Below are 54,945 nucleotides of genomic sequence, written 5' to 3' on the forward strand. Positions count from 1 at the left end.
TGATGCTGGCTCATCCGAAGAATTGGAGCCAGCACTATCACGGGACCGAAGGTGAGCAGCGGTGGCTGCGGCATTATTCGCTGTCCGACCGCATCCGCTACTACTGGGCTTCGGCGGACGCCCAGTCCGCCGTCGAGAAACTATGTGATGCTCTGCGTGGACAGACCATACCGCTGCCGCTGTTCTGGCAGCACATGCCTGCCGCGCGACATTTCGCCGATGCGCCGCTGGACCCAGAGGAGGTCCTGATCTGGCGGGTTACCTGCAGCCTTGCGGACTACCACGCCGCCTGCGGTACAGGGAAACGATAGAAGTTTAATCCAAGGAGGAGAGAATGGACGAATTGAAGGGAAAAGTGGCTGCGGTGACCGGTGCGGCATCCGGGATCGGATTGGCATCCACGGAGGCCATGATCGCGGCCGGAGCGACGGTCGTTCTCGTCGATCGTGACGAGAAGGCATTGAGGTCGGTTTGCGAGCGCCTGGGAGAGAGGGCTATCCCGCTCGCCATGGACCTGCTGGATACTGAACAATGCGCCTCGCTATTGGATGGCATCCTCGCCAAGGTCGATCATCTCGATATCCTGCATGCCAATGCCGGCACCTATATCGGCGGTGACCTGGTGGAAGCCAATCTCGATGCCATCGACCGGATGCTCAACCTGAACGTCAATGTCGTCATCAAGAATGTCCGGACCGTGGCGCCGCATATGATCGAGCGGGAAACCGGCGACATCATCATCACCAGCTCGGTCGCGGGCCATTCGCCGGTGCCTTGGGAGCCTGTCTATTCGCCATCGAAATGGGCGATGACATGCTTCGTACAAACGATGCGGCGTCAGCTTCTGAAGAGCGGAATCCGCGTCGGTTCGGTGTCTCCAGGCCCCGTGATCAGCGCCTTGCTCGCCGATTGGCCGGAAGAAAACCTGCGCAAGGCCAAGGAGGCCGGCGCTCTGATCGAACCCAAGGAAGTGGCCGATGCGATCATGTTCATGCTGACGCGTCCGCGCAACGTCACGATCCGCGACGTCGTGGTCCTGCCAAGCGCTTTCGACATCTGAGGAGCTGCATCATGAGCTACCAGAAGAAATTTCGCCTTGACGGCGAGCGGGCGGTGGTCACCGGTGGTGGCCGTGCGATCGGTCTTTGCTGCGTGGAGGCGCTGGCCGAGGCCGGGGCGGCCATCGTCGTCATCGAGCGCGCCGAGGCCGACGCCCGAGAGGCGCTCGCCTTGCGGGAGAAGGGTTACGACATCGACCTGCGGATCGGCGATGTCACCGACTCCGCGCGCATGGAAGCGATCGCCACGGAGCTTGCCGATGGCGGCCGCGCCGCGACGATCCTGGTGAACAATGCGGGGATCGGCCAGAGCGGCATCCCGTCGCAGGACGTCACGGATGCCGATTGGCTGCGCATGATGGATGTGAACATCAACGGCGTGTTCTGGTGCTCGCGTTCCTTCGGCCGTCACATGGTTGCGATGAAGCGTGGCGCCATCGTCAATCTCGGCTCGATGTCCGGAATCATCTGCAACCGGCCGCAGCCGCAGACGCCGTATAATGTGTCCAAGGCTGCGGTCCATCATCTCACGCGTTCGATGGCGGCCGAATGGGCTGAGCACGGCGTCAGGGTTAATGCCGTCGCCCCGACCTATATCGAGACGCCGATGGTCATGGCGGTCGAGGCCAATCGCGATCGCATTCCGATCTGGCTTGCCGACACGCCGATGGGACGGATGGGCGCGCCTGAGGAAGTCGCCAGCGCTGTCCTCTTTCTCGCATCGAGCGCCGCAAGCCTGATGACGGGCACCATTGTCAATGTCGATGCCGGCTTTACCTGCTGGTAGGCGTTCCGTTCGATGGAAGAGCGGCAGGCTCGTCTGCTTCCATTCGGATAGAAACGGCCATTAGAGCGGCTGGTTTCATCATGCTCCAGTCTCGTTCGCTGACGAGGCTGGCGTGTTTCATGGCCTCTCAGGGCCGATCCATTCCATTGTTTTTACGAAAATTTCGGCAGGAAAGCCGCTGAACGCCTTTCCGGGAATACGTTAGTCCCACGCAGAGGCGATGCTTTTGCAGATGCGAACCGAAGGTCCTGAATTCGTCATCGCGTCGATCTTGGCGACGATGGCGATACAACCGCGTGGGCATTATCACAATCAAGTCTACGCAACCTTGATGTCGCAAATGATCTGGCTATTCTACCAGATTAGGTAGTACGCTTTCCGCATTGAAATACCGTCTCGGGTTTCTCGGCCGCCCTCGGGCCGCGGAGCCGCCCGCAAGGAAACGATAAACAGGTAGTTTTCATGTTCCTAGAAGCAGCTCTTTCCAGCTTGATCAAAATCGGAACACTCACGGTCATTTTTCCCGATGGTTCCACGCGCGATTTCGGTACGGGATCGGAACCGCGTGCAACGATGAAAATAAAAACCGCCCGCGCAAAGCGTCGCCTCTTCTTCAATCCTGCCCTGGCGCTCGGCGAGGCCTATATGGACGACGAAGTCGAGCCGGGCGATGGAGATCTCTTTCAAATGATGGACTTGCTCGTCCTGAATATGGAGGGGGGCGGCACCCATCCCTTCAGCAAGGTCATGGACAAGGTTCGCTGGCTGCGCCGGCATCTCGACCAGTTGAATTTCGCCGGACGCTCGAAGCGCAATGTTGCCCATCACTACGATCTCGATGCGCGGCTCTATTCGCTGATGCTGGACGACGACCGGCAATATTCCTGCGCCTATTTCCCTGTCGGCGATGAGACGCTCGAGGAGGCGCAGCTCAAGAAGAAGCGGCATATCGCATCGAAGCTCATGCTCGATCGTCCAGGCCTCGAGGTTCTGGATATCGGCTGTGGTTGGGGTGGCATGGCGCTTTATCTGGCCCGAGAATTCGGAGCGCGGGTAACAGGCCTCACTCTTTCGGAAGAGCAACTGCTGGCGGCAAAAGCGCGTGCGAAGGACGCCGGTCTCGAGCATATGGTGACGTTCGAGCTGCTGGACTACCGGTCTTGGACGCGGCCCGTCGACCGCATCGTCTCCGTCGGCATGTTCGAGCATGTCGGCATCAATCACTACCGGACCTTCTTCGACAAGATCCGCGCCGTGCTCAAGGAGGATGGCGTTGCGCTGATCCATGCGATCGGCCGGGCTGACGGGCCGGGCAGCACGAATCCCTGGATCGCAAAATATATCTTTCCAGGCGGTTACTCGCCGGCGGTCTCCGAAGTCCTGTCCGTGGTCGAGAAAACCGGGCTCTGGACGACCGACATCGAAATCCTTCGTCTCCATTATGCCAAGACTCTCGAGCAATGGCGGGATCGCTTCATGAAAAACAGGAGCACCCTGGCCAAGCTCTATGACGAGCGGTTCTGTCGGATGTTCGAATTCTATCTGATCGGATCCGAGCTTGCCTTCCTCCGCATGGGTCATATGAACTGGCAATTACAGCTGACCAAAAATATCTCTGCTCTGCCGTTGGCACGTGACTACATGGTCGATATCGAGCGGGCGCGGACAGCTATCGCAGAGCAGGGGAAGGCGCAGCCGATCGAAGCCGCGAGCGCGCGGGCGCGACGGGATCTGACCGTGCATGACGAGCGCAAGCCCCGTCAGCAAAATCAATCCGGTACGGAGTCTTCCCGGAACCTCTGAGAACAGCTTTCGATGTGGCAGCTGGCGTTACCGTATCGCGCGGATTGACGCCAGCCGGCATCGGCAAACACGAGATCGTCCCCCGCGACGGTTCGATGTGAGGTCAGGTCCAGTCCCGAAAATGCGAGCCGTATGGTCATCGTGTCGGCGGACTTGCCATCACAGATCGCAATTGGCTATGGGGTTATCGCCATAGGATGATTAGACATGCTTCCCTTTTAGTTTTCATTGCCTGAAAGGGTGGCACCAATTCGCGAGGAATATCAGGACCGAAATGCGCTCAGCCAAGAACGAAAAGACTCTTTCACGACGAGCTTTCATACTCGGATCCATCTCCGCCACCGCATCGCTTGCGGGGTGTGCCACGACGGCCCCGGTTCCGACGCCGATCGCCGCGCCGGCTCGCATGCCGCCCGTCGTTCCCGTCGCTTCGCAGGCTGAGAGCACGATCGCGCCGGATCCGGAACTCGAGGCTCGCTATGCCTCGCTGGCTGATGGCGGCCATGTCATTCCGGCGATACCTTATCAAAAGCTGGATCCGAAATTTTACCGGCAGCGCGTTCCTGATCCGACCGGAGAGCCGGCCGGCACGGTCGTCGTGGATACGGCGTCGAGATTTCTCTATGTCGTGGAACGCGGCGGCACTGCCATGCGATATGGCGTCGGCATCGGCCGCGACGGCTTCGCCTGGGAAGGCGAGGGGATCATTCATTGGCGGCAGCATTGGCCGCGCTGGAAACCGCCGGGCGACATGATCGCCCGCAAACCGGAACTTGCGAAATATTCGGTTGCCAATGGCGGCATGGACCCGGGTATCAAAAATCCTCTGGGTGCCCGCGCGCTCTATATCTTCCAGAACGGCAAGGATACGCTCTATCGTCTGCATGGCTCGCCGGAATGGCGCTCGATCGGCAAGGCAGCGTCATCAGGCTGCGTTCGCCTGGTCAACCAGGATGTCATAGACCTCTACGAGCGCATCCCCTATCACGCGCGGATCGTGGTTCATCAATCACCCCTGCAAAGCAAAGGGGTTTCGGCCTGAATAAGCGGCTCCCCGAAAGGCGACGGGGCAATCGTATGTGAGATAAAATCTTTGCCGCGCAATCCCTTCCCCCCCTTGAAGAGAAGGGATTGTGGGCGTTCTTAGCCATCACGGAAGGCGGCTGCGCTGCTGGCTTTGACGCTGGGCCTCCTGAGCGGCCTTGAGCTGCGCCTTCGTATACATCAGGGCATGTTCGGCAAGGTCACGGCCATCATCCCAGAGGTTGCGCCAGATGCCGAGAATGCCTTCGAGCGGCTGACCGACGACGCGGGAGGAGAAAGATTCGAAGGTGATGGGTCCCTTATAGCCGGAGCGGACAAGAGCCCTGAACACGCCGGTGAGATCGATCGTGCCCGAGCCTATATAGCCGCGATGGGAATCGCCGGTGTGGAAGTAGCCGAGATGATCGCCGGTTTCGAGAATGGCGGCCGGAATATCCGATTCCTCGATGTTCATGTGGTAGACGTCCAGGTGCACCTTCACATTCGGCATGGCGATGCGCTTGCACATTTCCACGCCTTGGGCGGCCGTATTGAGGACATTGGATTCGTAGCGGTTGACCACTTCCAGAACGAGCGTGATGTTGCTTTTTGCCGCCGTCTCGGCCACCTCGCGCAGAATGTCGACCGATTGCGCGACGCCCGCGGCGGTCGTCGGCTCGGTATATTTACCGAAGGCCGAATGCAGGATGCCGCCGATATATTCGCCGCCGCAATCGCGGCAGACGGCGATTGCCTGTTCCAGCTTTTCCTTGCCGCGCCGCCCCTTCTCCTTGTCGCCGCTTGAAATGTCGCTGTCGAAATCGAGGCCGAGCGAGAAATTGATGCCGATACCACTCTTTTCCAGCTGGCGGCGTGTGAATTCGGGATCGATCAGACTGGGATCGAGCGCCGGCGCCTCGATGAAATCATAGCCTACCTCGGCGCTCTTTGCGATTGCGCGGGCGCATTCGTCGCGGCTCCAGCCGGCCTCCCAGACCAGCGCGTGAACTCCTAGCTTGTTCATGATCGTCCTCCCGGTTTCGTGGGTGCAAAGGAAATTGCTGCAATGCGAAAGACATGAATCGTTTTATACTTGAATTGGTCGCGTTGACACCGCGTCTATACAGGTTTAGCTTACAATAAAACGTTTCACCAGAGTTTTCGTAATATCAATCGGAGATTGTTAGTGGAGGAGGGCAAAGTGTCGAAATCGCGAACTCCCTCCATCAAGATGGTAGCCGAGAGGGCGGGCGTCTCGGTGGCGACCGTTTCGAATGTTCTGAACGGCAAGCCGACGGTCTCCGCCGATTTTGCCAGGCGCGTGAATGATGCCGTGCGCGAGCTCGGCTACGTCGTCGATCTCGGCGCCTCGCGGTTGCGTTCGCGCAAGACGCAGCTTGTCGGCGTCGTCGTGCCGGATCTCACCAATCCGATGTTTGCCTCCTTCGTCTCCACATTGGAGCATCTGGCGCGCCTCGACGATTACGATCTGGTTGTCGTGTCAGCACGCAACGATGCCGAGGAAGAGGCCGATCGCCTGCGCAAGATCCGCGCCTGGCGTCCGGCGGGTCTGATCGTCATTCCCTGCGACGGCGCCTTTGCCGAACGCCTGCCGACCGGCTTTTTCGCGCCGGTCGTCCTTGCTGACCGCATACCGGATGCAGCCGGGTTCGATTTGATTGCGGTCGATAACGGTCCGGCCGCCGGCGCGATCGCCGCACATCTCGATGGACAGGGCTATCGTGATTGCATGGTTGTCGGCAGCAGCCTTTCGATCAGCAATGTGCGCGAACGCTGGGAGGGCGTGCGGGCGGCAGTCAAGCGCATGCATGTCGAAATGCTGGAGATCGGCATTGATGATGCCAATGGCGCGCAGCGTCTCGAAGAGCGGCTTCGCCGTCGTCCGCTGCCGGGCGCGCTGTTTTCGCTCGACCACGGCACGACGCTTCTGACCTATCGCACCATGGCGGAGATCGGGCTTTCCGTGCCCGAGGACCTCGCCTTTGCGAGCTTCGACGATATGGAATGGATGCAGCTGGTCGCGCCCGGCATCACGGCCGTGCGCCAGCCCATTGAGGAAATGGCCGAACAGGCCTGGGCGCTGCTCTTGCGGCGCATGACCGGCTCTGCCGGAAAACCGGTTACACGGCGCCTGCGCTGCGCCGTCGAGATCCGCGGTTCGACGCCGCGGAGCCCGCTTGAGGAGGCGGGTAACGTGAAACTGGGAGGAAAAAAATGGAAATTACAAGACGAACCATACTCACCGGAATAGGCGGCGCTGTCGTTGCCGGTACGCTTGGCGCTACGATCGGCGTCGCACAGGCGGCCGAGCCGCAGGTCGGCGTCGTCGTCAAGATCGGCGGCATTCCCTGGTTCAACGCCATGGACGTCGGCATCAAGAAGGCCGCACCGGAATTCAAGGCGAATGCCTGGATGGTTGGGCCGACACAGGCGGATGCCGCGCAGCAGGTGCGTGCCATCGAGGATCTGATTGCCCGCAAGGTCGCCGTCATCGGCATCGTACCGAATGATTCCGCAGCGCTCGATCCCGTTCTCGGCCGTGCGCGGGCTGCCGGCATCAAGGTGCTGGCCCATGAAGGCCCAAGCCAGAAGGAAGCGGATTGGGACTTCGAACTGACGACCATCGAAGGCTATGGCCAGGCTCATATGGACCTGCTCGCCAAGCAGATGGGCGAGGAAGGCAAATACATCGTCTATGTCGGTTCTCTAACGGTTCCGCTGCACAATGCCTGGGCGGATGCGGCGATCGCCTACCAGAAGCAGAAATATCCGAAGATGGAGATGCTCGGCGATCGCTTCGGCGTGGCCGAGAGCCTGGATGAAAGTATCAAAACCACGCAGGATCAACTGCGCGCTCACCCGGATCTCAAGGGTATCCTGACGTTCGGCTCGCAGGGGCCGATCGGTGCGGCGCGTGTTCTCGACGATCGCGAAAAGGCGAAGTCGATCGTGCTGGTCGGCGGCTTCTCGCCGGGGCAGGGCGTCAAATACGTGAAGTCCGGCACGATCCGCGGCGGCTTCATCTGGAATCCGATGACGGCAGGCGAGATCTTCGTCCAGCTCGCCTCTCTGCTGGCCGCCGGCAAGGAGCCGACCGACAATATGGAGCTGACCGGCGTTGGCAAGGTTCGCGTCTATCCGGACAAGAAGCTCATCCAGGCCCAGAAGCTGGAGTCGCTCGATAAGGAAAATATCGACCGGCTCGTAGCGCTTGGTCTCTAAAGCATTTCCAGGAAAAGTGCGCAGCGGTTTTCCGTCCGGAATGCGTAAGGAACCAAGAGGATAGAGCTTTTCCGCGATTCGAAGAAAAGCGGAAAAGCTCTGGCTGTTCCTCCCGAGGGCCGGCGGTTGGCGTAGATGCCGCCGCCGGCCGACCCACCTCAATCGGAGTGGATCGATGAGCGATGATATCCCCTTTCTGCGATTGACCGGGCTGTCCAAGCGGTTCGGCGGCGTGCGCGCATTAGAAGAGGTCGACTGGGATGTTCGGCCCGGCGAAATCCATTGCCTTGTCGGTGAAAACGGCTGCGGCAAGTCGACACTTATCAAGACCGTGGCCGGCGTGCATCCGCCCACGGCAGGCATGGTCGAGATTGAAGGCAAGCCGGTTCTGCCGCTGGATCCGGCCGGCGCCAAGGCTTTGGGAATCCAGGTGATCTTTCAGGACCTGTCCCTCTTTCCCAACCTGTCCGTTGTCGAAAACATCGCCGTCGAGAGCCATCTCGACCGGCTTGTAAAGCCGGTCAACTGGAAACGGATGCGTGAGAAGGCCAGCGTCGTGCTGGCAAGGCTCGGCTTTGCGCTCGATCTCGATCTCGTGGTGTCCGATCTCTCGGTGGCTGAGCGCCAAATCGTTGCCATCGCGCGCGGCCTTGCTGCCGAGGCGCGGCTGATCTTCATGGATGAGCCGACGGCATCGCTGACGCGCGCGGAAGTCGACCGTCTGCTCGATATTGTCGGACGGCTCAAGGCGGATGGCATTGCTGTCGTCTTTGTCTCCCACCGGCTCGACGAGGTGGTCGAGATCGCCGAACGCGTCACCGTGATGCGCGATGGCCGCAAGGTCGGAACCTGGCCTGCCGATCAGATGAGCGAGAAGAAGATCGCGCATCTGATGACCGGGCTCGATATCGATCACTCAATCGTCGCTCGCGACATGGGCGAAGCTCAGCCCGTTCTGGAAGTCAGTGGTCTGTCGCGCCGCGGCGAGTTCGCCGATATTGATTTCACTCTGCGCCGCGGCGAGGTGCTTGGCATTTCCGGATTGCTGGGATCGGGCCGCACCGAGCTCGCCCTGACGCTGTTCGGCATGCATCGTGCCGAAAGCGGCAGCATCTACCTCGAGGGCCGGCAGCTTACGCTTCGCTCCAATCGTGACGCGGTGTGCGCCGGCATCGCCTATGTCTCCGAGGATCGGCTGAGCCTCGGCGTCATCCTGCAGCAGTCGATCGGCGACAACATCATGCTTGCGGTCATGAGGGGCATGGCAAACCAGCTGGGGCTTATTCCCGACAGGACGCGCAGGCAGCTTGCCGAAGATTGGGTAAAGCGGCTCGCCATCAAGGTCCCATCGGCCGATCGTGCCGTACAGACGCTTTCGGGCGGCAATCAGCAGCGTGTCGTTTTGGCAAAATGGCTCGCAACGCGGCCGAAGGTTCTGATCCTCGATTCCCCGACCGTTGGCGTCGATATCAAGAACAAGCAAGGGATCTACGACGTGGTGGCCGATCTCGCACGACAGGGCGTCGCCATCATCCTCATCTCCGATGAGGTGTCCGAGCTGTTTGCGACCTGCGACCGCATCCTGCACATGCGCGCCGGACGCATCGTCGGCGAAGCGGTGCCCGGGAACGTCAGTGAGGCCGATATGAAGGAGCGTATCTATGCATGAGCACGGCAAGACGGTCGGATCATCCTTCGTCGCGCAATTGAAACGTCGCCCGGAAACATGGCTGCTGGCCGTCATCGCTGTGGTGGTGCTCGTTTTCTCTCTGACGGCGCGAGACTTTCTGACCCTCGCCAATATCATCGATCTGCTCGAAACCTATTCGGTGCAGGCGATCATGGCGATGGGCCTTTTCGTCGTGCTGGTTTCGGGCGGTATCGACATCTCCTTCGCGGCAACTGCTTCAGTAGCGCAGTATTGCGCGGCATTACTGGCAACGCAGTTCGGATTTTCCGCGCCCGCCGTCATCGTCTGCGGCTTGGCGATCGGCATCGGCCTCGGCTGCCTGAATGCGCTGCTGGTCCACTACGTGCGCATCACGTCAATCATCGCCACGATCGCCATGATGAGCGCCAGCTTCTCATTGCTGATGTATTTCTCCGGCGGCAAATCGATCTACACATTGCCGGATTGGTGGACGAACCGCATCGTGTTCTGGCGCATGGAGACGGCATCGGGCGATATCGTCCGCGTGACGCTGCCGATCGTCGCCATGGTGGTGGTGACGCTGTTCACCTGGGCGTGGATGACACGGTCTTCGGTCGGGCGTCAGCTTTATGCCATGGGCGGCAATGGCGAGGCCGCGCGGCGCATCGGCATGAATATCGGCCGCCTGCAATTCGTCGCCTATGGCTATCTCGGACTGATGGCGGCGATCGCCGGCCTGCTGCAGGCGCACCGGGTAGGCGAAAGCGTGCCCAATGCCATGTACAATACCGAACTTGCGGTATTGTCCGCCGCGGTGCTCGGCGGCGCCAGCCTGACGGGCGGCATCGGCACCGTGCCCGGCGTGCTGCTCGGCATCGTGCTGCTGGCCGTCCTGCAGAACGGGCTCAACCTGCTCGGCGTTTCCTCCTATTTCTTCCAGATCGTCATCGGTATTACCATTCTGGTCTCGACCTCGATCACCGTGATCAGCTCGCGTCCGGGCCGCCGCCACCGCATCATCGCCGGAGCGTCGTCCAATGGCTGAGCATCCGCTTCTCTATAATCTCAACAGCAGCCTCGCGGACCTGATGGCGCGCGTGCGGGCGGGCGTTCCAGGCGCGCATACCGGGCTCGTCGTCCTGCTGATCCTTCTGGTCACCGGCTTCTCCCTGTTCATTCCGAACTTCGCTTCGCTCGGCACGCTGCAGTCCTTTATGTACCAGCTACCGCTGCTCGGACTTCTGTCTTTGGCAATGATGGCCCCACTGATAACGGGCGGCCTCAATCTGGCGATCATCGCGACGACGAACCAGTGCGCACTGCTGATGGCTTTCACCATGCAGAGCCTGATCACGCCTGATAGCGGCACCGGGACGGCAATTGCCGTGATTGCTCTGGCGCTTGTCGCCGGTCTTGCATTGTGCCTGCTCATCGGCTTCGTTACCGGTCTGCTCATCGCCTATACCGGCGTTCATCCGATCCTGATCACACTCGGCACGAAATCGCTGATCGACGGCATCAGCATCTATCTCACGCGCGGCATGGCACTGTCGGGCATACCTGACGGCTTCAGCCGTATCGGCACGACCACAATTGTCGGCGTGCCGATGATCTTCCTGCTGCTGATCGTCGTCGCCGTCATCGTCAGCCTCATATTGCGGCGTACCGCCTTCGGCGTCGCCTGCGCCATGATCGGTTCGAATATCGAAGCGGCGCGCTATTCGGCGATCGACACGCGGCGGGTACTGGTCGGTGTCTATGTCATGTCGAGCCTTATCTGCTTCTTCGCCGCCTTGGTCATGCTGGCGACGTTCAATTCGGCAAGCGCGGATTATGCGCAATCCTATCTGCTGGTGACGATCCTTGCGGCCGTGCTCGGCGGCGTCGATCCATTCGGCGGCTTCGGCACGGCCGGCGGCCTGATGCTGGCGCTCGCGATCCTGCAGGTCATATCCTCGGGCTTCAACCAATTCGGCCTCAGCAACTATCTGACGGTCGCGATATGGGGCGGCATTCTCATCTTCGTCGCCATGGTTCAGACGGCGCGGCCCTATCTCATGGGGCTGCTGCCAACACGTTTTCTCGGTCCGAAATGAGCATCGTTGCGGTTTTCGACATCGGCAAGACGAATGTGAAGCTGTCGGCGGCAAGCGACGACGGTCGTGTGCTGGAGACGCTATCGACGCCGAACAAGGTCAAGGACGGACTGCCTTATCGCCATCACGACCTCGATGAACTCGAAGCCTGGCTCATCGACAGCCTGGCAGCATTGGGCAAACGGTATGACATAGGCGCGATCGTCACCTGCGCGCATGGTTCCGGGGGCGTGCTGGTCGATGGGCAGGGTGCGGCAATGCCGATGATCGACTACGAGCAGCCCATACCCGCCGATGTCGACGCCTACTACAGGACGATCGTCGGTCCCTATCGCGAAAGGGCGAGCGCCATCATGTTGGGTGCGGCGCATCTCGCGCGACAAATGCTCTGGCAGGAAATGCACTGGCCGGAGACATTCGCGGCTGCCAGCGCCTATCTCGCCACCCCGCAATATTGGGCTTTCCGCCTGTCCGGGGTCTTGGCAAGCGAGGTTACGAGCCTGGCGGCGCAGTCGCATCTTTGGGCGTCGGCCGATGGCTGGCCGGCCGCGCTCGTCGCAAGCCGTGGCTGGCAGCGACTGATGCCGCCGATGCGGCGGGCCTGGGAAACGCTTGGGTCCTTGAAGCCGGAGCTTGCCAGACGCTGTGGCCTGAAGGCAACGACGCGCATCCTGTGCGGCGTGCACGACTCCTCGGCGAACTTCTACCGTTACCAGGCCGCCGATCTCTCCGATTTCATGGTCATTTCCACGGGCACATGGATCGTCGCGCTCACGGATCGCCTCGGCGTTGATTTCGATATCGAGTTGCCCGGTCATTCCTGCAATGCCGATGTGTTCGGCAATCCGATGCCCGGCATGCTGACCATGGGCGGGCGCGAATTTTCCGCCGTTGCCGCGAAGGCCTCAGGCCCAGCCTCGATGCAGGCAGTGCGGAGGATCGTTGCCTCAGGCACTTTTGCGCTGCCGACCTTCGGCTCGGACGACGGGCTCTTTCCCGGCACGGCGCACCGCGGCCGCCTGGAGGGGCCGCTTGCAGAGGATGAGGGCGTCCGCTTCACGCTCGCCGTACTTTATTCGGCGCTGCTGACCGCAGACTGCATCCGTGATCTGCCTGAGGCGGGAACAGTGGTGCTCGACGGGAATTTTGTCGTCGAGCCTCTCTATGGCGCCGCTGTTGCGGCCCTTTTGCCCGACCGGCGGGTGCTTGTGAGCCGCAGCACGACCGGTACGGCGACGGGCGCTGCCATGCTCGCCGCCCATGAAAAGCGCATTTCGCCCGCGCCGCTCGCCGCCGAAGCGCCGGATACTTCCGACTTTCCCGAACTTTCATCCTATCAGCGCCGCTGGCAGGCGCTGATCAAGACCATGGAGCAAATATCGTGACGACTTACGACGACAACGCCCAGCGCGAGGAAATGGTGGCGATCTGCCGCCGGATGAACACGTCCGGCATCAACCAGGGAACGGCCGGCAACATGTCCGTGCGCAATCCCAAGGGCTTCCTGATCACGCCGACATCTCTCCCCTATGATGTGATGCAGCCGAAGGACCTAGTGCAGATGTATTTTGACGGCAGTTACGGGGGTGAACGCCGGCCGTCGTCGGAATGGCGCTTTCATCGCGATATCCTTGCCTCCCGCCAGGATATCGAATGCGTCCTCCACTGCCACTCGGTCTATGCGACCACGCTTGCCGTGCACCACAAGACCATCCCCAGCTTCCACTACATGACCGGTGTCGCCGGGGGTACGACGATCCGCTGCGCGCGCTACGCCACCTTCGGCACCCAGGCGCTTTCGGATGCGGCCATCGAAGCGCTGCAGGACAGGCTCGCCTGCCTGCTTGGTCAGCATGGGCAGATCTCGCTCGGCAAGACGCCGGCGGCCGCGCTTGCTCTTGCCATCGAGGTCGAAACCCTGTCGCGTCTTTATGTTCAGGCATTGACGCTCGGCGAGCCTCCCATTCTCGATGACGAGGAGATGGCGCGCGTCATCCAGCAGATGAAGAATATGAGCTATGGGATGGCGCCGGATCTGGGCGGCGTCAACGATACGGCGAAACGCCGGCAATAGGCCCAACGCTTGAGGGCTTCTTGATTCGACGCCTTGACATATATGCGACTGGGTCGCACTTTAACGCTTGAAGGAGATAGCCAGTGAGCGTCAAGTCGTCGATATCGTTGACCGATCAGCAGGATGCATTTGCCCGCTCGCTCGTCGAGACGGGACGCTATTCCAGCTTGAGCTCCGTTCTCCAGCAGGGTTTGGAGCTGCTTCGGCAAAAAACCGAGGCGGAGGCGGCGGAGACGGAGGCGCTCCGCATGCTCATTCGGCGACGGGTGGATGGGCCGAAGATCTCTGTAACGGACATGGAAGAGCGGATCGAAAGCATGATCGAAAAGAAGCGGCGCGCTCTTCGTGTGGAATCTTGAATATTCGAGAGACGCGGATCGAGAATTCGAGCTGATCTTCGATCATCTGTTCCTGGCCTATCTTGACCTCGGAGATGGGCCCGAGGAAGCTCTGGAGCGTGCCGCGGATCGCATTCGCAAGCTTCGTCTGGCAATCGATCGGCTGGTCGAGACGCCTCACATCGGAACATTGCGATCGAATATCCTTCCCGGCATTCGCTTCCTGCGGCCTGACGGGGCTGCGGTCTGGTTTCTGCCGATCGAGGAACGTCGGACGATTGTCGTCGCCGCGATTTTCTTTGGCGGCCAGGATCACATCAGGCGGATGCTGGCGCGCTTGCTGGAAAGTTAGCGACCGGCGCCTTGATCACGTCCCCGCAGCGCTGCCGGCAACAATCGGCGCAACGCGGTACCACTTCGTAAATCTGCGTGTAATGTAGCTGCAATCTTCGGCTGTCACTGGGGCGAAGGATGGCAAGCGCCGTTCTTTGGGGGAAACGTCATTGCGAATCTTGCTTCTTGAGGATGAGCCCGAGATGGCTCGAGCGCTGCTCGAAGCATTGAGGCGCCGCGATGTGCTCGCCGATCACGTCCGCACGATTGCCGATGCCGAGGCCATGGCCCGCATCGGGACCTATGATGTCCTGGTCCTGGATCGTCGCCTGCCGGATGGCGAGGGTTTGGATCTCGTTGCTGCGCTTCGTCAACGCAGGCATCCCGTGCCGATCCTCGTTCTGACCGCTCTCGGCACTGTCGACCATCGTGTGGACGGACTTGATAGTGGTGCCGACGATTATCTTGCCAAGCCTTTCGCCATCGAGGAGTTGCTTGCCCGCCTGCGAGCTCTCCAGAGACGCGGCCCGGCACTTTCCGACAGATATCTGAGTTTCGGCAATCTCAGTGTCGATCCGCGAAGCAGTGAAATCTCCATTGCCGGGTCTCTTGTCGAGTTTCCCAGACGCGAATATCTGGTGCTGGAGGCGCTGATGCGCCGTCCGAACCGTATCGTCACGAGGCCGAACCTGATCGAGGCGGTTTATGCATTGGAGGACGAAATCGGATCGAATGCCCTGGACGCGCACATCTCGCGAATCCGAAAGAAGCTCCTGATGGCCGAAGCCACGGTCGAGATCAGAGCCGTTCGAAACATTGGCTATCTCATCCGGACCAAAGCATGAAATCAGAACGCAGCCGGTCGTTGCGGTGGGGACTGATAAAGCGCCTCATCATCTTGCAGGCCTTCATTCTCGTTCTCTTTTTTGTTCTTCTCGTCGGATGGATGTGGATCATCAATCCAGAGCTGGAGGATGCCAACGAAGAGGCCGTCCGCGTCGTCGCGCAACAGGTTACAAAGGACGATGACGGGCAGCTGCAGGTGGCCGAGACGCAGGAGGTCATCGAGCTGAAGCAGCGCTATCCGGAGCTCTGGTTCACCGTCCGCGACGACAAGGGAATCCTCTTTCAATATGGAAAGATACCGACAGCCGCCTTCAAGGAAAGCTTTCCCTGGACGATCGACCGGGCGAGGGTGGAAGCGGGCAACGGCGCGCATGCCACGGTCGAGAACCGGGAGACTTCCGTCGGCAAGCTGCAGATCGTGGCGGCCACCGAACAAGGCTTTGACAATGATGGCCTCAATGTATGGATCAACATGCGTGTCGAGGTCGCCAAGGGTCCGCATGGCGAAATCCAATGGGTCAGGGTCTTGCCGGCTTTGGCATTCGTCATCGTCATCGGTGTGTTTCCCATACTGGCGCTCACGGGTATCGCAACGCTGCTCGTCACGCCACGCGCCGTAGGCCGGTCGCTGAGCGGCCTCGTGGAAACGGCAACACAGGCGCAGGCGATCGATTTCGATACTCGCTCAGCCCGGCTTGAGCGTTCGAAGGTGCCGACCGAGATCATTCCGCTGGTGGACGCGTTCAACCATGCGCTTTCAAAGCTGGATGAAGGGTATAAAAGGCATAATCGCTTCCTCGCCGACGCCGCGCATGAATTGAGAACGCCGATTGCGATTGCGCGGACGCGGGCCGATCTTCTCCCCGAGGCCGAGGTGAGCCATCAGCTTCGGGACGATATCGACCGCCTCTCCCGCGTGGCGCATCAACTGCTGGAAATGCAGGCCATCGGCGCTGTCGAGCTGCGTGCGGAAAAGAAAGATCTGAATATCGTGGTCGAGAACATCGCAGCCGACCTTGCGCCGATCGCGATGGACGCGGGCTACGATTTCGACTTCGAGCCAAGCGCCGAGGAAGCGGTGTTCGTGATCCAGACCTCGACGATCGAGATGGCGGTCGTCAACCTGATCCGAAATGCGATCGATCATGCGGGGGGAAAAGGCGCGATCGTCGTCCGGGTCGGTGCCGCCGGCACGATCGATGTCTGCGACGAAGGTCCAGGCATACCGCTGGCGGAGCGCGATCGTGTCTTTGAGCCGTTTCGCCGCATCAATGCCAGTTCCTCCGGGGCTGGCCTTGGGCTGAATCTGGTTAAGAAGGCGGCCGAGATTCACGGTGGAAGAGTTTTATTCCTCGACACCGGCCAGGGCTTCTGCGTGCGGCTTGAAATTGGCTCCATCCCTCCCTCGGTCGTGGTGGCGGACAAGGGCTGGCGAGGAAGACGGTGAGGCTATGGCTCGGTCATGGCAATGGAAAATCCTGAAAGTGTTTTCATTTTCTCAGCGGTCCCGGCTTGGATATTCGATTTTCCGAAGCTGAGTTCCCTGCTAGGTTCAGACAGAAACACCAACGGGATGAGGCATGTTGAAATTTCTGCTGTCGGCCTGGCTTTTCCTGACGGCTGTCTGCACCCCTTTCCTTGCCTTCGGCGATACAATGGATCTTCGATTACACGAGGCGGCCGCAGCGGGCGACGTCGCCGCCATCCGGGAACTGCTCGTCAACGGCGCTGCCATCGAGGCGCGGGACGCAAGCGGTGCGACGGCACTGCTTGTCGCGACGCATGGCAACGAGGTGGAGGCCGCGCGGGCGCTGATCGAGGCCGGCGCCGATGTCAATGCCAAGGACGAGATTGAGGACAGCCCCTATCTCTATGCCGGCGCCCGCGGCCATCTCGACATTCTCAAGCTCACGCTTGCCCATGGCGCGAATCTCAAAAGCATCAATCGCTATGGCGGCACGGCGCTCATTCCCGCGTCCGAGCGCGGCCATGTCGAAACGGTTGATACCTTGATCAAGGCAGGGGTCGATGTCGATCACGTCAACCGGCTCGGCTGGACGGCCCTGCTGGAGGCGATCATCCTCAGTGACGGGGGTCCGTCTCATATTCGGATCGTCGAACTGCTGATCGGTGCCGGCGCAAACGTCAATCTGGCCGACAATGATGGCGTAACGCCGCTTCAACATGCGCGCAGCCGCGGCTACGACAAGATCGTGAAATTGCTTGAGAAAGCGGGGGCGCGTGACGCGCATTTCCGCTTGTGGCGTAATCCGCTATATGGCGGAGGCGTATGCCGCAGCCTCCGCGAAACCATGAGAATGAAGGGTCCAGACGATGCAAAGAAACTACTATTCTTCCCTTGGCGGTCATCCGCCGCAGAGCGATCTCCTGACGGGGAGGGCGGTATTCACGGAGGCCTATGCCGTCATCCCCAAGGGGGTGATGCAGGACATCGTCACCAGCTATCTGCCCTTCTGGAACGACACCCGCTGCTGGGTGATCGCCCGGCCGCTTTCGGGCTTCGCCGAGACCTTTTCGCAATATGTCATGGAGGTGGCGCCGGGTGGCGGCAGCGACAGGCCGGAACAGGATGCCGAGGCCGAAGGCGTTCTCTTCGTCGTCGATGGCGAGATCGAACTGACCCTGCTTTCCGGCAAGCATGTCCTCCAGCCGGGCGGCTATGCCTTCCTGCCTCCAGGGCTGAAGTGGTCGCTGCACAACCGCGCGGGCGCGCATGCCCGCTTCCATTGGATTCGCAAGGCTTATGAGGCTGTCGAGGGACTGGATCATCCGCAGCCGCTTATCCTCAACGAGAAGGACATCACCCCGTCGGCCATGCCGGGCACCGAAGGAGGCTGGGCGACCACCCGCTTCGTCGATCCCTCCGACCTGCGTCACGACATGCATGTGACGATCGTCACCCTGCAGCCCGGCGCCGTCATTCCCTTTGCGGAAACCCATGTCATGGAGCATGGCCTCTATGTGCTGGAAGGCAAGGCCGTCTATCGTCTGAACCAGGATTGGGTCGAGGTGGAGGCCGGCGACTTCATGTGGCTGCGTGCCTTCTGCCCGCAAGCCTGCTATGCCGGCGGTCCCGGTCCCTTCCGCTACCTGCTCTACAAGGATGTCAACCGCCACATGGCGCTTCGTCCTTTCGGATCGCGCCGTTAAGCTCGAGGATACTCGGGAACCCGGCGCTTTCGGGCGCCGGATTTTGCCTGCTCGGCAGCGATGGCATAGCCGCTGTCAATCGGGCGATCTGGATATAGTCGCTGCCGATCAGCGCGCGCTAGGCAATATTTCAGCCACCGGCAGGACATTGCTGATGGTAATCTTGTCCGAAGCTCACTCGCGCGGCCGTTCTCATGAGCGCCCGCGCGGCTTCTTTCGCCATATTGTGAGGACCCCATGCCGAGACATCAGGCATAGTCTTTAACCGGTTCACGAAATCGCATCACTGCTGCTGCAGGGCAAGCCTCACGCCGAGGGCCATATAGATTGTGCCGATGACCTTTCCCTGCCAGCGTCCGATGGTGCGGCTGCGGCGCAGCCAGCCGCCGAACGATCCGGCGCCGATCGCCAGAAGCGACGTGACGCCGATGCTGAGGGCGACGAAGATGGCGCCGAGCAGCGCGAATTGCGCGATGACGGAGCCGCTTTCGGGATGGATGAACTGCGGCAGGAATGCCAGGAAGAAAAGGGCCGTCTTCGGGTTGAGGATTTCGGTGAAGAAACCTTGCCGGAACGCGCGCATGGGGGTGATGGCCTGCGCTGTCGATACGTCGATGATGCCGCTCTTTTCGATGAAGGCCTTGAAGCCGAGATAGATCAGATAGATGACACCGGCATATTTGACGATCTCGAAGGCCAGCGCGGATGTGGCAAGCAGCGCCGACAATCCGAAGGTTGCCATCATCGTATGAAGGAGATCGCCGACGGCAATGCCAAGGCCGGTTGCCAGCCCGGCACGCTTGCCGCCGCTGACGGCCCTGGCAAGCGTGAGTAGCGTCGCAGGCCCGGGAATGACCATCAGACCGAGCACCACCAATATATATGTTGTCAAAACACCGAAGCTGATCATCGATCTCTCCCAAGTTGATGATTTATAGGCAAAGCTCGCGAAAGTGGTACTTTGCACCCGTCACTAATGAATGGTTGAAGATTAATCGATCTGACCGCTGTTGCAACGGTCATCTCGCATTTTGCGCCTGTCGTTCGGAGGGGTACCGTCGCGCCCGCAGTCCGCGGAGACTTACATATGCTCACCGGGCAGCCGGCTCGCTTGCTTCACCCAATCGGCAAGCTGCTCCTCGTCCAGCGTGTCGTCTTCATGTATGTTGAGATAGCGGGTCTCCTCGCTTTTGGACTCTCCAGGCGGGATCGGATGCAGCGATGCGCCGCGAAAGAAGGCGACCTTGACGTATTTCGTAAAGCAATGGATGCCCAGGAACCAGCCATCGCCTTCCATGCCATAGAGTGGCGAATTCCATTTGATCGCCTTTCGGACATTGGGGGCTGCCTTGACGACGAGCGCATCGATCCGGTGTCCGATCTCGCTCTTCCAGCCCGGCATGGCGGCGATGTAGGCTTGCACCGGCGCGTCGCCATCGCCCTTGGCGATCTGCGGATTGCCGCCGGAAAGCAGGCGCGGTTCCGATGCCGGCTGCGTGGACAGCGCCTTTGTCGGCGACCTCAGCTTTCTGTCGGCCATTGCATTTCTCCGAGGTTGCTGTCTGGTCTATAGTATAAGGCTGATTTGCCAGTCGTCTTCGTTGTTCAGGCCGACCCGTTCAGGGGCCGGCGGGATACCGTCGGAGATATCGTAAGAGCACAAAGCGTCGAAATGGAGCTTGAAATTGAGTACAGCGTTCATGAAGGAAGAAAGTGCCGAAGCGGCGGCGGAAACCGTGCTGCCCGATCGGCCTATTTCTTCGCATCCGAATCTTGTTACCGAAGCGGGATTGAAGGCGCTGGAGCTGCAGCTTCAGGAAGCGCGAAAAGCCTATGACACGGCAAATGCCATTGAAGATATCAATGAACGCCGGCGGCAGACCGCCATCCCGTTGCGCGATGCACGCTATTTCGCGGAAAGGGTTCGCACGGCCGAGGTCGTCACGGCTCCCGGTTCGTCTGACGTTGTCGTCTTCGGGAGCACAGTGACCTATAGCCGGGAAGACGGCCGTGTGCAGAAATATCGCATCGTCGGAGAGGATGAAGCCGATCCCAGGGCAGGATCGATTTCATATGTTTCCCCTGTTGCAAGGCTGCTGATGGGAAAGAAAGTTGGCGATGTCGTCAGCCTTGGCAAGGAGGAGCTGGAGATCGCGGCGATCGAATAGCCTTCATTTCCTTTCGTATACGGCCGCCGACGAGCGTGCAAAATTGCGACGTGCTTCAATTTGCGGGCTCGAAGGGCGTGGCGATCGCGACCCGCGACGGCGCCACCTGGAAATCGGCCGGCAACATGCGGTGATAGGCGAGCACGAGCTGGCAGGCGCTGCGGGCGTCGTGACGGAGATCATGGTGGATGACGAAGGTGATCTCGCAGGCGGCAAGCAGCCTGACATTGTCCTGATCGAGATCGTGCGCCGCAAAGACCGTGCATTCGCGCCGGGCTTCGGCAAATGCCTTCAAGATGGCGCGATTGCCGCCGCCGGCCGAATAGACCGCGCGGATTTCCGGCTCGCGTTCCAGCGCATCGCGGACAAGAAGCTCAGTCCTGCGGTCGACGCCGAATCCTTCTGAAATCCGGACGGCCGAAAGATGAGGAAAGCGCTCGGCGAGAACATCGCGAAATCCGCGCTCACGCTCGTCCTCGCCGGTAAAGAGCCTGCTTGACAGCGTCACCAGCACTTTGCCTGCCCGTTCTCCCGCCATGCGGCCGAGCAGATAGGCGGCGGTCGCACCCGCCACACGATTGTCCATGCCGACATAACCGATACGGGAATTTTCCGGCAGATCGGTCACTAGCGTGATCACCGGGATCTTTGCCGCCATGAGCTCGCCAGCAAGATCGGCAATGGCGGGTGTCGAGGCCGCTTTCAGGACGACACCGTGGCTGCCGCGCCGGCGGATGGCGCGCAGGATCGATAGAAGCTCCTGCTCGCTCATCGTCTCGGCCACGTGAAATCGCGCGGAAAACGAGGCGGGCCGCATGCCCGGCAATTCCGCTTCGAAGGCTTCGCGGACAGCTGCGGAGAAGCGCTGCGGCGTGTCCATGACGACATCGATGACGAGGCGCCGGCCGGCCAAACCCGATTGCACATATTGCCGCTCCAGCTCGGCAATTGCCGCCGCGACCCGTGCGCGGGTAACGGCGCGGACGCCTTCGCGTTCATGCATGACCCGGTCGACTGTTGCAAGGCTGAGCCCGGCCTGCAGCGCGATGTCTTTCAATGGGAAAGGCGGCTTCAAGGCGGTTCTTTCCGAGGTGTTTTTGAGGTGTTTTATGCCTTTCTCATAGGCCGGCCCAAGACTACGATCAATCCCATAAGTCCAACGTCACTTTGGGAGGAGATCACCATGGACGCTCAGACGCTTAGCTGCCGGCGCAGCCAGAAAGTTTGGCTTTCGGCTGATTGCGGCAATTTCGATACTTTCAAGACCCTGATCGAAAAGACCGCCAATCCGGCAGACTGGCCGTTGGCGGCGGAGGTCGAGAAAAACATCCTGATCTATGATGGCGACAAGGTTCGAAATGCCGCGGAGAATGAAGACGAACGCCGTGCCCTGATGGCCGAGTGGGTCGAGGCATTCACCTCAGGCCCAGGCATCATCGTGGTCAAGAACGCCATGCCGGATACAGCAGTTGTTGACCGCGCGACTGCCGTATTCGAAGCCATCGTTCGTGAGGAAAAAGAGAAGGGCAGGGGCGCCGGCGATCACTTCGCAAAGCCCGGCGCTAATGATCGCATCTGGAATGCGCTGGAGAAACACTGCTTGGCGGATCCGGAGAATTTTGCCCGCTATTATGCTTCGACCGCCATCGCAATGGTGTCGGAGGCCTGGCTCGGCGTCGGCTACCAGATGACCGCGCAAATGAACCGGGTCAATCCGGGCGGGACTGCACAGAAGCCGCATCGTGACTATCACCTCGGCTTCATGTCGCCGCAGCAAATGCAGGCCTATCCCGGCCATATCCATGCGGTTTCGCCGCTGCTGACGCTGCAGGGGGCGGTCGCGCATTGCGACATGCCGCTCGAAAGCGGGCCGACGCTGTTCCTGCCCTATTCGCAGACCTTCTTCGAAGGCTACATCGCTTTCGGTCGGCCAGAGTTCCAGGCTTACTTCGCAGAACATCACGTGCAATTGCCGCTCAAGAAGGGCGATGCCGTTTTCTTCAATCCGGCCGTCATGCATGGGGCCGGCAACAATGTCTCGAAAGACATCTACCGCATGGCAAACCTCCTACAGGTATCGTCAGCCTTCGGTCGCGCAATGGAGAGCGTCGACCGCAGCCGCATGTCGGTGACGGTCTATCCTGCCCTTGTCGCCGCTCTCGATGCCGGCACACTGAGCCGCATAGACGTCGCCAACGTGATCGCATCGACGGCCGAGGGCTATGCCTTCCCGACCAATCTCGACAGCGATCCGCCGGTCGGTGGTCTTGCGCCGAAGACCCAGGCCCGGCTCATGGCCGAGGCGATCGATGCCGGTACGGATGCGAGGCGGTTCGCCGAGCTGATCGCCGACCATGCCGCACGCAAGGAGGCTTGAGATCCGATGAGCCGACTGGATGGAAAATTCGCCGTCGTGACCGGCGGCACGCAGGGGCTGGGCGCGGAAGTCGCGCGTCTCTTTGCCGAACGCGGCGCTGCCGGCCTGACGATCTGCGGCCGCAGCACCGCCAAGGGCGAGGCCAAGGCACGCGAGATCGGGGACCGCTACAAAATACCGGTTGCTTTCGTGACGGCTGATCTCGGCGAAGTCGAGGATTGCCGCAAGGTCATCGCCACGGCGGTTGAGAAATTCGGCCGTATCGATGCGCTCGTCAATGTCGCCGCCATCACCGATCGCGGCACCATTCTCGACACCGATCCGGAACTGTTCGACCGGATGTTCGCTGTCAATGTGCGCGCGCCCTTCTTCCTGATGCAGGACGCGATCAAGGACATGATCGCCAATGGCATCGAAGGCACCATCGTCAACATCTCCTCGATGTCGTCGATGGCCGGCCAGCCCTTCATCAGCGCCTATTGCTCCTCCAAGGGAGCGCTCGACACGCTGACCCGAAATACGGCCTTCGCGCTGCTTAGAAACCGCATCAGGGTCAACGCGCTTAATATCGGCTGGATGTCGAGCGATGGCGAGGATCGCATTCAACGCGAATATCATGGTGCCGCGGAGGATTGGCTGGCAAAAGCCGCCGCCGCGCAACCCTTCGGCCGGCTGGTCGATCCGGCGGAGGTCGCCCGCGCTGTCGCTTTCCTGTCGTCCGAGGAATCCGGCCTGATGACCGGCGCCACGATCAATCTCGATCAATCGATCTGGGGCGCCTATGAAGGATCGCCGCATCCGGAGAAGGCAATGTGAGCTATGGAGATTGGCGGGAGGGAAATACCCTCCCGCTGATGGCCGGCGCCGCTTGCTGGCGTGGAGTGCGAGCCGGCCTTGCCATGTGGATCAGAAGCTCTTGATGGAACCGTCGGACCAGACCATCTTGCCACCACGGATCGTGCCGCGCAGGCGCGGCACGCGGCCACGTTCGGCGATCACCAGATCGGCACGCAGCCCCTCGGCGATGCGGCCACGATCATTGAGGCCGAGTGCCTTTGCCGGATTAGCGCTTGCCAATGCGGCTGAGGCCGGAAGGCCGCCCTTGCCGATTTCCGCAAGCGCGATCACGGCCGGCAGAATGGCCGATGGGTGATAGTCGCTCGCAAGAATATCGAGCAAGCCGGCTTCATAGGCTTCCCGAGCGGAAAGATTGCCCGAATAGGAAAGCCCGCGCAGCGCATTCGGCGCGCCCATAGCCGTCGCCAATCCCAGCCGCCTTGCTTCGGTGGCCGTCGCGATATTGATCGGAAACTCGCTGATTGCCGCGCCAAGGCTGTGCAGAAGCGCCGCCTTCTCGACGGTGTCGTCATCATGGGAGGCCAGCACGACGCCATGCTCGCGCGCCAGTTCCGACAGGCCGTTGATGATGTCCGTGCTATCGCCATGTTCGGAGCGGGCAGCAATGCGTTGCTTCACGAGCTCGGCCGCTTCGGCCTCGCTGATCTTCCTCACCTTCGCCGTGTTGGCGATATGCAGTTCGATATCGCGGTATTGCCCTTGTCCCGGCGTGTGGTCCATGAGCGAGATCAAGTGGAGCGCACCGGCGTCGATCAGCGTCTTTGCTTCGTTCAGGGCGGGCAGGAAGGTCACCTCGAAGCGGCCATGGACGCGATGGTCGATCAGCAGCTCGTCTCTCATCGATGCGAGGGTCTGGATCATCGCATGGGTGTGCTCGATGGAGCGGACATGGCCATAAGTTGCGGGTGTGAAGGCGACGGCCGCATAGGCTGTCGTCACGCCATTGGCGGCGAGCATCTTGTCGAGATCGTAGACGCCAAGTTCGAGCGGCATGCGGACATTGACGCGCGGCTCCACGCATTTTTCGATCATATCACCATGCATGTCGACGAAACCGGGGAGGAGAAATCGGCCGTGGCCGTCTATTTCTGCCCCTTCGACCGGACTTTCGCTGATCTCGGCGATCAGCCCATTCTCGATCCTGATAGCGCCGCGCTCGATCACGCGGTCCTGCAATACAATTTCAAAATTATTCAGCCACATCGTCCTGCTCGTCCTCGATTTTGATGGCTTCCAGATGCAATTCCCGGTCGATCAATGCCTTTACATCGTCCGGATGGTGAAAGACACCGATCATCGCAACGCCGGACGTCTTGAGTTGCGCCAGTCGCTCGACCAGCGCGCGGCGGGCTGAATGGTCGAGCGACGCCGTCGGCTCGTCAAGCAGCAGCAGGCGCTGCGGCAGGATCAGCGCGCGGGCCAGATTGACCTTCTGCTGCTCGCCGCCGGAGAAGGTCGATGGATAGGCCGACCAGAGCTGCTTCTTGACGCCGAAGGCATCGAGCCAGCGCCGCGCCTCCGTCAGGGCTTCGGTATGCGCCGCGCCCGCAAGCCTCAGCGGCTCGGCGACGATCTCTTCGGCCGCAACGCGCGGGCGCGCGTTGAGGAACTGGGTGACGAAGCCGATTTCCCGGCGACGCAGCACGGCGATGTCGACGTCGGCGGCCGTCGCGAGATCGATAATCCCTTCATGCGTGTGATAGTAGACGTGGCCGGCGCGCGGCAGGTAGGAGCGATAGAGCGTGCGCAGCAGCGTCGATTTGCCCGCGCCGTTCTCACCCTTGAGCAGGATGAATTCGCCTGCGTGAAGGTCGAAATCGATATTCTCGAAGGCAAACAGGGTGCGCTTGAGGTGGTGCATTTCGAATTGCTTCGAAAGACCCTGGACGCGCAGCACCGGGGATAGGGCCTGCTGGGCGGAAACCTGAATATTCATCTCTGGTGTTTCCTTCAAAGCTTGGCGTGGACGAGCTGCTGCGTGTAGGCGTGCTGCGGATCCTGGAAGATCTGGTCGGCAAGGCCCTGTTCCACGACCTTACCGCGTCGCATGACCATAACCCGGTCTGCCATCGTGCGGATGACACCGAGATCATGCGAGACCAGAATCATGGTGATGGAACGCTCGCGCTGCAGCCGTTTCAGCGTATCGAGAACCAGCGCCTGGACGCTGACGTCGAGACCGGTCGTGGGCTCGTCGAGCAGCAGTACGGCCGGCTCGAGCGCAATCGCCTTGGCGAGTTGCACGCGTTGCTGCATGCCGCCGGAAAGTTCATTCGGCCGGGCGTCCATGCGCTCGATCGGAAACTCCGAAGCGTCGAGCGACTGGCGCGCCCGTTCGCGCAGCTCGGCGAAATTGCGATTGCCGGCAATCAGCAGGCGCTCGGCGACGTTGCCGCTGCTGGTGTGGTTCATCAATAGGCCCAGATGCGGGTTCTGGTAGACGATGCCGATATGATGCGCGCGCAGCATCCGCCGCTCGAAGCGATCGAGCGTGAAGAGGTTGCGGCCCTCGTGGCCGGGGAGGGCGAGATCGTAGGTGCCGGTATCGGGCGTATCCTCAAGGTTCATCATCCTCAGAAGGGTTGATTTGCCGGAGCCGGATTCGCCAACGATGCCGAGGACCTCACCCGGATAGACCGTCACATCGACGCCGCCGAGGGCAGTGACGTCGCCATAGTTGCGCATAATGCCGCGCATCGTCAGGATGGGCTCGGCCATCATCAGCCGCGGCGGCTGGCGGGTCAACGCTGCCGATTGAGTGGGATCAAGCGCGGCCATCAATCCATCCTTCCATTGTTGTACCAGGTTTCGCCGATCTCGATCGGTTCGGCCTCGGACTTGCGGATGTGCTTCACGCCGAAATGGCTGTCGGACAGTTCGTATTGCGAAGAGCCGTCTTCCTGCGGAAGCTCGTTCATGAAGAAGCCGGTGATGTTGCTGCGGTAGCAGGTCTTGTCCTGGTGATCCTCGACGCGGTACGGCACGTCGTCGAAAACGAGCGGCTCGACGCGCGTATAGGGCGGCACGGCGAAGATGCGCTTTTCGCGGCCGGCAGACAGGATCGTCAGGTGGTCGGCCTGATTGAGCTTCGGCACGTCCCAGCGTGGAATAGGCGACGGTGTCATCACATGCCGGCCGTTGACCATGCTCGGATAGCTCGACCCCTGCATGATCCGTCCCGATTTGACGAGCTGTTCGTAGAGCACCAGCCAGAGCTGACCGTAATCGGCATCGCCATGCATTTCACGCGCCACGGACATATCCGGCTGCACCGGGCGCAAAGGCTCGGGGTTCGGAACCTGCAGCACCAGGACCTGGTCTTCGCGCAGTTTCTCCTCCGGAATGCGATGGCGGGACTGGACGATGGTCGCGGCCATCGTGTCTTCCGTCTCCACCGCCCCGCCGACCCGCGCGACGAACTTGCGGATGCTGCTGGCGTTGACGGAATCGTCGGAACCCTGGTCTATGACTTTGACGACGGAAGTGGGCTTGAGCAGTGTCAGCGTCACTTGCAGGCCGCCGGTTCCCCAGCCGCGGGCGATCGGCACTTCGCGGCTCGCATAGGGCACCTGATAGCCGGGGACGGCAATTGCTTTCAGAATGCGGCGGCGCATTTCGCGCTTGGCGGATTCATCGAGGAAGCCGTAGTTGAAGGCCATCCAGGGCTTGGTCAATTCCTGAAGTTTCATAGCGCGACCTCCTCCTGTTGCGAGGCAAGCTTTTCTGTAACGGCCGGCTTTGCGGCGGCAGCACCCTTGTCCGTCTTGACGCGGCGCAGCGCATCCAGCGTCGACTGGAACGTGACGTAGTGCGGAAGCTTGAAGTGGATGCAGAAGCCGGAGCTTTCGACCGGCTCCGTGTGATAAAGAACGAACTCCTCGTTGGCGGCCGGATGCGGGTTGGGCTGGTTGGAAGCCAGATCGAGCGTTGCCGCCGCGATCACCTTCACTTCGTTCCAGCCGAAGGTCGCGGAGAAGCCCAATTGCAATTCTTTCGCCTTGGAGATGACCTCGGTCTGGCTGACGCGAACGCGCCCGGCGCTGAAGACGGTGCCGGAGGGATGGCGCAGGCGAACCGGGGCATAGGCCAGACGCAGTTCGTTGACGGTCGGATGCACGGCGCTATAGCCGCGCATGGTCGCATAGCCGAGCGCCAGCGTGCCGCCGGTGTCGGCGCGCGCCAGGCTCTGCAGCTTGTGGGCGCGTGCCGCCGGAAAGAGCAGCGGCTCGCGCGTCAGATCGGGGATTTCATCGGGGGCGACCGTTTCGATCGGATGATCCGGAATAAGGCCTTGCGCCTTCTGCCAGCTGGTGAGTGACGGTTGGGTCGCAGGCGCCGGTTTGGCAGCCGGGATCACAGGTTCCGGCACATAGTTCTTGCCCTGCAGCACGTCAACCTGGAGCAAGCGATGGGAATAATCCAGTGTCGGCCCGAGGATCTGGCCGCCGGGAATATCCTTGAAGGCGGCCGAGATACGTCGGACCGTCAGAAGATCCGGCTGGTCGACGGGTTCGGCAACAGCGATACGAGGCTGCGTCGTGCGGTAGGCGCGCAGCAGCAGGATCGCTTCATAGAGATCACCGCCGGCCTGCGCGAGCGCCAGGGCTGCGAGATCGGGTTCGTAAAGCGATGCCTCGCCCATCAACCGGTCGATGAGATAGGGAAGGCCGGTGCGAACGGCCTCGACGCGCTCTGGCGTGATCGGGCCGAGATCGGCACGGAAAAGCCGTTCCGCCTGTTCGATGGCGTATTCGCCGCCGCGGGTTGCCACATAGGCCATCAGAGTACCTCGATTTTCGTGGAACGGGGGATGCCGAGCAGGCGCTTGCCGTCGACGAGATAGAGATCCCAGCCGAGCGGATAGCGGATTGCCTTGCCGCGCATCGGCCAGAAGGCGGGATCGATGCCGTCGACTTCGATCGTGATGCTGTCCTTGATGCCGGGGCCGGTAAGGCGCAGTCGCTGCCCGGAGCCAAATCGTACGGGAGCAAACAAAGTCGCGGCGTTATCCGGATAAAGGAGGCTACCGATGCGCAATGTCGACAAGGCCTCGACGTTTTCAGCGGAGCCGATGACAGCAAAGACATAATCCGCATCGGCAAGCGGCATCCGCCTTGCCCCGGTTGCGGCCATCTTCAGGTCCAGGGACGGATCGTTTGCCGCATGGAAGCTGCATTCGCGATCGAGCAGGCTTTCGGCAAGCGGCCAGAAGCCCTCGGCGGGCAGCTCGCGCAGTTGGCCGGGACGGCTCAGCGCCCACATGAGTTCCTCGAACGTGGTGTTGGTGCGGATATCGTCCAGTGTCGGCAGGAGATTGTGTGCCATGGTCAGAATGTCTCCATCTGCACGCGGGTCGCTTCGACTTTCTGCAGTAACTGCCGGTCTTCTTCCTCCTGATGGCGCCGTTCGGCATTCAGGAGCTCGAGGATAAGGTCGGTCTGGTGGCCGGCGGCGATGGCCGCATCGATGACCGCCATTGCCATGACATGTTCGAGGTCCCCGCCGACGATTGCGCCATAGCCTTCAACGTCGCGATCCGGCACGCGGATATGTGCTTCGGACACCAGGACTTCGCCGAGATGGAATGCGGTGCTGCGAACGGTATCGATCAGCGGCAGCATGGCAAGGCCGGTGCGGTTCAAGACAACATCGACCCCGCCGAGAGTGTCGAGCACCTTTTCGGCCACAGCCTTGATGTTTGCCGGCCGGCCGGCGGCGAGAGTTTCCAGCGCCTGCGCATGGGTATAGGACACACTGACCGGATTGCCAGTCTTCTCCTTAGTCATCATCTTTTCCTCGGGCCTTGGGATTCGTAGGGCAAGCCTTTAAATATTCGAATGACTACTATATTCATTCGAATGAGTTGTCCACGACGTTTTCAGATGTAAGGAGTGTTTTCTGAGGCGGCCTGAAATTTTTAGTCGCCGCGCCGGCGTAGCCATTCCGCCGTGATGCGGCTTGCTTCCCGTGCGGCTGCCGCTGGCGCCTTTCCTTCCAGCAAGGCAAAGAGGAAAGAGCCTGCAAAGCGATCGCCGGCGCCGATGGTGTTTGTTGTGTCGACGCGATCCGCCGGTGCGACCTCAACGGCCTGCGAGCCATCAAACAGCGTGATTGGGCGCGTGCCGTTCGTGAGCACCAGCATCTTCAGGCGCGAGCCGGCGATCTGGCCGGCGCGCTGCCAGGCAAGAGCGAGGTCATCCGCGACATCGTCGCGCGAGGAAATGACGAAGTCTGACGGGCGAGGCGTTGCCGGACGCAACGGAAATTGCGTGAGAACGAGCGGCTGGGCGCCGATCTGTTCGACAAGGTTTTCGTCAAGGACGAGCGCATTGATATAAGCGCCGGCTCCTGACAGCTTTCCAGCTGCTGTGAGCGGTTGCGATCTGCCGGCAGGTGCGATGATCGTCCGCTCTCCACTCGGCTCGAGAAAAATTTCCAGCGGTGCCGTCTTTCCGGGCGTCATCATGATGTATTCGGTATCGAAGCCGTCCGTGGTGAGTGATTTGAGCGCCGCTTGCCCTTGCTCATCCCGCATCAATCGCGAGACGATGGCGACATCGGCGCCCAGCTCCAGCAATTGCCGGCCGGTATAGAAGGCACCGCCGCCGAGACGGGTTGTCTGCGACGAAAACTGTATCCGTCCGCCAGGAGTAAGCGGGGCATCCAGTTGCCATATGCGATCGTGGTTTACCGATCCGATAACGATTACTCGGGGCATGCTTCTGCCTATCTGTCGTCAACGCCTGGTGCCAGCGCGTCCACGATGAAACGCTGTGCCAGCAGGAAGATCAAGAGAACGGGGACGATCGACAACAGGCTTGTCGCCATCAGCGGCCCCCAGGCCCGTTCGGCGCCTTCGAGATCGGCAAATGCGGCAATCCCGGTCGTCAGCGTCTTCTTGAAGGCATCATCCAGCACGAGCTGGCCCCAGAGATAGATGTTCCAGGCACCCATGAAGGAAATCACCGAAAGAGCTGCGATAGCCGGAATAACATTCGGCACGCCGATCTCGATGAATTGCCGCCACAACCCGCTTCCGTCCATGCGCGCCGCCTCGAATATCGAAGCGGGAAGCGACCGGAACGCCTGGCGCATGTAGAAGACGTAGAAGCCGATATAGGGGATGGATGGGATGATCATCGCGCCATAAGTGTTGAAGGCTTGGAGCTTCACCACGGCGATATAGGTTGGAATGATCGCCAGCACGTTCGGGAAGGACATGGTGGCGATGACGAACCAGAACAATGTCCGCCGCCCTCGAAATTCCAACTGTCCAAAGGCAAAACCAGCGGGCACGGAAAGAGCAAGCTTCCCGACGGTAATGAGGGTTGCGGTCAGCATGGAGTTCCACAGCCACATCCAGATCGGATGACGGCTTGCGGCAATGGTGAAATTCGAGAGCGTCGGATTTTCCGGCCAGAAGCGCACGGCCCTGGCCATGATCATGTCATTGGGCGTGAAGGCAGCAGACACCATCCAGACGAGCGGAAACACGGTGACGATGCAGATTGCCATGAGCACGATGTGCAAGAGCAACCTATGAAGTCTATGGCCGATGCCGCTCATCTGTAGTGCACCCGCTTTTCGCTGACGCGGAATTGCAGCCATGTGATGGCGAGCACGAGCACGATGATGATGACGGCGACGGCGCTGGCTGGCCCGAACTGGAAGAACAACAGGCCCTGTTGCCACAGGAAATAAAGCAGGCTTGAGCTTCTGCCCGCTGGTCCGCCATGGGTCAGCACATCGATGACGCCGACGATGTCATCGAGCACATGGAAGAGGGTCGTAACGCTGATGAAGAAGGCGGTCGGCGTCATCAGCGGCAGGCTTATGTCAAAGAAATGCCGCGTCGAGCCGGCGCCATCGAGCTCAGACGCCTCACGCAACTGATGCGGCAGGTTTGCGAGTGCCGCCAGCCACAGCAGCATGTTGAGGCCGAAGGTCTTCCAGAAGGTGACGAGGCTGACGCAGAGGAGCGCAAGGTTCGGATCCGTGTGCCAGCGCGACGGCGGGAAGCCGAAATGGCCGAGCAACTCGTTGAAGAGACCGTTGACCGGATTGAACAGCCAGGACCAGGCAACGCCGGCGACCGAATAGGCGACGATCGTCGGCAGGAACAGGCTGCCGCGATAAAGCCCCTGCAAGGGATTCTTGCGCACCGAATGCAGCATGACAGCAAAGATCAGCGGGATGACGATCTCGGCAGGAATGAGGACGACGCAATAGAGCAGCGTATTCCACGCGGCCATGCGAAAGTCGGGATTGTCGAAAATGGAGCCGTAGTTGTCGACGCCGACAAAGCGAATGTCTGCCGACAGCAGATTCCAGTCGACCACCGATAGCAATATCGACGCGATCAGTGGGCCATACAGGAAGACTGCTATGGCAAGAACGGCTGGCCCCACGAACAGGTAGGGGGCCAGCGATCGAAAACGAAATGGCATGATGCAGAACCTAAGCCGAAATCAATCCTGCAAGCTCGTCATGAGCGCCCTCGATGCCGTCGGCAACAGTCGTTTCCTTGAGCAGCATGCGCGAAACCCATTTGCGCCATACGGCCTGGCCTTCGAGCCCGCGCTTGCCGGGCCAGATCGTCTCCGCGGTCAGCCCATCGCTGAGCTGTGCGGCTGCCGGCTTCATGAACTCGTTGATCAGCGGAACGTCGTGCACGGACGTGTTGAGATAGCCGTTTTGCGACCAGATCGTCTGGCCTTCCTTCGATGCGCAGAATTCAAGGAAGGCAAGTGAAGCTTCCGCCTGTTCCTTGTTGCGCGTGTAGACGGCAAGGAAATTGCCGCCGCTGTTCATCTTGCGCTGATGTCCGGTGAGCCCCGGGAATTTGGTCGTGACGGCCTTGGCAGCGCCGAAGGGGAAGGTGATGGCGGCGGTCGAGCTGGTCGTGCAGATGGCGAGAGCGCCGGACTGGAATGCGGCTGTCTGCTCCTTGTCGCTGACGGGCAGCCAAAGGCCTTCATGGGCTGGTGCGCAATATTCGCTCATGCCAGCGATGGCTTCTGGGCTGTTCAGAGCGAGCTTGCCATCGGGATCGATAATGAAGCCGCCGGCATTCTGGATGAAGGACTGGCTCGTCCATTCGTTGTTGGAGAGCGAGATCGGCGAGCGATAGGTCGGATGCTTGCCCTTGAGCGCTGAATCGAGCTTGCGCGCGCTTTCGTAGAGCCACTTCGTATCCGGCGTTTCCGGGAGATTGGGGTCGAGGCCGGCAGCCTTCCACATGTCGCTGTTGATATAGGTGATCGGCGTCGACAGCGCCCAGGGAAGACCGATGACGGCGCCGTCGATGGTGACCAGCGGCAGGACCGACGGGCGGAAATTGGCGAGGATTGCTTCGGCCTTCGCGGCATTGATCTCACGCAGGTCGCGGGCGCCGAGCGTGCGCTTGGCGAAATAGCCGAACTTCCAGCCCGTGACCATCATGGCTGGCGGGTGGCCTGCGGCGATACTGGCAACGGCTTTGGCGGTCACTGCCTCGTAATCGCCATCGAACCGGTTGGTAACCGTCACGCCGAGCTGCTTGGCGTTGAAAGCGTCGACAACCTTCTGAAAGGGTTTGTCGGGTCCCCAGGTGCTCGAAATCTCGATAGCCGCATCGGCGGACCTGGCCCTGCCGGTCATAGCGATCGATGTGCCGATGACTGCGGTCGTGCCCGCGATGAATTGCCGACGATTAAGCCCTACCATCTTATCCTCAATATCCGAATGACTAGTGAAACATTCGGATATTTATCTAATCACTACGAATGACACGCGTGTGAAGGAGATATGGCTAAATGCCAAAACATAATCGCTGAATCAGCTTCAGCAGTTGTTCACAGGATTTCGGCTATTGAACGGAGATTGAAAAACGATGCTGTAGTCGATATATGACATTCGAATGACATAGCTGAATTCGGAAGGCAGGCATGGAGAAAAAGTCGTCGCACGGGCAATGGCAACAGGTCGAGAGCGATATTGCAGAGGATATTCTGACCGGACGGCTGTTGCCCAAGGCGCAGCTTCCGACAGAATCCGACCTGATGGAACGTTTCGGCGTCGGCCGTCACAGCATAAGGCGCGCCATTTCCCGTCTCGAAAGCCGAGGGCTCGTGCTGGTGGAGCAGGGGCGCGGAACCTTTGTCAGGGATAGTCGCCTCGACTACCGCCTGTCGGAACGCACCCGCTTTTCCCAGAACCTACTCGATCAGGGCAGGGAGCCGCTTGGACAGGCCATTCATGAAGAGGTGGTTCCTGCCTCCGAGATGATCGCAGAGGCCTTGCGGCTTCCCCATGGCGAACCTGTCTATCATATCGTCCGGCGCGGCTTTGCCGACGAGGAGCCGATCAACTATTCGCATGCCTATTATCCGGTGCGCCGCTTTCCGGGTTTCGACGAAGCGCGGCGCAGCGGGCGCAGCGTCACCGTCATCCTGGCTGAATACGGCATCCCCGACTATATCCGCCTGCGCACCGATATTATCGTCCGTCTGCCGACAAGCGAGGAGGCCAAGCAGCTCTGCCAGTCCATGTCTCAGCCGGTGGCTGTGTCGAGAAAGGTGGACGTCGATCTCAAGGGCACGCCGATCTCCTATTCCGAGTCTGTATGGCCGGGCGAGCGCATACAATTCTCGATCGACAATACCAGCCAGCTTCTGGACGTACTTGCGCGCGGTGATGCGGGCTGACTGGATCGGCTTCGCGCGGCTTGTACCTGTACGACGCTGAATGACGCCCCCGTTGCGATATGCTAATGTAATGGCCTGTGAGGCGCGCAGGGGATCATGGCAATGTTGGAGACGGACAAGCTATTCGCCGGCTCGATTCCGGAAAATTACGACCGCCATATGGTGCCGTTGATTTTCGAGCCTTACGCCGCTGATCTTGCACAACGGGCAGCGTCGCTAGCGCCGACCGCCGTCCTGGAAATTGCCGCTGGAACCGGGGCCGTCACCCGCGCATTGGCGCCCAGGCTGTCCCCTGATGCAAGCTATGTCGTCACCGACCTCAATCAGCCGATGCTCGACTATGCCGCTTCGCGGCAGGCTCCCGACAGCCGCATCACTTGGCGGCAGGCGGATGCCATGACGCTGTCGTTTGAAGATGCGGCCTTCGATCTCGTCTTTTGCCAGTTCGGCGCGATGTTCTTTCCAGATCGTGTATCTGCCTATCGCGAGGCAAAGCGCGTTCTGAAGCCCGGTGGACATTTCCTGTTCAACGTCTGGGATCGCATCGAGGAGAACATATTCGCGGATGACGTGACGAACGCGCTGGCCCGGATTTTCCCGAACGATCCTCCGCGCTTTCTGGCGCGCACCCCGCATGGCTATCACGATGTGGATCGGATTCGCAGCGATCTCGAAAATGCCGGCTTCACCGATGTGGTGATCGAAACGAGAGCCGAACAGAGCCGTGCATCCTCGCCGGGCCTTCCGGCCGTTGCCTATTGTCAGGGAACGCTTCTTCGCAACGAAATCGAGGCCAGGGAAGCGGGAAGCCTGGAGGCTGCAACCGACTACGTCGCATCCGCGATCGCCGACAGACATGGTAATGGCGAAGTTGCTGCGAAAATTCAGGCACATATAATCCTGGCCACCGCTTAACCTGTATCGCGCCTGCAAGCTTAACTGAAGAATAACTATGATTTAAAGCAAGGCTGCCGATTTTAGCGCGCGGCGACGAGTTGTTATATCGTCTGGGGCCATAATGGAGATCCAAGACGATATTTACTGAGATTTCTGGTGGGATTTTATAGGGAAATACTTGAGGGTTCGGCCGCCGGCAGTGATGCCGGCAAGTCATCTCGCCTGCTGTCGAATCTTCAGGTGCTGCGCGCGCTCGCCGCTTTGTCCGTCGTCGTTTCTCACGCCTTGCACGAGACCGAGATGCTGGCAGGGGCGACAGGGCGTGCAGCGGTCGATGGCTCCGCATGGAATCTCGGTTTCGGGGTGGACATATTCTTCGTCCTCTCCGGCTTCATCATGACCCACACCGCTGCTTCGGAATTCGGCAAGAACGGCGCTCCATTGCGTTTCTTCCTGCGGCGCTGCGCCCGCGTGATCCCGCTCTATTGGCTGCTGACGAGCCTTATGCTTATCGGCGCGCTCGTAGCACCCTCGCTGCTGACTGTTCCCATCGGCTCCGTGTCTCATGTCCTGGCATCCTATTTCTTCATTCCGTCCGGGCGCGGTGCGGACGAGATCAGGCCGGTGCTCGCGCTCGCCTGGACGCTGAACTACGAGATGCTGTTCTACGTGTTCTTTGCGGCCGCACTCTTGCTGCCGATAAGGCTGGGTATCGTCTGGCTGTCGGTGCTGATGGCAGGCATGGCGCTTGTCGGAAGGCTCGTCGATCCTAGCCATGTCCAGATAGCCTTCTGGACGAACCCGATCATTCTGGAGTTTCTCTTCGGCGTCTATGTCGCCTTGATCTTTCGCAGCGGCATCAGGATCGGCGGCGCAGCCGCGCTCGCGCTCATGGCCATCGGCCTCCTCGGTTTCGTGCGCATCTCCGCGCCCTGGAGCGATGCGGCCTTGCCGCAATTCCTGCGCAGCGGCTTGCCCGCCGCGCTATTCGTTCTTGCGGCCGCAATCGGCCCGGTCTTGCCTCAGAGGAAGCTCGTCCTATGGGGTGTCGCCCTGGGAGATGCCTCCTATAGCCTCTATCTTGCCCACCCCTTTATCCTGCGGCCAATGCGAGCCGTCTGGGCAAAAGCGCTCGGCGGATATCTTCCCCTTGGCTTGTTCGTTGTCTTCGCAACGCTCGTAGCCGCCCTGTTTGCTCTGCTACTCTTCAGAGGTGTTGAGAAACCGCTTACCAGCCGCGTTCAGAGCCTCGTGCTTCGCTCAGGGCAGAAGCGCATACCGACCGGCGCCCTCCCGGCGGCAGACACCGAAGGCGCCTAAGCAAAGTTGAAAATGATACTCTCGGTTCGAAGAGCGAAGGCGTCCGCTTGCCATGCTAACCCAGGCCTCCGCTACATCCACCCCGGCGCTCAGTCGGCCCATTCGGGATCGGTCGTGAAAGCGATCGTCAGCCAACGGTCCGGACCTTCGTCGCCGATCGCCTCACCGATCTCGTCGCGAATATGGTCCCATTCCTCCAGCTTCTTCGCAGGCCCGTCCGGCGGCACGATGAAATAGAGCTCGATTTGCTTGCCGCGGCCGACGCGGGCGACATAGGAGCGATAGGATTCGAAATTATAGCGTCGGACGATGTCGGTGGCGACGCGGTCGACATGTTCCCGCAGATCGGAAGGCGTCACGAGCAGGATATCGGCGAATGCCTGCTTGATGGTGCTGATCGGCATGGGGATGACGATAAGACAGACCAGCGCGAGCGCGGCCGGGTCGACATAGGGCGACATCCATTCCAGCCTCGTTCCCTGAATGAAGAAGCCGAAGATGAAGGCGAGCAGCAGCGCCCCGCTCAGGCAGCCCGTCATCACCCAGGCCTTGGCATCGAGTGCGATGAAACTGGATCTCAGCGTCTCGTTTGCACGCCTGCCATAAGCAGCCATCAGGAAGGCGATGATCATGGTCAGCACCGCATAGATGATGGCCTGATCGAACGAGAGATGTCGGCCGCCGGCCATGATGCTGCCGATCGCGTTGATCAAGGCATAGACCGCTGCTCCCGTCAAAAGGACGCCGTTGAGGCCGAGCACCATGGGTTCGAGATGCCAGAAGCCCATGGTGAAATGCTTGGCGAACCTGCCGCCGGACGCCGTGTTCGTCGCGGAGGATACGATCAGGTTGGAGACGATCAGCGCAACGATCGTCATGCTCGCATCCGTGAGCGCATAGACGCCGTCGAAGACGATCGCGTAGGAACCGGAGAGAACACCGAAGACAATACCGGCCGCCGCCAGAACGAAGGTCACGACAATGGAGATGCGCAGGACGCTTTGTTCGGTTGTCACTTTTCAATCTCCGACGAGAGACGCGATATGCGTTTCAGACTATTTTGCATGTACGCCAGGCTTTTATCGCGTCGTGTGGCCTGAGCCAATCCGGGCTAATGATAGGGAGAGAGTCTCTCCCTATACCGTAACAGAACGCGTTGTTCGATCAGGGTTCGCGTGGCCGAGCGCTCTGACCCTGCCGCCTGAATTCGCTCGGCGTGACGCCAACCAGCTTCCTGAAGTCGCGGGCGAAGTGGAAAGGATCGGGATAGCCGCATTGGGCGGCGATTCTGCCGATCTGCTCGTCGGTTATAACAAGCAAACGCTTCGCAGCGTTTACGCGCTCGTGACGGAGCCAATCGACAGGCGTTGTCCCCATTCTCTGACGGAAGCGGCGAAACAGCTGCGCCTGGCTCAGATTGGCGGCTATGGCGAGCTCACCCACCGACCAGGGGTGGGTGAGGTCGGCGCGGACCAGTTCCACGACCCGCTGCAATCGCTGGACCGCGCCGCTCAGCTCGCCATGTTCCGCGCGCTCGGAAACCAGAAGCGAGATCAATTGCGCGAGCAGGGCAAAACAGTGGCTGTCCGAGAGGAAACTGCCCGTTTCCACCTCCCGGAGGATGCCTTCGACCAGCGCCTGCGGATCGCGCGGGTTTGAAATGCCAAAGACCGGATTGGCGATCACGCCCAGACTGTCGAACAGCGTATCGAGCCCGTGCCCTGCGAACCCCAGCCAGAGATAGGACCAGTGCGAATGATGCGGCTCACAGCGATGCGAATACAGCATCGAGGAATCCAGCCAGGCAATCGTTCCTTCATGCAGGAAATTTGACAGGCCGTTGACCTGCAACAGGCCTTTTCCGCTGAGGGTCAGGATGAGAGTATGCTGGTTGAAACGATGGGCGACCGGCATTTCTGCAGGCGTGCAGATGCGCCGCCCGGCGGCGAGAAGCGCATAGGGGAGGGCGCGGGACAGCCTGCCCGGCGTCTGAAAGAAGACGTCATCCAGAGGGGAAATATCGTCCGGGATTGCTTCATCGGTCATGCCATCAAGTCTTATCCGGAGATGAGAGTTTTATCCATATAGCTGCGGTTCGCATCCATGTCTTTTCACCGTTCGACGCTGTAATCTGTGCCCGGCGAACCAGAATGAACGAGGCCCTGATCATGTCGATGGCAACCCCCGTATTTGATCCGCTCTCGCAGGCGTTCACGGACGACCCATATGCCTCCTACCGCGCGCTGCGTGCCAGCCCGGGCCCGGTCTATTACGAGCATTTCGACATGTGGCTGTTGTCGCGCTATCAGGATGTTGCCGCTGCCGCCGGCGACAAGACGCTCGTGCGCTCGCTCGAGTTCTTTCTCTCCCCGGAAGAGATACGAGAACAGAAGGTTCGACAGAACTGGCATGACATGCCGAACCATTCGCGCTTCGTGCAATTCAGCCTTTTGGATTCCGATGGCGAAATTCATGACCGATTGCGCCGCAAGGTGTTTCGTGAATTCACGCCGGCCCTCGTCGCCCGCCAGCGCGGGATGATACAGGATTTCGTCGATCGGCTGCTCGATCGTCTCCTGCAAGCCGGCACGATCGACTTTGTCGAGGATCTCGCCTCGCAGGTTCCAGGGCATATCATCGGTTCGGTTCTCGGCGTGCCGGAAGAATATGCCGGCCAGCTACGCAAATGGTCGGAAGAGGTCGTGCAATATTTCGACGTCGATCGCAGTGCTGAACGCAAGGCGCTCGCCGAACGAGCAACGACGGAGTTTTACGAGCTGCTCAGGGAGCTCATCGCCGACCGCACGCGCAACCCGCGTGACGATCTTCTCTGTCGGTTGACCGAGGCGCATGTCGCCGGTGAGCTGACCGAAGACGAGCTCGTCTCCACCTGTATGCTGATCCTGATGGCGGGCCATGGCTCGACGATCGACGTGCTCGGCAGCGGCATGCATGCGCTGCTGCAATATCCCGATGCTTTGACCAAACTTCGGGAAACGCCGGGCATCATGTCGACCGCCATCCAGGAGATGTTCCGTTTCGAGTCGCCGCTGCCATTCTTTCATCGCTACCTGACGGAAGAAAAGACGATTGCCGGCGAGCGACTGCCGAGAGGCACGAAAGTCGGCCTGCTATATGGTGCGGCCAATCGCGACCCCGAACAGTTCGATGCGCCCGATCGGTTCAATGTCGAGCGGACTCCCAATCGCCATCTGGCATTCGGCGGCGGCGCGCATTTCTGTCTTGGCAATCACCTTGCCCGGCTGGATATGGAGATCATCTTCTCGACGCTCTTGCAGCGGACCCGTTCCATCGAACTGCTAGATGAACGCCCTGCCTACAAGCGCGGGCTGTCGGTACGCGGCCCGAAGCGCCTCGACATCAGGCTCGTTGCCGCATGATCGGTTTCGCCGAAAGCATGGAGAATACAATGTGTGAAATCGTGTTCATCGATTCCGCCGGTCGCGAGACCCGCGTGGAAGCCCAGGATGGCGAGACGGTGATGGCCGCTGCCGTCAGGAGCGGTATCGATGGCATCGTGGCGCAATGCGGCGGCGCTTTGGCCTGCGGCACTTGTCATTGCTATGTCGAGCAGCCCCATCTCGATCTCCTGCCGCCGCCTTCCGAAGAAGAGGCGGCGATGATCGAATTCGTCATGGAGCCGGCGGCCAACAGCCGCCTGAGCTGCCAGATCCTTGCAAGCAGCGTCGTCGATGGCATGCGCGTCGTCGTGCCGGATAGCCAGCACTAGGCCCTAATGCAGAGCGTCCGGACCTTGCCCCTCAACCAGTCGTAGCCGATTGTTCCGATGCCAGCAGATCGGCATAATGGGCGCGGGCGACATCCGGGTGTGACCGCAACCGGCTCTTCAGCTGGTTCTGGCCGACCTCGCGGAAGATCGGGTTGAGCGGATCGACCGAGATGCCGCGTTCGGCGCGCTTCAACTCGTCCGGCAATTCGATGACGGGGATCGCGGCATCCGGTCGGGAGCCCAGGAAGAAAGCGACGGAGAGGCGCTCGACGCCTGCGGGCGGTGCGACGACATCATGCACATCGGCGCGTACGAAACCATTCGTCGCCAGTTCCAGCAATTCGCCGGTATTGATGACGAAGGTGCCGGGCACCGGCGGCGCGTCGATCCAGACGCCGTCTTCCGTGCGCACGCGCAGGCCGGGCGTGGTGTCCTGCAGTAGCACGGTCACGAAGCCGCCGTCCTTGTGGGCGCCGACGCCCTGATCCGTTTCGGCGACATCGCGGCCCGGATAGCGGATGATCTTCAGAAGCTGTGAGGGCTGCGGTTGATAAATGTCGGCAAAGACATTTTCCGGCTGGCCGAGAGCTGCGGCGATCGCCTTCAGTACACCGATGCCGATGCGCGTCACCTCTGCCTGATAGGCAAGCAGGAGCGGCTTGAGCTCCGGCAGCGCTTCCGGCCACTGGTTGGGGCCTTGCAGCCGCCGCCAAGCCGGCGTATCCGGCCCGATCTCGAAGGGAGCGCTCTCGGTGTTGATGTCGAGCTGCTCGCGCCAATCCTGTTCGCCGCGGGTACGCTCCTGTCCGGCCCGATTGTAGCCTCGGAAATGCGGCGACTTCACCATCTCGATCTTGAGCTTCTCTTCGAGCGGCAGTGCGAAGAAGCGCTTCGCAGTGGCGACGACGTTTTCGATCAGCTTCGGATCGACGCCATGGCCCGTCAGATAGAAGAAGCCGTGATCATGGAGCACCGTGCGAAGCTCCGCGACGAATGCCTGGCGTTCCGATGGCGAGGCGTAGAAGCGCTGGAGATCGAGCGTCGGCAGCGATGTTTCGACAGCTGATGGCGCGGTGCGAAGGGTCAATGGTTGCTCCTCTTTGAAAGTGATCCTGTTGCCATCTTTCCAGATGGCACCTTCGTCATTCAGGTCGAAGCTAGAATCCATCGGGCATGAAGGCAAAGAAGATAATCTCAAAGATCGCAGATCTGTTGGAATGGTTTTTGCGGCCGCTGTTCCTGCGAATGCTGCTCGCAGGAACGGTTTCGAGGCGCTCGGGTGAGGGCTCATGTGGTGGAGTTGCTGCCGAGGACGATAAGAGCGAGCCGACTCAGATTTCGTCTATGGCCTCGGCATTCCTGATGGTCAGTTCCTGGTAGCCGAAACGCTGGATTTTTCCGCGACGTGATTTGCAAGTTTGTCCAAGGTCTGAGCGCCGTATTGAGCTGCACCGAATCCAATGACGACGGCGCGGCGCTCCGGTGTCGGATGCATCTGGCGCAGGGTGACGACCGTTTTACCGTTATCCTGTTCGTCGAAAGTAATCAGCATCCGGAAGCGATCCGGGTCGTCATCGGCATCCGTGCCATGATTGGCTTCGATCAGTTTTGGTGCTTCGATCCGCAGAAACTCCATGCAATTGGAGAAGCGAGTGCCGTCCGGAGCGACCATATCAAATCGCCACCGGCCGCCGGAGCGGATGTCGATCTCATGTGTTTCGATACCGAACCCATCGGGTCCGAACCACTTCACGATCTGCGATGGATCGGTCCATGCGAGAAAAGCCGTTTCTCGGTCCGCGTCAACGACACGGGCAATGACGATTTCCCTTTCCAAAGGCCAGGAAGCCCAGTCCGAGACGTTGCTTTTGGCGTGATCACTCATCCGATTTCTCCTTCTTCATGTTTTCCAGGTGCGTCTCGAAGCGGTCAAAGCGTTCTTCCCATTGACGCCGATATGACGCCAGCCAATCCTCCGCATCCTGCAAGGCTTTTGGATTCAGCGAACAGATACGCGTTCGCCCCTCCCTTCTCGAAACGATGAGGCCAGCCTTTTCCAGAATGCCGAGATGCTGAGTGAACGACGGCAGTGCCATGGCAAAGGAACTAGCCAGCTGAGAGACTGTTGCAGGCGCACGGCTCAGAATTTGAACCACCGCTCGTCGCGTCGGATCGGAGAGTGCGCTGAAAGTGCTTTCGATGGACAGGTTTTTGTTAGGCATTTACCTAAGTATAAGGATTCTGAAACTTAGGTCAACACCTAATCTTCGGGTGAGCGCACCTCTTCTAGAATCGTCGGCCAGACGAGCAACAAACCGCCATTCACTGTCCCGCAGAAAATGGCGCAACCGGGTTCGATGCGGTCACCAATGCATTCAATTCGTCGATGTTCTGGATCCGTGTGAGCCTTTTGCCGGCATGCTGCCTTTCAGCGCACATTCGGCGGATGCCGGGCATCCAGTCCTGCTCGATTTCCCATATGGTCCGGAACAGATCTTGTGTCGGCGGCATGGTCGAAAGTCCGCCCGGAGAGTGCTCGAGCTTGCCTGAATGCCACGCGATCTGCCTCTCGGCGGCAAGCCAGAAATGCATCCAGAGGGGCATGTCGATGAGAATTATCTCGGTCGCGCGATCCATCCGTGCCGGGATTGAGTTCCGGTGCCCCAATCCATCGATAACCCAGTTCTCACCGGCTATGATCCGCTCGTGCTGTTCGGTGTAAGTTTCAAGTGGTGCCGGGACCCAGCCTTCTCGCCAAAGGAACGTGTCGATCTCGAAATGGGGAATTGCGTGCTTCTCGCCTAATTTACGGGCGAGGGTGGATTTCCCACCGCCTGCATTTCCGAGAATGGCGATGCGCAGCATCGGATGGAGACCTGAAGATTTGAGCCTATCGGGAGCCTGGCAGAGATGTCCGCATGTTTATGCGGCTATTCTGTTATCGTTGCAATCTTTGCCCATCGCTACCGCTCAGACAGCGTCCCGGCGCACGAAATGTCGAATGCCGGTCGGCGTAGTCTCGATCAGATCGCGCAAGGTCGGTGGTACCAGCTCGAATTGATTGAGACCGGCTCGTGTGGACGGTGCCCAGCGAAATTCAAGCTCGGCACTGCCGTCCTTCACCCTATGCACGATGTCCGTTTCATGAAACGGAAGCGGTTGCGAGAGCTCTGCCTCGTAATAAAAGCCGACCTCGTGAACCCGCCTGCCGGAAAGTTCGAAGAAGTTTTCGATGATGAAGCGCAAGGGGCCGACGGTGGCCGTGCAGCCGATTTCCTCTTCGATTTCGCGGGCAAGTGTCTCGGCGCCCGCCTCGTGAAATTCCACCCGGCCGCCGGGTAAAGACCAGAGCTTATCTGCGAGTGTGCGGTGAATGAGGATATGATCGTTCGAGCGGATCAAGGCGCCTGCGCGCAGTTGGAAGCGGGATTCTCCCGAATCCAGGACGATCATGGTTCGCTGGGTTTCTGTCATGGATCGGCCTCCGGCTCCGGGTGAGATGGGATTAGTGGTCAGAATTATCGACATTTGTCCCGATATGTATTGAAATCGTTTGAAGATTGTTTTTCATCCTCTCCATCAAATCGGCCCTGGCGATGCGTTTCGTAAATCCAATCCCCTTCGTTGGCGACATCGCTGGCTCGAAGACGTTCTACAGCGACCTGCTGGGTCTCAAGATCCTGAACGATTTCGGGAGTTTCGTGCTCTTTGAAACCGGCTTTGCAATTCATGACGGAAAAGCGCTGGAGCAAACGGTCTGGAAGAAAGTCGCGGAAACATCGGAGCCATATGGGCGCCGAAACATCCTTCTCTATTTCGAACATGACGATGTGGATGTGGCCTTCGCCAAAATAGCCCCGCATGTCGATCTCATCCATCCCGTCGAGCTGCAGGAATGGGGGCAGCGGGTATTCCGCTTTTATGATCCCGATGGCCATGCGGTGGAGATCGGTGAGCCGCAATCGATCGGACAGGCGCCGGCAGCAGGCTGATAAGATCCTCGTGTTCAGCATGCCGTGCGGCGTCATGTATCTTCACAGCACGTCGAATATGGCTGAAGCGACGGCTACCTCCGTTCCCGCCAGGCCAACCGAGCAAAAAAGTGTCGTATCGGAGGCCGATGTCCGGCCCTGAGCCCTGTTCGCGACGATGTCGGCAAGGTCTCGCATGCGGGTTTCATGCGGCGATCCGGAAAGGAAAAAAGGGGAGGCGTAGGTTCGTGTTTGTTCGAGGGAGTCCGTGACGATCACATGCGCGGCATCGGCCATGTCCAGTCCGAGCTCGTGTCCCTGCAATGTTTTCGGACCGACCGTATTGATGTGCGCTCCGGCCTTCAAATCCGCCGCGTGAAGCACGGGCACATGGCTGGCCGTTGCACAAAGTACGATATCGGCATCCGCTACGGTTTCTGCAATGCTGTCGGCGGGTTCTATCGCTATGCCCAATTCGCGTTGCATTTCCTCGGCGAAAGCCCTGCGGTTCTTCTCATCGCGACTGAAGACGCGGGCGCTTATTATGTTTCGAACGGCGGCAGCGGCAATCAATTGCGTCCGGGCCTGAGCGCCGCTGCCGACAATGCCAACGGTTTTGGCGTTTGGATCGCTGAGATGGCGTATGGCTATGCCCCCGATCGCTCCCGTTCTGATCTGGCCAAGCCGTTCGCCCAGGATAATCCCTTTGAGTTTGGCGTCATGCGCGGACCAGACGGCAACGATCTGCGAATGCTCCGGCCCATTGAACGTCTCATACACGCGGAAGCCGGCAAGCGGCTTTTCCCCGAGTATACCGCCGACCGTAAATACAAGGTCGCCGCTGCCGGGAAACGAGACGTGATGCCGAGGGGGGCAAACGATATTGCCGGATGCCTTGGCGAGGAAGGCCGTTTCCAACGCGCCGAGAGCGACCGGCATGAGCGCGACACTGTCCAAATCCTCATCTCTCAGTATTTTCAACATCACGAACCTCCAGCGTGACGACATCCTGCAACCTCAACGTAAGTTGAGGTCAAGCCTGATTTCCAACTCTGTGCTGCTCCCGGCATATGCTGCCTGGGCGTGCGAAAGCGGGCACAGAACATCGTTTGAAAGGCAAGTTGAAGCGCTAGAATGCAACCGTATCACCGGTGAGGGAAGAAGCTGCGTTCGGTCGAGAACGCGCGAGCAGATAGAATGCCGCGACGTGCGTGATCATCTGTAGTGGCACGTAGATGATCGGGAACGCGTACATGGCACCTAGCTCGCCTGCGACTGCAGGAAGGTCGACCTGAACCGCGTGATAAAAATCGAAGGCAACGTCAGCTACCCCGACGAGATTGAAGGCGACAACGAACAGCCAAAATAACGAGCGTATCCTGACCGCGAGCAGCGCCAACATGGCCAGGAGCCCGGTGGCAAAGTTGCCGTAGGCGGCGAATGTGGCAAAGCCTGCAGGTAGATTGGGGCCAACTACGCCGGGAAGCAAGAAGGCGAGCCCGAAGAAGCGGAAGCTGTGCAGGGTCGCAATTGCCCTTTGCGCATCGACGTGATCCATCGTTTTGAGCCTGGGCCAAATGTATACGCCGAAGCAAAGCAGCCACGGGACATAGGCCAGGCCGAGATGGGTTAGGAATAGGATCTGCGCCGGCATGTGAACTCCTTTCTGGTGATTTCGTTCGTCAAGCTGCCGCGCGGCCTCCAACACCGTGGACGGGATGCCGAGCCGGTCTTCCTTCGTCTAAAGACTCCGAAGGAAGTCAATCATGGCGGTATTCACTTCCGGCGCGCGTTCCTGCTGGGTCCAATGGCCACAGCCCGGCAGCATGACCGCTGGCCGGAGCTTGGGAACCATTGCCGATTGCTTGGCAATGATCGGCTGAAACGCCTCGACAATGATGTCGCGGTCGCCCGCAATGTAGAGCGCCGGAACGGTTATCGTTGCTCGGCCAAAGGCGGCCATGAGTTCCCAGCTGCGATCGATGTTGCGCCACCAGTTCAGGGAGCCGCGGAATCCGCTTTTCGAGAATGCCTCGACATAGAAGTCGATGTCGGACTCCCCGAGCCAGGAAGGCAGCGAAACCGGATTGGTGAAGAAATCCCCATTCCGGGGCACCATCCCGGCGGTAAACCCTCCAGCGCCCGTCGACGGCGGGCTGTCGCCCGAGAGGGAGTAGAACATGGAACGGAACGTATGGCGTAGATCGCGACCGAGCGCCGCCTCCGCCTCGGGGGTCTGGAAGTAGAGCTGGTAAAACACCGCATCCTCGGTTTGTGGCATGAGCGTCGTCGGCGGTCCCGCGTCGCCAAAGCCCCGCGAGCGGAACGGCGGGCTGAGCGCGATGACTGCGCGGAAGCGATCGGGGCGCAGAAGTGCCGTTTGCCATGCTATCGCAGCGCCTATGTCGTGGCCGGCGATCACGGCTTGTTTGGCATCTAAGGCATCGACAAGCCCCAGCATGTCGCCGATGTCATGGAGGATCGTATATTTCTCCATAGCTTCCGGACGGTCGCTCCACCCATAGCCGCGCAAGTCAGGCGCCACTGCATGGAACCCCGCCTTCGCCAGCGCGCCTAGCTGATGGCGCCAGGAATACCAGAATTCGGGAAAGCCGTGACAGAGAATGACGAGTGGACCCTCACCCTGTTCGGCCACATGCAACCGGATACCGTTCGCTTCGATCATGCGATGCCTAACCTCGGGCATCGCCGAATCCATCCAAAATGTCGGCTCGGAGTCAGCTCCGCCGAGTTCAGCTGCGGCGGTTTTAAACGGCTGTCCGAAAGCGGCGCCTATGGTAAGCGCACCCCCCGCCAAGAGGATTCCACGTCGGGAAAATATCGCATCTCGCATTGTGTCGCTCTCTTCCAATCGTCGCATCCGGGACCTCGATGGCTTTGAGGGCCTCGAAATGCAGGCTTAATTCCAGATTGCAAGCCGAGTGTATGGCCGCTTCCTGCGGTCGACTATTGGCGATAACGTCGATGGACCATGAAGCAGAACTTCACAGTGAAGCAGGGGCCTGGCGCCGAGGGGCTTATGGAAGCAGCGCCAGAGCGATCCGATCAGCGGCCGCGACGACGATCAGTGCGATCGCCAACGCCGGCCAGCCGACATAATTCAGGATCAAAGCCGCGCCTAGAAAGAATCCGGCCTCGAGTATCAGTCGTCCAGCCGGCCCGATTTCATATTTCCGCTTAGGGGAGAGAAAAGTGCCCCAGATGACGGCGCCCGCCGCGCAGAACACTAACCCCATCAGCGCCTGGATCAACAACGGCACTGCCAGATGCGCGGCCAATGCGGCAAGTGACGCGAGAATGCAAAGTTCAAGGACAAACCTTATGCCAAGCGCGATCGCTTTCATTCTTCCCCCATGCCGGTCAAACGGTCTGCCGGGTAGCAGATGACATCGTTATATGCGCGATCCCGCAGGTCACTTTATAGCGGCACCTAAGTCCGGGGCAACTGACTCATCAATCGTTCTCTGCCTCAAACTTCGGCAAACTCGATCAATGGGCGCAAGCTGTCCCCTTCCTTCGTAACGCGATATTCGACATGCGGCGGAACCCCGGCATAGACGGTGCGGCTTATCAGCCCCGTTTCAGGCACCTGTGGTGGGCGCTATCGTGCTGTTTTCGGAGCGGTCGCCTGGTTCCGCTCGCCGGCGGCCGAAAGGATCTCGCAGCTTTCGGTATGCGTCGGCGCGGGTGCATCCGCCGTGGGAGCCTTGGCACAGATACCGATCTCGTGTCCTTCGATCCGGAAGAAGGCGATGCCTCCTGTCTCGAGCGCCAATCGCAGTTGCGCTTCCGTCGCCCGATGCAGGCTGTGGCGATCGCCTTCATAGTCGCGGATCGTGCTGCGCGACACGCCAGAGCGGTCCGCAAGGTCCATCTGCGTCCAATCGAGAAAGCCGCGGGCCGCCCGGCAGAGCGCTGGTGTCAAAATCATCGCCATCTTAACCTTGACGCAGGGTTCAAAGCTGCCCATATTGGGCAATATCTATCATATAGGACATAATTCACCGGATTTCTAGGGGTTTTGCTGCCGCGGCAGTCTGACGTTATCCGGCCAAACGAAGGAATGACGTTTTGGGATAACCAGCGGGCCGGTTTTCATTCTAGCACTTTTGGCTCTGCCGTTTATCGGAAGTCTCCTTTCCCTCTGCCTGTTGCGCACGCAGTCGCGGCGCGGTCCGGCCTCGATCGCCGGAGCGGTCACATTTCTGGCGCTGCTGATTTCCGCGAGCTTCTATCCCGCCGTCAGGGATGGCGGCGTGGTGCGATACAGCATCGCGTGGCTGCCGCAGCTGGGGCTCGATTTCAGCCTCAGACTGGATGGTTTCGCCTGGCTCTTCTCGGTCATCATTACGGCGATCGGTTTTCTCGTCATCGTCTATGCCCGCTACTACATGTCGGAAGAGGATCCGGTTCCCCGCTTCTTCTCCTTCCTGCTGGCCTTCATGGGGGCGATGCTCGGCATCGTGCTTTCGGGCAATGTCATTCTGCTCTCGATATTCTGGGAGTTGACGAGCATCTTTTCCTTCCTGCTGATCAGCTATTGGCACAACACCGCCGCCGCCCGTGATGGCGCGCGCATGGCGTTGACCATCACCGGGATCGGCGGGTTCTGCCTGCTGATCGGCCTGATCCTGATCGGCCATATCGTCGGCAGCTACGATCTGGATAAGATCCTGGCTTCGGGCGATATCATCCGCAATCATCCGCTTTACCTGCCTGCGCTGATACTCATCCTGCTGGGAGCACTGACGAAAAGTGCGCAATTCCCGTTCCATTTCTGGCTTCCGAATGCGATGGCGGCGCCGACGCCGGTCTCGGCCTATCTACATTCCGCCACGCTGGTGAAAGCGGGCGTCTTTCTGCTGGCGCGCTTCTGGCCGGTTCTGGCCGGTACGAACGAATGGTTCTATATCGTCGGCGCGGCCGGCATCACCACGCTGTTGCTGGGTGCCTATTTCGCGATGTTCCAGCAGGATCTGAAGGGGCTGCTCGCCTATTCGACGATCAGCCATCTCGGCCTCATCACCACCTTGCTCAGCCTCGGCAGCCCGCTTGCCACGGTTGCCGCCATCTTCCACATGCTGAACCACGCGACGTTCAAGGCATCGCTGTTCATGGCGGCTGGCATCATCGATCACGAAACGGGCACGCGCGATATGCGTCGTTTAAGCGGCTTGTTCCGCTATCTGCCGTTTACAGGATCGCTCGCGATCGTCGCGAGTGCCGCCATGGCCGGCGTCCCGCTGCTCAACGGTTTTCTCTCGAAGGAGATGTTCTTCGCCGAAGCGATCGAAACCCATGCCGATTCCATCCTCGATCGCATGCTTCCCTATGTGGCGACGCTTGCAAGCGCCTTCAGCGTCGCCTATTCGCTGCGCTTCATTCAGACGGTCTTCTTCGGTCCGGCGCCGACAGACCTGCCGATCGCCAAGCCGCATGAGCCGCCACGCTCGATGCGCTTCCCGATCGAGCTCCTGGTCGTCGTTTGCCTTGTCGTCGGCATCGTTCCGGCTCTTTCGGTCGCGCCCTTCCTGCAGGCAGCCGTCGTCAGCGTTTTGAATGCCGATACGCCGCAATACAGCCTCTCGCTTTGGCACGGCTTCAATCTGCCGCTCGTCATGAGCATCATCGCACTTGTCGGCGGGACAGTGTTCTATTTCGTCTTCAAGGATTATCTGTCGCGCTGCGACGATGGCCCGCCGATTTTCCGCCGCCTGAAGGGGCAGCGCATTTTCGAGCGCGTGCTGGTGGAGGTTTCCTGGCACTGGGCGAGAATGGCCGAAAAGCGGATCGGCACGCGCAAGCTGCAGCCGCAGCTTCGCTGGGTGGTGACAACGGGCTTTGCGGCCGGCCTGCTGCCGCTCTATCTGTCGGGCTTCGAGGCGAAGCATTTTGCCTTTTCGGGCGCCGATCCGGTCTTTGCCTCCATCTGGGCGATCGGTATCTGCCTTGCGATCGGCACCGCCTTTTTTGCCAAATATCACCGGCTTGTCGCGCTCGTGATGCTGGGCGGCGTCGGGCTGATCGTCTGCATGACTTTCGTCTGGCTTTCCGCGCCGGATCTTGCCATCACCCAGCTTCTCGTCGAGATCGTCACGACGGTTCTCATCCTGCTGGGCTTACGCTGGCTGCCGAAGCGGACGGAAGGCATCGATGATACGGTCGACCTGCGCGCCCGTTTCCGCCGCTTCCGCGATCTGGCACTGGCCGTCATCTGCGGCGTCGGCATGATGTTCGTCTCCTATGCTGTCATGACCATGCCGGTGCCCGACGCCATTGCGAATTATTTCCTCGAAAATGCCTATTCGAAGGGCGGCGGCCGCAACGTCGTCAACGTGATCCTGGTCGATTTCCGCGGCTTCGATACTTTGGGTGAAATCGCCGTCCTCGGCGTCGTCGCGCTGACCGTCTATGCACTGCTGCGCCGTTTCCGCCCGGCGCCCGACAGTATGGAAATGCCGGAACAGCAGCAGATCCAGAACCGTTTCGACGAGGAGCGGCCCGAACGTTCGGCCGGCGATACCGTGCGCGACTATCTGCTCGTGCCGTCGGTCATCATGCAGTGGATGTTCCCCTTCGTGATCGCCCTGTCGGTCTATATCTTCATGCGCGGGCATGATGCGCCGGGCGGCGGCTTCTCGGCCGGCCTGACGCTCTCGGTCGGCTTCCTGCTGCAATATCTCGCTGGCGGTACACGCTGGGCGGAAGATCGCATCCGCATCCTGCCGCTGCGATGGATGGGAGCCGGGCTTCTGGTCGCAACCGCCACTGGCATGGGCGCCTGGTTCTTCGGCTATCCCTTCCTTACATCGCATTTCCAGTATCTGGACGTGCCGTTGATCGGCAAGGTGCCGGCGGCAAGCGCGCTTCTCTTCGATCTCGGCGTCTTCCTGTTGGTCGTCGGCTCCACGGTTTTGATCCTCGTGGCTCTCGCGCACCAGTCGCTGCGTATCAACCGCTTGCGCGCGCTGGATGCCGACAAGGCAAAGGGGGACTGATGGAACTCATCTTGTCCATTGCGATCGGTGTGATGACGGCCTGCGGCGTCTGGCTGATCCTGCGTCCGCGCACCTACCAGGTCATCATCGGACTGTCGCTGCTCTCATATGCCGTCAATCTCTTCATCTTCGGCGTCGGCGGCGTGAAGACGAATGTGCCGCCGCTGCTTGGCGACGGCACTGCGACGCATGCGCTGGCGGACCCCGTGCCGCAGGCGCTGGTATTGACGGCGATCGTCATCGGTTTTGCGACCACGGCGCTGTTCCTCGTCGTGCTGCTTGCCTCGCGCGGCCTGACCGGCACGGACCATGTTGATGGAAGGAGCGATCGGAAATGACAGGTTGGTCGCATCATCTGATCATCGCGCCGATCCTTGTGCCCCTTATTGCCGGCGCACTGCTCGTGTTCATCGATGAGCGCTCGCGTACGCTGAAGGCGCTCATCAGTCTGACGGCCACGGTGCTGTTGGTGGGCATTGCGCTTGCGCTCTTTCACTCAGAAGGCGGACCGGCAGGCCTGGAGCGTGCCTATCTGCTTGGAAACTGGAGCGTGCCCTTCGGCATCGTGCTCGTGCTCGATGGGCTTTCGGTACTCATGCTGCTGCTGACATCCATCGTCGCCGTTGCTGCGCTGATATTCTCGCTGGCGCGCTGGCATGCAGTCGGCGCACATTTCCATACCATGTTCCAGCTGCTGCTGATGGGCGTCAACGGCGCATTCCTGACCGGCGATCTCTTCAACCTCTTCGTCTTCTTCGAGATCATGCTGGCGGCCTCCTACGGACTCCTCCTGCACGGTTCCGGGCCTCTCCGCGTCAAGGCGGGCATGCACTACATTGCCGTCAACCTCGCGGCCGCGCTGCTCTTTCTCATCGGTGTCAGCCTGATCTATGGCACGGCGGGAACGCTGAACATGGCGGATCTGGCCGTACGCATCCCGGAAATGTCGGCCGATCGCCGCATGCTGATGCAGGCCGGCGCCGGCGTGCTCGGCATTGCGTTCCTCATCAAGGCCGGCATGTGGCCGCTCTGCTTCTGGCTGCCGACGGCCTATAGCGCGGCGTCGGCGCCGGTCGCCGGCATCTTTGCCATTCTCAGCAAGCTCGGCATCTATGTCATTCTGCGGCTGACCATGCTCCTGTTCAGCACCGGCCCGTCCGCCGGCTTCGGCGCTATCGTGCTTCTTTACGGTGGCATGGCAACGCTGATCTTCGGCACGGTCGGCGTGCTGGCGTCGCAGGCGCTTGGTCGGCTGGCTGGTTTTTCCGTGCTCGTCTCGTCCGGCACGCTGCTGATGGTGATTGGTATCAATGATGGCTCCATTTCGTCCGGCGCCTTGATGTATCTTGTCAGTTCGACGCTGACGATCAGCGCCTTCTTCATGTTGATCGAGCTCGTCGAGCGCGGGCAGGATGCGGGCGCCAGCGTTCTCGCCGTCACGATGGAAGCCTATGGCGATGCCGAGGAGAAGGAGCCGACGGAAGGCGATGGCGTAACCATGCCCGGCACCATGGCGATGCTCGGCATCTGCTTCGCCGCCTGCGGCATCCTGCTTGCCGGTCTGCCGCCGCTTTCCGGATTCGTCGCCAAGTTTGCCATGCTCTCCGCCATGATGGGAACAGGCGCGATCGGCATTCCGCCGAGCGCCGCCGTCTGGACCTTGATCCTGCTCGTCATCCTTTCAGGCATTGCCGCGCTGATCGCGATGACGCGCGCCGGCACACGTACATTCTGGAGCTCGCTCGAGGGCACGGTTCCACGCGTGCTTGTCATCGAGATATTGCCTGTCATGGGACTGCTGGCCTTGACGCTGGCGTTGACCATCTGGGCCGGTCCCGTCATGCAGTACATGGATGCGACCATCCGCACGCTTAGCGATCCCAGTGTCTATGTCGATGCTGTCCGTAATGCGGTGGTTGCGTCGGCAACTGCCGCAGCTGAAGCCAGCAAAGCGGGGGGCCTATGATGTTGCCTTATCCGTTTCTGGCACTGAGCTTGATCCTGATGTGGCTATTGCTGAACGGCTTCACGCTTGGTCAGCTTGTTCTCGGCGTCATTGTCGCCGTTTTCGCTTCCTGGGGCATGGCATCGTTGCAGCCCGAAAAGCCGCGGCTGCGGAAGTGGTATCTGCTGCCCAAACTCTTTTTCCGCGTTATTGTCGACGTCTTGAAATCGAATCTGCAAGTTGCGTGGATCATTTTGAGAGGTCGTTCTCGCAAGACGAATCCGGGTTTTGTTGTCCTCGAACTCCAGGTGCGAGATCAGATTCCACTTGCGCTCCTTGCCGTTATCCTCACCAGCACGCCCGGCTCTGCATGGCTGGAATATGATTCCAATGACAATACCGTGCTGCTGCATGTCCTTGATCTTGAGAATGAGGCGAAATGGCGCGACACGGTCACCAATCGCTATGAAAGCTTGCTGATGGAGATATTCGCATGAGCGCCATGATCATCCAGATATCCGTGGCGGCTGCACAGTTGATGATCGTGGCTGCGATGGTGATTGCTTCCATTCGCATGTTTCGTGGACCGCGCGCGCAGGATCGCATCATTGCACTCGACACACTCTATGTGAACGCCATGCTGCTGCTGCTGACCTTCGGCATCGGCACCGGGCGTGTCGTCTATTTCGAGGCAGCGCTCGTCATCGGCGTGCTCGGCTTTGTCGCAACCGTTGCTCTCGCGAAATTCCTGATGCGCGGAGAGGTGATCGAATGAATCCGCCGTTTGAAAACTTGCCCCTGTGGGCTGCAATCCCCGTTGGCGGGCTGCTCATCCTCGGTGCTTTCCTCACGCTCGTCGGTGCGATCGGCTTCCTGAGGCTTGGAACGTTCTACGAGCGCATCCACGCGCCGACGTTAGGAACGAGCGGCGGCATCGGCGCGATCATGATCGCCTCGATGATCTTCTTTTCGATCTCTACACGGTCGCTGGTCATCCATGAGCTGCTGATCGGCGTCTTCATAACGGTCACGACGCCGGTCACGTTCATGCTGCTTGCCCGCGCGGCCTTGCATCGCGATCGTGCTGAGCAAAACAGCAATGTTCCGCCCAAGCAATCGCCTGAAGGAACCTCGGCCGAGGGACATTCCTCGTAGTCGCCAGATCCTTTCCTTCATGTGTCGGAGGCTCGAAGGCAAGGCTTCGTTGCGCCCAGCGATTAGCCTAAAGGCTAGGATGGGTGCATTCCTTTTCAAGCATATAGCAGCATTGAATGATGGTTTCGCGTCGCGAGCGCGAGAAAAGCTCTCTGGTGTCGATCCGTGCGAAGCCAAGTTTCGTCAGCACTCGTCCCGATGCGGGATTGTCGGATGCATGGCCGGATTCGAGCCTCGTCAGGCCGGCTTCGTGGAAGACGAAACCGATCAGTGCTTGTGCCGCCTCGAAGGCGTAGGCCTTGCCCCAGGCCGATTTCTCCAGCCAATAGCCAAGGCTGCCCTCGACGCCGCTGATGCCATCGACATCGACGACACC

At 60.2% G+C, this 54,945-nt stretch carries 60 protein-coding genes and 2 pseudogenes (2 of these 62 cut by a window edge); 33 read left to right on the forward strand and 29 right to left on the reverse strand.

The window, feature by feature from the left end:
* From FP026_RS14975 to FP026_RS14995, 5 genes are all read left to right on the forward strand, one after another.
* A protein-coding gene (locus FP026_RS14975) for a D-tagatose-bisphosphate aldolase, class II, non-catalytic subunit (RefSeq protein ID WP_149635410.1) crosses the window boundary here: on the forward strand, nt 1–311 show its final stretch. It extends 967 nt beyond the left edge of the window; only the last 311 of its 1,278 coding nucleotides appear in the window; its start codon lies off the left edge, out of view; the stop codon is at nt 309–311.
* Between the two features lie 23 nt (nt 312–334).
* Nucleotides 335–1,060: an SDR family oxidoreductase gene (locus tag FP026_RS14980; protein ID WP_149635411.1), complete on the forward strand. Its 726-nt coding sequence runs from the start codon at nt 335–337 to the stop codon at nt 1,058–1,060.
* An 11-nt stretch (nt 1,061–1,071) separates the two neighbouring features.
* On the forward strand, nt 1,072–1,845 hold the full coding sequence (locus tag FP026_RS14985) for an SDR family NAD(P)-dependent oxidoreductase (protein WP_149635412.1): 774 nt from the start codon (nt 1,072–1,074) through the stop codon (nt 1,843–1,845).
* A gap of 462 nt (nt 1,846–2,307) precedes the next feature.
* Nucleotides 2,308–3,648, forward strand: a complete 1,341-nt coding sequence (locus tag FP026_RS14990; protein ID WP_149635413.1) for an SAM-dependent methyltransferase — start codon at nt 2,308–2,310, stop codon at nt 3,646–3,648.
* A gap of 274 nt (nt 3,649–3,922) precedes the next feature.
* A complete protein-coding gene (locus FP026_RS14995) occupies nt 3,923–4,690 on the forward strand; it encodes a L,D-transpeptidase (protein ID WP_149635414.1) in 768 nt (255 codons plus the stop codon).
* Between the two features lie 108 nt (nt 4,691–4,798).
* On the opposite strand, the gene FP026_RS15000 is transcribed toward FP026_RS14995, so the two are convergent.
* On the reverse strand, nt 4,799–5,695 hold the full coding sequence (locus FP026_RS15000) for a sugar phosphate isomerase/epimerase family protein (protein ID WP_149635415.1): 897 nt from the start codon (nt 5,693–5,695) through the stop codon (nt 4,799–4,801).
* Between the two features lie 177 nt (nt 5,696–5,872).
* Here FP026_RS15000 and FP026_RS15005 point away from each other — a divergent pair, with 177 nt between their 5' ends.
* From FP026_RS15005 to FP026_RS15065, 13 genes and pseudogenes are all read left to right on the forward strand, one after another.
* Entirely contained in the window at nt 5,873–6,943 is a 1,071-nt protein-coding gene (locus tag FP026_RS15005; protein ID WP_246665349.1) for a LacI family DNA-binding transcriptional regulator, read from the forward strand.
* Complete coding sequence (locus FP026_RS15010; RefSeq protein ID WP_149635416.1) at nt 6,907–7,914, forward strand: substrate-binding domain-containing protein; 1,008 nt, start codon at nt 6,907–6,909, stop codon at nt 7,912–7,914. Before FP026_RS15005 ends, FP026_RS15010 begins: the two co-directional genes overlap by 37 nt.
* A 175-nt stretch (nt 7,915–8,089) precedes the next feature.
* Nucleotides 8,090–9,583, forward strand: a complete 1,494-nt coding sequence (locus FP026_RS15015) for a sugar ABC transporter ATP-binding protein (RefSeq protein WP_149635417.1) — start codon at nt 8,090–8,092, stop codon at nt 9,581–9,583.
* On the forward strand, nt 9,576–10,610 hold the full coding sequence (locus tag FP026_RS15020) for an ABC transporter permease (protein WP_149635418.1): 1,035 nt from the start codon (nt 9,576–9,578) through the stop codon (nt 10,608–10,610). The genes FP026_RS15015 and FP026_RS15020 overlap by 8 nt, the downstream gene beginning before the upstream one ends.
* Complete coding sequence (locus FP026_RS15025) at nt 10,603–11,661, forward strand: ABC transporter permease (RefSeq protein ID WP_149635419.1); 1,059 nt, start codon at nt 10,603–10,605, stop codon at nt 11,659–11,661. The genes FP026_RS15020 and FP026_RS15025 overlap by 8 nt, the downstream gene beginning before the upstream one ends.
* On the forward strand, nt 11,658–13,046 hold the full coding sequence (locus FP026_RS15030; protein ID WP_149635420.1) for an FGGY-family carbohydrate kinase: 1,389 nt from the start codon (nt 11,658–11,660) through the stop codon (nt 13,044–13,046). The genes FP026_RS15025 and FP026_RS15030 overlap by 4 nt, the downstream gene beginning before the upstream one ends.
* Nucleotides 13,047–13,078: 32 nt before the next feature.
* The gene (locus FP026_RS15035; RefSeq protein WP_149635767.1) at nt 13,079–13,735 is read left to right on the forward strand and encodes a class II aldolase/adducin family protein; all 657 of its coding nucleotides are present in this window, start codon (nt 13,079–13,081) and stop codon (nt 13,733–13,735) included.
* An 83-nt stretch (nt 13,736–13,818) separates the two neighbouring features.
* On the forward strand, nt 13,819–14,094 hold the full coding sequence (locus FP026_RS15040; RefSeq protein ID WP_149635421.1) for a ribbon-helix-helix domain-containing protein: 276 nt from the start codon (nt 13,819–13,821) through the stop codon (nt 14,092–14,094).
* Nucleotides 14,081–14,425 (forward strand): type II toxin-antitoxin system RelE/ParE family toxin, encoded by a 345-nt coding sequence (locus FP026_RS15045; RefSeq protein WP_149635422.1) that lies wholly within the window; start codon nt 14,081–14,083, stop codon nt 14,423–14,425. Before FP026_RS15040 ends, FP026_RS15045 begins: the two co-directional genes overlap by 14 nt.
* 151 nt (nt 14,426–14,576) lie before the next feature.
* Nucleotides 14,577–15,251 carry a response regulator transcription factor gene (locus tag FP026_RS15050; RefSeq protein ID WP_149635423.1) on the forward strand — a complete coding sequence of 225 codons (675 nt, stop codon included), beginning with the start codon at nt 14,577–14,579 and terminating at the stop codon, nt 15,249–15,251.
* Entirely contained in the window at nt 15,248–16,699 is a 1,452-nt protein-coding gene (locus FP026_RS15055) for a sensor histidine kinase (protein WP_149635424.1), read from the forward strand. The genes FP026_RS15050 and FP026_RS15055 overlap by 4 nt, the downstream gene beginning before the upstream one ends.
* 208 nt (nt 16,700–16,907) lie before the next feature.
* Nucleotides 16,908–17,495: pseudogene (locus FP026_RS15060) on the forward strand (ankyrin repeat domain-containing protein); the annotation flags it as partial.
* Between the two features lie 91 nt (nt 17,496–17,586).
* Entirely contained in the window at nt 17,587–18,423 is an 837-nt protein-coding gene (locus tag FP026_RS15065) for a bifunctional allantoicase/(S)-ureidoglycine aminohydrolase (protein ID WP_149635425.1), read from the forward strand.
* 283 nt (nt 18,424–18,706) lie between these two features.
* Here FP026_RS15065 and FP026_RS15070 read toward each other — a convergent pair whose 3' ends face one another.
* Both FP026_RS15070 and FP026_RS15075 read right to left on the reverse strand, forming a co-directional pair.
* Nucleotides 18,707–19,333: a LysE family translocator gene (locus tag FP026_RS15070; protein ID WP_188112582.1), complete on the reverse strand. Its 627-nt coding sequence runs from the start codon at nt 19,331–19,333 to the stop codon at nt 18,707–18,709.
* Nucleotides 19,334–19,504: 171 nt separating this feature from the next.
* Nucleotides 19,505–19,963: a DUF1801 domain-containing protein gene (locus tag FP026_RS15075; protein ID WP_149635426.1), complete on the reverse strand. Its 459-nt coding sequence runs from the start codon at nt 19,961–19,963 to the stop codon at nt 19,505–19,507.
* A 145-nt stretch (nt 19,964–20,108) separates the two neighbouring features.
* Here FP026_RS15075 and greA point away from each other — a divergent pair, with 145 nt between their 5' ends.
* Nucleotides 20,109–20,591 carry a transcription elongation factor GreA gene (gene greA / locus FP026_RS15080; protein WP_149635427.1) on the forward strand — a complete coding sequence of 161 codons (483 nt, stop codon included), beginning with the start codon at nt 20,109–20,111 and terminating at the stop codon, nt 20,589–20,591.
* 55 nt (nt 20,592–20,646) lie between these two features.
* Here the strand turns inward: greA and FP026_RS15085 are convergent, their stop codons facing one another.
* Nucleotides 20,647–21,666: a substrate-binding domain-containing protein gene (locus tag FP026_RS15085; RefSeq protein WP_149635428.1), complete on the reverse strand. Its 1,020-nt coding sequence runs from the start codon at nt 21,664–21,666 to the stop codon at nt 20,647–20,649.
* A 108-nt stretch (nt 21,667–21,774) separates the two neighbouring features.
* Between FP026_RS15085 and FP026_RS15090 the strand changes: the two genes are divergently transcribed.
* Nucleotides 21,775–22,968, forward strand: coding sequence for a phytanoyl-CoA dioxygenase family protein (locus FP026_RS15090; protein ID WP_149635429.1), 1,194 nt, complete (start codon nt 21,775–21,777; stop codon nt 22,966–22,968).
* Nucleotides 22,969–22,974: 6 nt separating this feature from the next.
* Nucleotides 22,975–23,784, forward strand: coding sequence for an SDR family oxidoreductase (locus tag FP026_RS15095; RefSeq protein WP_149635430.1), 810 nt, complete (start codon nt 22,975–22,977; stop codon nt 23,782–23,784).
* A 90-nt stretch (nt 23,785–23,874) separates the two neighbouring features.
* Here FP026_RS15095 and FP026_RS15100 read toward each other — a convergent pair whose 3' ends face one another.
* The 11 genes from FP026_RS15100 to FP026_RS15150 all read right to left on the reverse strand — a co-directional run bounded on the left by FP026_RS15100 (nt 23,875) and on the right by FP026_RS15150 (nt 33,531).
* A complete protein-coding gene (locus tag FP026_RS15100) occupies nt 23,875–25,029 on the reverse strand; it encodes an alpha-D-ribose 1-methylphosphonate 5-triphosphate diphosphatase (protein ID WP_149635431.1) in 1,155 nt (384 codons plus the stop codon).
* Entirely contained in the window at nt 25,016–25,762 is a 747-nt protein-coding gene (locus FP026_RS15105) for a phosphonate C-P lyase system protein PhnL (RefSeq protein WP_149635432.1), read from the reverse strand. The genes FP026_RS15100 and FP026_RS15105 overlap by 14 nt, the downstream gene beginning before the upstream one ends.
* Before the next feature lie 14 nt (nt 25,763–25,776).
* Nucleotides 25,777–26,604, reverse strand: a complete 828-nt coding sequence (locus FP026_RS15110; RefSeq protein ID WP_149635433.1) for an ATP-binding cassette domain-containing protein — start codon at nt 26,602–26,604, stop codon at nt 25,777–25,779.
* Nucleotides 26,604–27,515 (reverse strand): alpha-D-ribose 1-methylphosphonate 5-phosphate C-P-lyase PhnJ, encoded by a 912-nt coding sequence (locus FP026_RS15115; RefSeq protein WP_149635434.1) that lies wholly within the window; start codon nt 27,513–27,515, stop codon nt 26,604–26,606. Before FP026_RS15115 ends, FP026_RS15110 begins: the two co-directional genes overlap by 1 nt.
* Nucleotides 27,512–28,606, reverse strand: coding sequence for a carbon-phosphorus lyase complex subunit PhnI (locus tag FP026_RS15120; protein WP_149635435.1), 1,095 nt, complete (start codon nt 28,604–28,606; stop codon nt 27,512–27,514). The genes FP026_RS15115 and FP026_RS15120 overlap by 4 nt, the downstream gene beginning before the upstream one ends.
* Entirely contained in the window at nt 28,606–29,151 is a 546-nt protein-coding gene (gene phnH / locus FP026_RS15125) for a phosphonate C-P lyase system protein PhnH (RefSeq protein ID WP_149635436.1), read from the reverse strand. Before phnH ends, FP026_RS15120 begins: the two co-directional genes overlap by 1 nt.
* 2 nt (nt 29,152–29,153) lie before the next feature.
* The gene (locus FP026_RS15130) at nt 29,154–29,612 is read right to left on the reverse strand and encodes a phosphonate C-P lyase system protein PhnG (RefSeq protein ID WP_149635437.1); all 459 of its coding nucleotides are present in this window, start codon (nt 29,610–29,612) and stop codon (nt 29,154–29,156) included.
* A gap of 131 nt (nt 29,613–29,743) precedes the next feature.
* Entirely contained in the window at nt 29,744–30,544 is an 801-nt protein-coding gene (locus FP026_RS15135) for a PfkB family carbohydrate kinase (protein ID WP_188112583.1), read from the reverse strand.
* Between the two features lie 8 nt (nt 30,545–30,552).
* Nucleotides 30,553–31,341: a carbohydrate ABC transporter permease gene (locus FP026_RS15140; RefSeq protein WP_246665350.1), complete on the reverse strand. Its 789-nt coding sequence runs from the start codon at nt 31,339–31,341 to the stop codon at nt 30,553–30,555.
* 47 nt (nt 31,342–31,388) lie between these two features.
* Nucleotides 31,389–32,273: a carbohydrate ABC transporter permease gene (locus FP026_RS30590; RefSeq protein WP_149635439.1), complete on the reverse strand. Its 885-nt coding sequence runs from the start codon at nt 32,271–32,273 to the stop codon at nt 31,389–31,391.
* A gap of 10 nt (nt 32,274–32,283) precedes the next feature.
* On the reverse strand, nt 32,284–33,531 hold the full coding sequence (locus tag FP026_RS15150) for an extracellular solute-binding protein (RefSeq protein ID WP_149635440.1): 1,248 nt from the start codon (nt 33,529–33,531) through the stop codon (nt 32,284–32,286).
* A gap of 221 nt (nt 33,532–33,752) precedes the next feature.
* Here FP026_RS15150 and phnF point away from each other — a divergent pair, with 221 nt between their 5' ends.
* The 3 genes from phnF to FP026_RS15165 all read left to right on the forward strand — a co-directional run bounded on the left by phnF (nt 33,753) and on the right by FP026_RS15165 (nt 36,728).
* Complete coding sequence (phnF, locus tag FP026_RS15155) at nt 33,753–34,511, forward strand: phosphonate metabolism transcriptional regulator PhnF (RefSeq protein ID WP_149635441.1); 759 nt, start codon at nt 33,753–33,755, stop codon at nt 34,509–34,511.
* A gap of 102 nt (nt 34,512–34,613) precedes the next feature.
* Nucleotides 34,614–35,426: a class I SAM-dependent methyltransferase gene (locus FP026_RS15160; RefSeq protein WP_149635442.1), complete on the forward strand. Its 813-nt coding sequence runs from the start codon at nt 34,614–34,616 to the stop codon at nt 35,424–35,426.
* Nucleotides 35,427–35,564: 138 nt separating this feature from the next.
* The gene (locus FP026_RS15165) at nt 35,565–36,728 is read left to right on the forward strand and encodes an acyltransferase family protein (RefSeq protein ID WP_246665351.1); all 1,164 of its coding nucleotides are present in this window, start codon (nt 35,565–35,567) and stop codon (nt 36,726–36,728) included.
* A gap of 89 nt (nt 36,729–36,817) precedes the next feature.
* Here FP026_RS15165 and FP026_RS15170 read toward each other — a convergent pair whose 3' ends face one another.
* On the reverse strand, nt 36,818–37,744 hold the full coding sequence (locus FP026_RS15170; protein WP_149635443.1) for a cation diffusion facilitator family transporter: 927 nt from the start codon (nt 37,742–37,744) through the stop codon (nt 36,818–36,820).
* A 148-nt stretch (nt 37,745–37,892) separates the two neighbouring features.
* Entirely contained in the window at nt 37,893–38,774 is an 882-nt protein-coding gene (locus tag FP026_RS15175) for a helix-turn-helix domain-containing protein (RefSeq protein ID WP_246665352.1), read from the reverse strand.
* Between the two features lie 122 nt (nt 38,775–38,896).
* On the opposite strand from FP026_RS15175, the gene FP026_RS15180 reads away from it, so the two are divergent.
* Both FP026_RS15180 and FP026_RS15185 read left to right on the forward strand, forming a co-directional pair.
* The gene (locus FP026_RS15180; protein WP_149635772.1) at nt 38,897–40,129 is read left to right on the forward strand and encodes a cytochrome P450; all 1,233 of its coding nucleotides are present in this window, start codon (nt 38,897–38,899) and stop codon (nt 40,127–40,129) included.
* 29 nt (nt 40,130–40,158) lie between these two features.
* Nucleotides 40,159–40,479, forward strand: a complete 321-nt coding sequence (locus FP026_RS15185) for a 2Fe-2S iron-sulfur cluster-binding protein (RefSeq protein ID WP_149635444.1) — start codon at nt 40,159–40,161, stop codon at nt 40,477–40,479.
* 31 nt (nt 40,480–40,510) lie between these two features.
* On the opposite strand, the gene FP026_RS15190 is transcribed toward FP026_RS15185, so the two are convergent.
* From FP026_RS15190 to FP026_RS15210, 5 genes are all read right to left on the reverse strand, one after another.
* A complete protein-coding gene (locus tag FP026_RS15190) occupies nt 40,511–41,566 on the reverse strand; it encodes an isopenicillin N synthase family dioxygenase (protein WP_149635445.1) in 1,056 nt (351 codons plus the stop codon).
* A 279-nt stretch (nt 41,567–41,845) separates the two neighbouring features.
* Nucleotides 41,846–42,364 carry an SRPBCC family protein gene (locus FP026_RS15195; RefSeq protein ID WP_149635446.1) on the reverse strand — a complete coding sequence of 173 codons (519 nt, stop codon included), beginning with the start codon at nt 42,362–42,364 and terminating at the stop codon, nt 41,846–41,848.
* Complete coding sequence (locus FP026_RS15200; protein WP_149635447.1) at nt 42,357–42,701, reverse strand: ArsR/SmtB family transcription factor; 345 nt, start codon at nt 42,699–42,701, stop codon at nt 42,357–42,359. Before FP026_RS15200 ends, FP026_RS15195 begins: the two co-directional genes overlap by 8 nt.
* A gap of 100 nt (nt 42,702–42,801) precedes the next feature.
* The gene (locus FP026_RS15205) at nt 42,802–43,344 is read right to left on the reverse strand and encodes an adenylate kinase (protein WP_149635448.1); all 543 of its coding nucleotides are present in this window, start codon (nt 43,342–43,344) and stop codon (nt 42,802–42,804) included.
* 105 nt (nt 43,345–43,449) lie between these two features.
* Entirely contained in the window at nt 43,450–43,953 is a 504-nt protein-coding gene (locus tag FP026_RS15210) for an NUDIX hydrolase (protein ID WP_149635449.1), read from the reverse strand.
* 122 nt (nt 43,954–44,075) lie between these two features.
* On the opposite strand from FP026_RS15210, the gene FP026_RS15215 reads away from it, so the two are divergent.
* Entirely contained in the window at nt 44,076–44,471 is a 396-nt protein-coding gene (locus tag FP026_RS15215) for a VOC family protein (RefSeq protein ID WP_149635450.1), read from the forward strand.
* Nucleotides 44,472–44,513: 42 nt separating this feature from the next.
* Here the strand turns inward: FP026_RS15215 and FP026_RS15220 are convergent, their stop codons facing one another.
* The 6 genes and pseudogenes from FP026_RS15220 to FP026_RS15245 all read right to left on the reverse strand — a co-directional run.
* Nucleotides 44,514–45,434, reverse strand: a complete 921-nt coding sequence (locus FP026_RS15220; protein ID WP_149635451.1) for an ornithine cyclodeaminase family protein — start codon at nt 45,432–45,434, stop codon at nt 44,514–44,516.
* A gap of 145 nt (nt 45,435–45,579) precedes the next feature.
* Complete coding sequence (locus tag FP026_RS15225; protein WP_149635452.1) at nt 45,580–46,104, reverse strand: hypothetical protein; 525 nt, start codon at nt 46,102–46,104, stop codon at nt 45,580–45,582.
* An 87-nt stretch (nt 46,105–46,191) separates the two neighbouring features.
* On the reverse strand, nt 46,192–47,136 hold the full coding sequence (locus tag FP026_RS15230; RefSeq protein WP_246665354.1) for an alpha/beta fold hydrolase: 945 nt from the start codon (nt 47,134–47,136) through the stop codon (nt 46,192–46,194).
* A gap of 352 nt (nt 47,137–47,488) precedes the next feature.
* Complete coding sequence (locus FP026_RS15235; protein ID WP_149635453.1) at nt 47,489–47,815, reverse strand: DUF2568 domain-containing protein; 327 nt, start codon at nt 47,813–47,815, stop codon at nt 47,489–47,491.
* 125 nt (nt 47,816–47,940) lie between these two features.
* Entirely contained in the window at nt 47,941–48,060 is a 120-nt protein-coding gene (locus tag FP026_RS30750) for a winged helix-turn-helix transcriptional regulator (protein ID WP_149635454.1), read from the reverse strand.
* Nucleotides 48,061–48,165: 105 nt separating this feature from the next.
* Nucleotides 48,166–48,469: pseudogene (locus tag FP026_RS15245) on the reverse strand (helix-turn-helix transcriptional regulator); the annotation flags it as partial.
* 78 nt (nt 48,470–48,547) lie between these two features.
* Between FP026_RS15245 and FP026_RS15250 the strand changes: the two are divergent.
* The 6 genes from FP026_RS15250 to mnhG are packed head-to-tail and all read left to right on the forward strand — an operon-like array spanning nt 48,548 to nt 54,569.
* A complete protein-coding gene (locus FP026_RS15250; RefSeq protein ID WP_246665372.1) occupies nt 48,548–51,469 on the forward strand; it encodes a monovalent cation/H+ antiporter subunit A in 2,922 nt (973 codons plus the stop codon).
* Complete coding sequence (locus FP026_RS15255; protein ID WP_015342763.1) at nt 51,469–51,807, forward strand: Na+/H+ antiporter subunit C; 339 nt, start codon at nt 51,469–51,471, stop codon at nt 51,805–51,807. Before FP026_RS15250 ends, FP026_RS15255 begins: the two co-directional genes overlap by 1 nt.
* A complete protein-coding gene (locus tag FP026_RS15260; RefSeq protein WP_149635457.1) occupies nt 51,804–53,435 on the forward strand; it encodes a monovalent cation/H+ antiporter subunit D in 1,632 nt (543 codons plus the stop codon). The genes FP026_RS15255 and FP026_RS15260 overlap by 4 nt, the downstream gene beginning before the upstream one ends.
* Nucleotides 53,435–53,911, forward strand: coding sequence for a Na+/H+ antiporter subunit E (locus FP026_RS15265; RefSeq protein ID WP_149635458.1), 477 nt, complete (start codon nt 53,435–53,437; stop codon nt 53,909–53,911). The genes FP026_RS15260 and FP026_RS15265 overlap by 1 nt, the downstream gene beginning before the upstream one ends.
* A complete protein-coding gene (locus FP026_RS15270; RefSeq protein WP_149635459.1) occupies nt 53,908–54,189 on the forward strand; it encodes a K+/H+ antiporter subunit F in 282 nt (93 codons plus the stop codon). Before FP026_RS15265 ends, FP026_RS15270 begins: the two co-directional genes overlap by 4 nt.
* Nucleotides 54,186–54,569 carry a monovalent cation/H(+) antiporter subunit G gene (gene mnhG, locus FP026_RS15275; RefSeq protein WP_149635460.1) on the forward strand — a complete coding sequence of 128 codons (384 nt, stop codon included), beginning with the start codon at nt 54,186–54,188 and terminating at the stop codon, nt 54,567–54,569. Before FP026_RS15270 ends, mnhG begins: the two co-directional genes overlap by 4 nt.
* A gap of 67 nt (nt 54,570–54,636) precedes the next feature.
* Here the strand turns inward: mnhG and FP026_RS15280 are convergent, their stop codons facing one another.
* Nucleotides 54,637–54,945 carry the 3' portion of a GNAT family N-acetyltransferase gene (locus tag FP026_RS15280; RefSeq protein WP_246665355.1) on the reverse strand. It continues 246 nt past the right edge of the window, so the window shows 309 of its 555 coding nt (coding positions 247–555); the start codon falls outside the window, past its right edge — the gene reads right to left on this strand; its stop codon occupies nt 54,637–54,639.

It is taken from the genome of Martinezella tropici (assembly GCF_008370325.1).
GTDB classification, from domain to species: Bacteria; Pseudomonadota; Alphaproteobacteria; order Rhizobiales; family Rhizobiaceae; genus Rhizobium; species Rhizobium tropici_B.

Coding starts and splice junctions, on each gene's coding strand:
- FP026_RS14980 (WP_149635411.1), top strand. CDS start 335: ATGGACGAATTGAAGGGAAAAGTGGCTGCGGTGACCGGTGCGGCATCC.
- FP026_RS14985 (WP_149635412.1), top strand. CDS start 1,072: ATGAGCTACCAGAAGAAATTTCGCCTTGACGGCGAGCGGGCGGTGGTC.
- FP026_RS14990 (WP_149635413.1), top strand. CDS start 2,308: ATGTTCCTAGAAGCAGCTCTTTCCAGCTTGATCAAAATCGGAACACTC.
- FP026_RS14995 (WP_149635414.1), top strand. CDS start 3,923: ATGCGCTCAGCCAAGAACGAAAAGACTCTTTCACGACGAGCTTTCATA.
- FP026_RS15000 (WP_149635415.1), bottom strand. CDS start 5,695: ATGAACAAGCTAGGAGTTCACGCGCTGGTCTGGGAGGCCGGCTGGAGC.
- FP026_RS15010 (WP_149635416.1), top strand. CDS start 6,907: ATGGAAATTACAAGACGAACCATACTCACCGGAATAGGCGGCGCTGTC.
- FP026_RS15015 (WP_149635417.1), top strand. CDS start 8,090: ATGAGCGATGATATCCCCTTTCTGCGATTGACCGGGCTGTCCAAGCGG.
- FP026_RS15020 (WP_149635418.1), top strand. CDS start 9,576: ATGCATGAGCACGGCAAGACGGTCGGATCATCCTTCGTCGCGCAATTG.
- FP026_RS15025 (WP_149635419.1), top strand. CDS start 10,603: ATGGCTGAGCATCCGCTTCTCTATAATCTCAACAGCAGCCTCGCGGAC.
- FP026_RS15030 (WP_149635420.1), top strand. CDS start 11,658: ATGAGCATCGTTGCGGTTTTCGACATCGGCAAGACGAATGTGAAGCTG.
- FP026_RS15035 (WP_149635767.1), top strand. CDS start 13,079: ATGGTGGCGATCTGCCGCCGGATGAACACGTCCGGCATCAACCAGGGA.
- FP026_RS15055 (WP_149635424.1), top strand. CDS start 15,248: ATGAAATCAGAACGCAGCCGGTCGTTGCGGTGGGGACTGATAAAGCGC.
- FP026_RS15065 (WP_149635425.1), top strand. CDS start 17,587: ATGCAAAGAAACTACTATTCTTCCCTTGGCGGTCATCCGCCGCAGAGC.
- FP026_RS15070 (WP_188112582.1), bottom strand. CDS start 19,333: ATGATCAGCTTCGGTGTTTTGACAACATATATATTGGTGGTGCTCGGT.
- FP026_RS15075 (WP_149635426.1), bottom strand. CDS start 19,963: ATGGCCGACAGAAAGCTGAGGTCGCCGACAAAGGCGCTGTCCACGCAG.
- FP026_RS15090 (WP_149635429.1), top strand. CDS start 21,775: ATGGACGCTCAGACGCTTAGCTGCCGGCGCAGCCAGAAAGTTTGGCTT.
- FP026_RS15095 (WP_149635430.1), top strand. CDS start 22,975: ATGAGCCGACTGGATGGAAAATTCGCCGTCGTGACCGGCGGCACGCAG.
- FP026_RS15100 (WP_149635431.1), bottom strand. CDS start 25,029: ATGTGGCTGAATAATTTTGAAATTGTATTGCAGGACCGCGTGATCGAG.
- FP026_RS15105 (WP_149635432.1), bottom strand. CDS start 25,762: ATGAATATTCAGGTTTCCGCCCAGCAGGCCCTATCCCCGGTGCTGCGC.
- FP026_RS15110 (WP_149635433.1), bottom strand. CDS start 26,604: ATGGCCGCGCTTGATCCCACTCAATCGGCAGCGTTGACCCGCCAGCCG.
- FP026_RS15115 (WP_149635434.1), bottom strand. CDS start 27,515: ATGAAACTTCAGGAATTGACCAAGCCCTGGATGGCCTTCAACTACGGC.
- FP026_RS15120 (WP_149635435.1), bottom strand. CDS start 28,606: ATGGCCTATGTGGCAACCCGCGGCGGCGAATACGCCATCGAACAGGCG.
- phnH (WP_149635436.1), bottom strand. CDS start 29,151: ATGGCACACAATCTCCTGCCGACACTGGACGATATCCGCACCAACACC.
- FP026_RS15130 (WP_149635437.1), bottom strand. CDS start 29,612: ATGACTAAGGAGAAGACTGGCAATCCGGTCAGTGTGTCCTATACCCAT.
- FP026_RS15135 (WP_188112583.1), bottom strand. CDS start 30,544: ATGCCCCGAGTAATCGTTATCGGATCGGTAAACCACGATCGCATATGG.
- FP026_RS15140 (WP_246665350.1), bottom strand. CDS start 31,341: ATGGCAATCTGCATCGTCACCGTGTTTCCGCTCGTCTGGATGGTGTCT.
- FP026_RS30590 (WP_149635439.1), bottom strand. CDS start 32,273: ATGCCATTTCGTTTTCGATCGCTGGCCCCCTACCTGTTCGTGGGGCCA.
- FP026_RS15150 (WP_149635440.1), bottom strand. CDS start 33,531: ATGGTAGGGCTTAATCGTCGGCAATTCATCGCGGGCACGACCGCAGTC.
- phnF (WP_149635441.1), top strand. CDS start 33,753: ATGGAGAAAAAGTCGTCGCACGGGCAATGGCAACAGGTCGAGAGCGAT.
- FP026_RS15160 (WP_149635442.1), top strand. CDS start 34,614: ATGTTGGAGACGGACAAGCTATTCGCCGGCTCGATTCCGGAAAATTAC.
- FP026_RS15175 (WP_246665352.1), bottom strand. CDS start 38,774: ATGACCGATGAAGCAATCCCGGACGATATTTCCCCTCTGGATGACGTC.
- FP026_RS15180 (WP_149635772.1), top strand. CDS start 38,897: ATGTCGATGGCAACCCCCGTATTTGATCCGCTCTCGCAGGCGTTCACG.
- FP026_RS15185 (WP_149635444.1), top strand. CDS start 40,159: ATGTGTGAAATCGTGTTCATCGATTCCGCCGGTCGCGAGACCCGCGTG.
- FP026_RS15195 (WP_149635446.1), bottom strand. CDS start 42,364: ATGAGTGATCACGCCAAAAGCAACGTCTCGGACTGGGCTTCCTGGCCT.
- FP026_RS15200 (WP_149635447.1), bottom strand. CDS start 42,701: ATGCCTAACAAAAACCTGTCCATCGAAAGCACTTTCAGCGCACTCTCC.
- FP026_RS15205 (WP_149635448.1), bottom strand. CDS start 43,344: ATGCTGCGCATCGCCATTCTCGGAAATGCAGGCGGTGGGAAATCCACC.
- FP026_RS15210 (WP_149635449.1), bottom strand. CDS start 43,953: ATGACAGAAACCCAGCGAACCATGATCGTCCTGGATTCGGGAGAATCC.
- FP026_RS15215 (WP_149635450.1), top strand. CDS start 44,076: ATGCGTTTCGTAAATCCAATCCCCTTCGTTGGCGACATCGCTGGCTCG.
- FP026_RS15220 (WP_149635451.1), bottom strand. CDS start 45,434: ATGTTGAAAATACTGAGAGATGAGGATTTGGACAGTGTCGCGCTCATG.
- FP026_RS15225 (WP_149635452.1), bottom strand. CDS start 46,104: ATGCCGGCGCAGATCCTATTCCTAACCCATCTCGGCCTGGCCTATGTC.
- FP026_RS15230 (WP_246665354.1), bottom strand. CDS start 47,136: ATGATCGAAGCGAACGGTATCCGGTTGCATGTGGCCGAACAGGGTGAG.
- FP026_RS15235 (WP_149635453.1), bottom strand. CDS start 47,815: ATGAAAGCGATCGCGCTTGGCATAAGGTTTGTCCTTGAACTTTGCATT.
- FP026_RS15255 (WP_015342763.1), top strand. CDS start 51,469: ATGGAACTCATCTTGTCCATTGCGATCGGTGTGATGACGGCCTGCGGC.
- FP026_RS15260 (WP_149635457.1), top strand. CDS start 51,804: ATGACAGGTTGGTCGCATCATCTGATCATCGCGCCGATCCTTGTGCCC.
- FP026_RS15265 (WP_149635458.1), top strand. CDS start 53,435: ATGTTGCCTTATCCGTTTCTGGCACTGAGCTTGATCCTGATGTGGCTA.
- FP026_RS15270 (WP_149635459.1), top strand. CDS start 53,908: ATGAGCGCCATGATCATCCAGATATCCGTGGCGGCTGCACAGTTGATG.
- mnhG (WP_149635460.1), top strand. CDS start 54,186: ATGAATCCGCCGTTTGAAAACTTGCCCCTGTGGGCTGCAATCCCCGTT.